Genomic DNA, 56,799 nt, shown 5'->3' with positions numbered 1-56,799 from the left:
GCGTTCTTCGGCCAGGTGGCGCGGCGCGTCGATCAGATCGCGGTCATGTCGTACGACACGTCGACGCCGCTGGAGAGCCTGTACGGCGGCTACGTGGCCCAGCAGACCGAACTCGCCCTCGAGGCCACCCCGCCGGGAACGGACCTCCTGATGGGCCTCCCCGGCTACCACACCAACAACTGGGGCCGCCACGCCTGGGCCGAAACCGTCCCCGCCGCCGTCCGGGGCGCCCGCCTCGGCCTCGGCCGCGAGGACCGCCGACGGAAGCGCTTCGGGGTCGCCCTGTACGTGGACTTCGCCGCCACGGCCGCCGACTGGGCGGCGTACCGCAAGGGCTGGGGCGCGCGGGGGAAGGGCTGAACGACGCGGGTCACCCCTTCCAGTACTTCGCCACCGCCTGCGCGCACGCCACCCGATGGTCGAGCACGTCGCCCCGGACCCGGAACCGGCCGCGCACGGACTCGGTCATGGCCACCCGGCCGAAAACCGCACCCTGCCGCTTCCAGGCCGTCCGCAGCGGGGCGCTGAAGTCGGGGGCGTCCATGTCGGACACCGCCAGACCGGCCGCGTACAGAAGAGCCAACGGCAGCAGCACCAGGCACAGCAGCAGCGACGGCACCGTCCCCTCCCGCCCGTGCAGCACCGTCCCATCGGGCAGGTGGATCTCGTACCGGGGCCGCCACCGCTTCTTCCGCGGCGGCAGGCACAGTTCGGCCAGGAGCTCGTGCTCGGGGGTGAGCACGGCGAGGCGGCGATCGCCCTTCCGGACGACTACGGCGAGCGGCGCGGCCCCGGCCGCGTCGGCGGCGATGGTGAAGCGCGGCTTGTGCCCCTCGGGAAGCGGGCGGCCGTCAGGGGCGCCACGGCGCACGTGGAGCGGGTCAGAGCCTCGAGGGCGCAGCGTGTAGCGCTTGGGGCCGGGGGCGCGGGTGAAGGTGAGTGACATGGAGCCCACACGCTACCGGCGGCCGGGCGTTCGGCCGCGTGGGGCCCCGGGCGGCCGCCTCGGGCCGCCGGGAGGAGCTAGAAGGCGGCGCGGGTGGCGGCCAGGAGGCGGGAGGTGTCGTCGGGGCAGATCATGAGGGCGCGGCCGACGGTCTCCAGGACCGCGCGCTCGGCGGGGCGGTAGGGGCCGTCGGCCACCGCGATGCGGGCGCCCTGGAGGAGGATCGCCTCGCGGCCGGTCGGGGCAAGATGGGGGGCCAGGGGCTCCAGGGCCTCGTGCAGCTCGATGGCGAGCGCCGTACCGCACGGGTCGAGGCCGTCGCGCTCACCGGTGGCGGCGCCGGGGAGGCGGCCGGTGTCGGCGGCGAGCGCTTCGATGAGGGCGAGGAGCTGGTCCTCGTCGCAGTCGGCGAATCCGGCGGCCCGCACGGCGCCGACCGCCACCTGACGCACCGCCGTGGCCTCCGTACCGCCCGCGGCGAGGACCGCGAGGGCGACGGTGTGCACGGCGTCGCGCAGCATCGCGGAGAAGCGGATGGTGGTGGGATGGTCCAGGACCTCGGTGCCGAACCGGGCCGCGCAGGCGGCGCATTCGACGACGGGCGCGACCGGACCGCGGGGCAGCAACGGCACGCCGAGCACCACGATGCGGCGACGGCCGGTGCGGCGGCGGTAGTTGCGGTCGCCTCCGCAGTCGGGGCAGAAGAACTCGCCGTCGCCGACCGTCCGCCACAGGGTGCGGACGCCTACCACACACAGGTCCCGGTCACGATGGGCTCGCGCGTGCACCACGTCACACCTCCATAACGCTTCGGCCACGTTGCCGCGTTGACGTGATGCTAGCCACATCCATGATGTGCCGTCAGTACCCCGAACGGAGACAACAGGCCAAACCCGAGGCCCCGCCCGCCTCATATGGCGAACGGGGCCCCTTGTGGGTGACAAAGCGGCAGACGGGATCAGCCGGGTTTCACCGGCGTGCGCGGTTGACCGCCGAGACGACGGCCTTGAGGGAGGCGCGCACGATGTTGGCGTCGACGCCGACGCCCCACAGCACCTTCCCGTCGATCGCGCATTCGATGTACGCGGCGGCCTGGGAGCCCGCGCCCTCGCTCAGGGTGTGCTCGGAGTAGTCCAGCAGCCGTACGTCGACGCCGATGGCGCCCAGTGCGTCGAAGAAGGCGGCCAGCGGGCCGTTGCCGGTGCCGGTCAGCACGGTCTCGGCGCCGTCCACGACGGCCTCGACGGTGAGCGCGTCGGTGCCCTCGCTGGTGGTGGACGTCTGGGCGGTGCGCAGCGCGATCCGGCCCCACTGGTTGTCGTCCGTCGGCAGGTACTCGTCCTGGAACGTCGCCCAGATCTGGGCCGGGGTGACCTCGCCGCCGTCGGCGTCGGTCTTGGCCTGAATCGTCTTGGAGAACTCGATCTGCATGCGGCGCGGCAGATCCAGGTTGTGGTCGTTCCGCAGGACATAGGCGATACCGCCCTTGCCCGACTGGGAGTTGACCCGGATGACGGCCTCGTAGGAGCGGCCGACGTCCTTGGGGTCGATGGGCAGGTACGGGACGGCCCACTCGATGTCGTCGACCGTCTTGCCCTGCTCGGCCGCACCGGCCTCCATCGCCTCGAAGCCCTTCTTGATGGCGTCCTGGTGGGAGCCGGAGAAGGCGGTGTAGACCAGGTCGCCCGCGTAGGGGTGGCGCGGGTGGATCTGCATCTGGTTGCAGTACTCGGCGGTGCGGCGGATCTCGTCGATCTGCGAGAAGTCGATCTGCGGGTCGACGCCCTGGGAGAACAGGTTCATGCCCAGGGTCACCAGGTCGACGTTGCCGGTGCGCTCGCCCTGCCCGAACAGACAGCCCTCGATGCGGTCGGCCCCGGCCATGATCGCCAGCTCGGCGGCGGCGACGGCGGTGCCGCGGTCGTTGTGCGGGTGGACCGACAGGCAGATGTGCTCGCGGCGGGACAGGTTCCGCGACATCCACTCGAACCGGTCCGCGTGGGTGGAGGGCGTCGAGCGCTCGACGGTCGCGGGCAGGTTGAGGATGATCTCGCGGCCCGCCTCGGGCTGCCAGACGTCCATGACGCCCTCGCAGACCTCCAGCGCGAAGTCCAGCTCGGTGTCGGTGAAGATCTCGGGGCTGTACTGGTAGCCGAAGACCGTGTCGTCGCCCAGGATCTTGTCGGCGTACTCGACGACCAGCCGGGTGCCGTCCACCGCGATCTGCTTGACCTGCTCACGGGTGCCGCGGAAGACGACGCGGCGGAAGGTGGGCGCGGTGGCGTTGTACAGGTGCACGGTGGCCTTGTGCGCGCCGCGCAGCGACTCGACGGTGCGCTCGATCAGCTCCTCGCGGGCCTGGGTGAGGACGGAGATCGTCACGTCCTCGGGGATCGCGCCCTCTTCGATGATCGACCGTACGAAGTCGAAGTCGGTCTGGCCGGAGGAGGGGAAGCCGACCTCGATCTCCTTGTATCCCATCCGGACCAGCAGGTCGAACATCTCGCGCTTGCGCACCGGGGACATCGGGTCGATCAGCGCCTGGTTGCCGTCCCGCAGGTCGGTGGACAGCCAGCGCGGCGCGGCGGTGATCCGGTTGTTCGGCCAGGTGCGGTCGGGGATGTCGACGGCCTCGTACGGGCCGTACTTGTGGATCGGCATGCCCGAGGGCTTCTGGGAGACGGTCGCGGCGGTGATGGGGGTGGGACGGCCTACGGCGCGCTGACCGGGATTGTCGGACGTGCTCATGATGCGTGGGCTCCTCTGGTGTCCGCTCGGACGAAGGTCCATGGGGCGGCCGACGGGGCGAAATCACCGCAACACCGAACTCCGCGGGGAGGGGGTCGGCCTACGACTACAGGCCCTCGCCGCGGCAGCTAAGAAGAAGCAGCCCGAAACGCATGATGCCAAGCAGCCTAACCGAGACCCGCGCGACGCGGGATTCCGTATCACTATGCGGACCCGGGCATCTCGCGCGGAGGAATAACCATCAACCACTCGATTTCATCAATCATGACCGCAAGGCGTGACAAGCGGTAGACGCGGTGCGACATTGCCTGGATGGATGTCAACGCGAACTCCCGTGGCCGCGGTGTCTTCTGCACGATCGTGCCGCCGCATGTCCTCGACAAGGTCTCCCAGCACGAGGACTCCGCCCTCGCCGACCCCGCCCGCCGCACCCTGGAGCGGGACGCCCTGGAGCGCACCCGCCGCCGGATCACCACCGTCCGCGGAATCGCCCCCACCCTGGAGGGCGCGCGCTCCGACCGGCCCAAGCGGACGATCTACGACTCCCAGCACCAGGACGCGCTGCCGGGCAAGAAGGTGCGCGGCGAGGGCGACACGGCGACCTCGGACGACTCGGTGACCCGCGCTTACAACGGGCTGGGCGCGACCTTCGAGCTGTTCCTCAAGGTCTACGGCCGCCACTCGATCGACGACGCGAGCCTCCCGCTGAACGCGAGCGTCCACTACAGCCAGGACTACAACAACGCCTTCTGGAACGGCGAGCAGATGGTCTTCGGCGACGGCGACGGCGAGATCTTCCTCGACTTCACCATCCCCATCGACGTCATGGCCCACGAGCTGACCCACGGCGTCACCCAGTACACCGCCAACCTGGACTACTTCGGTCAGTCCGGGGCGCTCAACGAGTCGATGTCCGACGTCTTCGGCTCGCTCGTCAAGCAGCACGCGCTGGGCCAGAGCGCCGACGAGGCGGACTGGCTGATCGGCGCCGGGCTGCTGGCGGAGCGGGTCACCGGGGTGGCCCTGCGCTCGATGAAGGCCCCGGGCACGGCGTACGACGACGATGTCCTCGGCAAGGACCCGCAGCCGGGCACGATGGACGACTACGTGCGCACCTCGCGCGACAACGGCGGCGTCCACATCAACTCCGGCATTCCCAACCACGCCTTCTACCTGGCCGCCACGGCGATCGGCGGGAACGCATGGGAGAAGGCCGGGCGGATCTGGTACGACGTGCTGACCGGCGGCGAGCTGTCCCAGGACGCGCAGTTCGACGACTTCGCCCGGCTCACGGTGGCCGCGGCGCAGTCCCGCTACGGCGAGGGCGACGAGCGGGACGCGGTGCGGCAGGCCTGGGAGGGCGTCGGAATCGCGGTTCCGGACGCGCGCTGAGCCTCACCCTCGGGTACTGATGGACGTATGCGTATCTCCGTGACCCGCTCCGGCGGATTCGCCGGAATCGAGCGCCGGGCCGATCTGGACACCTCCGGTCGGCCCGACGCGACCCATCTGGCCGCGCTGGCCCACCAGGCCGTCGAAACCGGCGCCCCGGCGGCCACGCGCGGCGTCCCGGACGGCTTCCACTACGAGATCACAGTGGACGGCCGCACGGTCCACGCCGCGGACCCCCACCTCAGCGACGCCCAGCGCGAGCTGGTGCGGACGGTGCTGAAGGAGGGCACGTAGCGCGCCCGTCCCTCTCCCTCTGCCGCCCTCGCACCGCTCGGCCCCAGGGGGCCTCCCGGGCTTCGCACGGCTGCGCCGGCCTCCGACCGGCGGTGCGGGCTGAGCTCAGAAGCCCAGCCTGCGCAGCTGCTTGGGGTCCCGCTGCCAGTCCTTGGCGACCTTCACATGAAGGTCGAGAAAGACCGGCGTCCCCAGCAGGGCTTCAATGTGCTTGCGGGACTTGGAGCCGACATCCTTCAGGCGGCGGCCCTTCGGGCCGATGATGATGCCCTTCTGGCTGGGGCGCTCGATGAAGAGGTTGGCGTGGATGTCCAGCAGCGGCTTGTCCGCCGGGCGGTCCTCGCGCGGCAGCATCTCCTCCACGACCACCGCGATGGAGTGCGGCAGCTCGTCCCGTACGCCCTCCAGCGCCGCCTCGCGGATCAGCTCGGCGACCATCACCTGCTCCGGCTCGTCGGTGAGATCGCCCTCGGGGTAGAGGGTCGGGCCCTCGGGGAGGAGCGGGACGAGCAGATCGGCCAGCAGGCCGACCTGCTGGTCGCCCACGGCCGAGACCGGCACGATCTCCGCCCACTCGATGCCCAGATCCTTGCCGAGCCGGTCGATGGCCAGGAGCTGCTGGGCCAGTTGCTCGGATTCGACCAGGTCGGTCTTGGTGACGATCGCGACCTTGGGCGTCTTCTTGATCCCGGCCAGCTCGGCGGCGATGAAGCGGTCGCCGGGGCCCAGCTTCTGGTCGGCGGGCAGGCAGAAGCCGATGACGTCGACCTCGGCCCAAGTGGTCCGTACGACGTCGTTCAGCCGCTCACCGAGCAGGGTGCGCGGCTTGTGCAGACCGGGGGTGTCGACGAGCACCAGCTGTGCGTCGGGGCGGTGCACGATGCCGCGCACGGTGTGCCGGGTGGTCTGCGGGCGGTTGGAGGTGATCGCGACCTTCGTCCCCACCAGCGCGTTGGTCAGGGTCGACTTGCCCGCGTTGGGGCGGCCGACGAAGCAGGCGAAACCCGAGCGGTGCGGGGTCTCCCGCTGCTCGGTCGGGGACGGGGAGGTACCGGCAGTCATGGCCACCATTCTCCCCGATGCCCCGGGCCGCTCCGACCCAGCCGTCCCGGGCCCCGTACCGGACCCCGTTCCGGACGGGCCCGCGGTGCTCAGACGGGCAGGGTTGTGTGCAGGGTGCCGTCGGTGCCCGCCACCAGGATCGGGGTCCCGGCGCCGCCCAGGTCCCGGACGGCCGCGCGGTCCTCGTCGGTGGCGGTCTCGGCGTCGGTCACCAGGGCCGCGGCCTCCAGCGACTTCGCTCCGCTGGCCACCGCCATGGCCACGGCGGTGCGCACCGCGCTGAGCTGGAGCGAGTCGAGGGCGACGGTGCCCGCGACATAGGTGCGGCCCGTCTCGTCGCGGACGGCGGCGCCCTCCGCGACGCCGTTGCGGGCCCGCGCGGAGCGCGCCAGCGTGATGATCTTGCGGTCTTCGGGGTCCAACTGCGCTGCTTCGCTCATACGGATGAGCATAGGACGGCCCACTGACAGGGGCCCGCGCCGGGCCGCGGTGGCAACGGCCCGGCGCGGGCGCAGGGGAACCGCCGGGAATCGCTACGGGAGCAGCGGCACCGGCTGGAACGTCAGCGAGGCCGACGCCGTGGCCGGGCTGAGGCCCGTGGCCCCGGCGAAGGTGGCGGTGTAGGTGCTGGCGGTCAGCACCGACGGCGGGACGGTGACGTTGGTCAGCGTCGCCGTGCCGGAGGCGTTGGTGACCGCACTGCCCAGGGCGATCGGGCCCACCGCGGTGTTGGCCGTGAAGGTGATCGTCTGGCCGGGGACGGGGTTGTTGGCCTGGTTCTTGAGGGTGGCGCTGAGGGTCGGGATGATGAGCTGGCCGTTGAGCCGCAGCCGGATGACGGCCGGGGTGGCGGTCAGGCTCGTGGTCGTCGAGCCGGAGACGGTCTGGGTGAGCGACGCGGTCGACGAGTTGTAGCAGCTGTCACCGCTGTAGGTGGCGGTGACTGTGTGCGAGCCGGTGGTGAGCGCGTTGGTGCTCACGGTCGTCTGCCCGGCCGCGTTGAGCGTTCCGGTCAGGGTCGGACCGCCGCTGATCACAAACGTGACCGTGCCGGTCGGGCTGCCGGTCCCCGGCGCCACCGGGGCCACGGTGGCGGTGAAGGTCACCGTCTGGCCGGGGGCGGAGGGGTTGGGGCTGGAGGTGAGTGAGGTGGTGGTGTTCGTCGTGTTCACCGTGGCCGTACCGGTGGCCGTCGACCCCGCGACGCCCGTGCTGCCCGCGTAGGTGGCGGTGACCGTGTGCGAGCCCACGCCGAGCCCGGTGGTGGTCACACACGCCTGACCGCCGGCGTTGAGCGTCCCGGTCAGGGTGGGGCCGCCGCTGATCGCGAAGGTGACCGTTCCGGTCGGGGTGCAGGTGCCGGGGGACACGACGGTCACTTGGGCGCAGATGGTCACCGACTGGCTGCACACCGACGGGTTGGGCGTGATCGTCAGCGCCATCGAGGAGGTGGCCTGGTTGACGGTGGCCGTCCCGGTGCCCGTCGAGGGCGCGACACCGCCGCCTCCCCCGTAGGTCGCCGTGACGGTGTGGGTGCCGACCGGGATGGCGGTGGTGGAGACGCACGCCTGACCGCTGGCGTTGACCGTGGCCGTGAGGGTCGGGCCGCCGGTGACCACGAAGGTCACCGTGCCGGTCGGGGCGCAGGTCCCGGGCGCCACGGTGGCCACCTGGGCGCACAGCAGGACGGACTGGCCGCAGACCGACGGGGAGGGCGTGACCGTGACGGTGGTGGTGGACGAGGCGGGGTTCACGACCAGCGAGGTCGTGCCCGTCGAGCCCCCGACGCCGGAGTCGCCCGCGTAGGTGGCCGTGATGGTGTGCGTGCCCACTCCGACCGCGCTCGTGGTCACGCACGCCTCACCGGTCGCGTCGAGGGTCGCCGTCAGCGTCGGGCCGCCCGAGATCGCGAAGGTCACATCGCCGGTCGGGACGCAGGTGCTGGGCGGATCCACCGCCACCTGGGCACAGATGGTCACCGTCTGGCCGCATACGGACGGGCTCGGCGTCGCCGTCACCGCGAGCGTGGACGTGCCCTGGTCGACGGTGACCGTACCGGTGCCGCTGGAGCCCGCGACGCCGCCGCCTCCCCCGTAGGTCGCGGTCACGGTGAACGTGCCGACCGGGATGGCGCTGGTGGTCACGCACGCCTGACCGCTCGCGTTGACCGTCGCCGTGAGCGTCGGACCGCCGGCGACCACGAAGGTCACCGTGCCGGTCGGGGCGCAGGTCCCGGGCGGCACGGTCGTCACCTGGGCGCACAGCGTCACCGGCGCACCGCAGGCGCCGGCGCCTGCGCTGGAGACGGTGGTGGTCGAGGTCGCCTGGTTCACCGTCACGCTCGTGGTGCCCGTGGAGCCCGCGATGCCGGAGTCGCCCCCGTAGGTCGCGGTCACGGTCTGGCTGCCGACCGGGATGGCGGTGGTGGTCACGCATGCCTGGCCGGTGGCGTCGAGGGTCGCCGTGAGCGTCGGGCCGCCGGTGATCGCGAACGTCACGTCGCCGATCGGCATGCAGGGACTGGGCGGAGCCACCGTCACCTGGGCGCAGAGGGTGACCGCCTCGCCGCATACGGACGTGCTCGGCACCGCCGTGACCGCGAGCGCGGACGTGGCCTGGTCGACCGTGACCGGTGCGGTGAACGTGGAGCCCGCGACGCCGGTGTCGCCGGAGTAGGTGGCGGTCACCGAGTTGGTGCCCAGCGGCAGTTCGTCGGTCGTCACACATGCCTGGCCGGTCGCGTCGAGCGTCCCGGTGAGCGTCGGGCCCCCGGAGACGGTGAAGGTCACCGTCCCCGTGGGCGTACAGGTCCCCGGCTCGTCCACGGTCACCGTCGCGCACAGCGTCACCGTCTCGCCGCACACGGACGGGTCGGGGGTGGCGGTGAAGGTGGTGGTCGAGGCCGCCTGATTCACCGTCACCGGGACGAGGGCCGAGTTGGACGCGCCGAACCCGGTGTTCCCGCCGTAGAAGGCCACCGCCAGATGGACGCCCACGTCCAGCGCGGCGACCGTGACGGACGCCTGGCCGGTGGCGTCGAGGGGCGCGGTGAGGGCCGGTCCGTCGGCGCTGATGATGAAGGTCACCGTGCCGGTCGGGACTCCCGCGGCGGGCGAGGCGGCCGCCACGTTCGCGGTCAGGGTCACCGATTCGCCGCAGACCGCGGGGTTGGGCGAGGCGGTCAGCGAGGTGGTCGTCGCCCCCTGGTTGACCTGCTGGATGCTGGTGCCCGTCGACGGGTCCAGGTTGGCGTCGCCGTTGTAGGTGGCCGTCACCGTGTGGGAGCCGACGGACAGGGAGCTGTCGGTGAAGGATGCCTGTCCGCCGGCGTCGACCGCAACGGTCACCGGCGTACCGGCGTCCAGGGTGAAGGTGACCGTACCGGTCGGGGTGAACGCGCCCGGCGGCACGGAGGCGACGGTCGCGGTGTAGGTGACGGCCTGGCCGGGGACGGAGGGGTTCGGGGTGGAGGTGACCGTGGTGGTCGAGGAAGCCATGGGTGCGGCCCCTTCCCGGGTTGCGGGATGCGGTATGGGGAGGGGTGGACCGCCCGGGTCTCCGCTTGGAAGTCCGCGGAGACCGTTTTTCCCTGCGTGGGGGTGCCCATACGGCCGACCTGCCTACGTCGGAACGACAAGCCGACCGTCCCCCGCCAGGGGTATGGGCGGCCCACCGGTCGGTATCTGCAAGTAAGCCGTCGCCTACGCCAGATGGGCCAGACCGCAGAGGGCGAATGCATCCGTATGGCGCAGCGCGACCCCGCGCGTCCGTGCGCCTCCCCGCGCGGGCGTGATACGGGGCGCCCCACGGCCCCACCACTTCTCCCGCCCGCGCCCCCGGCGGCCGCCCTACGTCCCTCCGGCGGCCGCCTTACGCGCCCTACGACTCGGCCGCCGCCGTCTCCCGCACCGGCTCCACCAGCACCGTCACGATGCGGTTGCGCCGCCCCGCCGGGGATTCGGCGGTCAGCCGCAGCGCCTTCAGTGCCGGGTCGGTGCCGCCCTCGGGGACGTCGACCTGGACCTTGGCGCCCGCGATCGGCACCCGGCCCAGCGACTTGGCGAGCAGCCCGCCCACCGTCTCGACGTCCTCGTCCTCCAGGGCCGTGCCGTACAGCTCGCCCAGGTCGCCGAGGCCGAGCCGGGCGGTGACCCGGTGGGTGCCGTCGCCGAGGTCCTCGACGGGCGGCAGTTCGCGGTCGTACTCGTCGGTGATCTCGCCGACGATCTCCTCGAGGATGTCCTCGATGGTGACGATCCCGGCCGTGCCGCCGTACTCGTCGATCACCACGGCCACATGGTTGCGCGCCTGCTGCATCTCGCGCAGCAGATCGCCCGCGTTCTTGGTGTCGGGGACGAAGGCGGCGGGCCGCATGGCGGTGGAGACCAGCTCGGACTCGGACTCCCGGTTGATGTGCGTCTTGCGGACCAGGTCCTTCAGATAGACGATCCCGACGATGTCGTCCTCGTTCTCCCCGGTCACCGGGATGCGGGAGAAGCCGGACCGCAGGGCGAGGGTGAGCGCCTGCCGGATGGTCTTGAAGCGCTCGATGGCCACCAGATCGGTGCGCGGCACCATCACCTCGCGCACCAGGGTGTCGCCCAGTTCGAAGACGGAGTGCACCATGCGCCGCTCGTCGTCCTCGATCAGCGACTCCTGCTCGGCGAGGTCGACCAGCGCGCGCAGCTCGGCCTCGGAGGCGAACGGGCCCTTCCGGAAGCCCTTTCCGGGGGTGAGCGCGTTACCGAGGAGGATCAGCAGCGGCGGGATGGGGCCCATGATCCGGGCCAGCGGAAGCAGCACATAGGCGGCGACGGTCGCGGTGTTGAGCGGATGCTGCGCGCCGATGGTGCGCGGCGAGACGCCGACGGCCACGTACGACACCAGGACCATCACGCCGATCGCGACGGTCAGCGCCTTCCATGTCTCCGGGAAGGCGTGCAGACAGCCGTAGGTGACGACGGCGCCCGCCGCCACCTCGCACGCGACGCGCACCAGCAGCGCCACGTTGAGGTAGCGGGTCGGGTCCTCGGCGACCAGCATCAGCTTGGCGCTGCCCCGCCGCCCGTTCCGCACGGCCTCCTCGGCGCGGAACCGGGTGGTGCGGGCGAGGCCCGCCTCGGCGCAGGCCGCCAGCCAGGCGACCACCACCAGCAGGACGGCCGCCGTGAGGAGCTGCCCGTTCATCGGGTGGTGGGGGCCGGGGAGGGCCCGGTCAGGCCGTACTCGGCCCGCCAGCCGTCGATGATCGCCGCCTGGAGGCCGAACATCTCGGCGCGCTCGTCCGGCTCCTCGTGATCGTAGCCGAGGAGGTGGAGGACGCCGTGGACGGTGAGCAGCTGGAGCTCCTCGTCCATGGAGTGCCCGGTCGGCGCCTCCTCCCCCTGCTTCTTGGCCACGTCGGGGCAGAGCACGATGTCCCCGAGGAGGCCCTGCGGGGGCTCCTCGTCATCCTTCGCGGGCGGCCGCAGCTCGTCCATCGGGAAGGACATGACATCGGTCGGCCCCGGCAGGTCCATCCACTGGATGTGCAGCTGCTCCATGGCGTCGCCGTCGACGACGATCAGCGACAGCTCGGAGAGCGGGTGGATACGCATCCGGGCCAGGGCGTAACGGGCGACATCCAGGATCGCGCGCTCGTCGATGTCCGTACCGGATTCGTTGTTGACGTCGATCGCCATGGGGTGGTTCGTCTTTTCTCGGGTTCTCTTCGGGGGACGGTTACTGTCCGTTGCGGCTGTCGTACTGCTCGTACGCGTCGACGATACGGCCGACCAGCTTGTGCCGGACCACGTCCTTGCTGGTGAGCATGGAGAAGTGGACGTCCTCGACGCCGTCCAGGATGTCCCGCACCTGGCGCAGACCGCTCTTGGTCCCGCCCGGGAGGTCGACCTGGGTGATGTCGCCCGTGATCACGATCTTGGAGTCGAAGCCGAGCCGGGTGAGGAACATCTTCATCTGCTCGGGGTTCGTGTTCTGCGCCTCGTCCAGGATGATGAACGCGTCGTTCAGCGTCCGGCCGCGCATGTACGCCAGCGGGGCGACCTCGATCGTGCCCGCGGCCATCAGGCGCGGGATGGAGTCGGGGTCGAGCATGTCGTGCAGCGCGTCGTACAGGGGCCGCAGATACGGGTCGATCTTCTCGTAGAGCGTGCCGGGCAGGAAGCCGAGCCGCTCCCCCGCCTCGACCGCCGGCCGGGTCAGGATGATCCGGTTGACCTGCTTGGACTGGAGGGCCTGAACCGCCTTGGCCATGGCCAGATAGGTCTTGCCCGTACCGGCGGGGCCGATACCGAAGACGACCGTGTGCTTGTCTATCGCGTCGACATAGCGCTTCTGGTTCAGCGTCTTGGGACGGATGGTGCGGCCGCGGTTGGAGAGGATGTTCTGAGTGAGCACCTCGGCGGGCGTCTCGGCCGCCGCCTCACCCTCGCCGTTCTCGGCTGCGCGCAGCATGGAGATGGAGCGCTCCACCGCGTCCTCCGTCATCGGTTGACCGGTGCGGAGCACCAGCATCATCTCATCGAACAGACGCTGGACCAGGGCGACTTCCTCAGGATCCCCGGTCGCGCTGACTTCATTGCCCCGGACATGGATATCGGTCGACGGGAACGCCTTTTCGATCACGCGCAGCAGCGAATCCCCGGACCCCAGGACCATGACCATCGGGTGCTTGGTCGGGACCGTGAACTGCGCGTGCGCCTGCGGAGCTGTGGTTGGTTGCGTCATGGGCTCGGCTCTGTGGCCTGCTCCTACCTCCTGTGCCAAGGGTGGTCGCTGCTCGACAACCTTGAGATACCAGGGTACGACGGGCCACCGACAAGACCCGAGTGCTTTTACTCCATACCCTTCATCACACCGGCTCTCCGGCGCTCCGCCCCTGGTACCGGGCACGGGTGTTCACGCCCGGCGGAAACCGATCGTCGGCACGGCCCGGCGCAGCACGCCGGGTCGGGCGGCGGTGGGCAGCAGCCGGTCGAGGAAGGCGTAGCGGCGCAGCGCGCTCGGGGACTGGTCGTCGTAGGAGCGGGCGTGCTGCCACCAGGCGCCGATCTCGCACCAGCCGGGCGCGGAGAGCGAACCGCCGAACTCCTGGACGGACAGCGCGGCGGTCAGCCCGGCGAACGCGAGCCGGTCGGCGAGCGGCCAGTCGGCCAGGGTGCCGGTGACGAAGCCCGCGACGAACACGTCGCCCGCGCCGGTCGGGTCCAGGGCCTCCACCGCGATCGCGGGCACCTCGGCGGTCTCGCCGGTGCGGCCGTCCACCGCGTACGCCCCCTCCGAGCCCAGGGTGACCACGGCGAGCGGCACCCGCTCGGCGAGCGCCCGGGCCGCGGCCCGCGGGCAGTCGGTGCGGGTGTAGCACATCGCCTCGGCCGCGTTGGGCAGGAACGCCTCGCAGTGCTCCAGGTCGGCGAGGTCCGCCGGGTCCCAGCGGCCGGTGTCGTCCCAGCCGACGTCCGCGAAGACCCGGCTGCCGCGCCGGGCGGCCTCGGCGACCCACTCCTCCCGGCGGCCGGGCACGAGGGACGCGATGGCGGCCCGGGCCGGGGGCGGGCAGCTGGGCGCGGGTTCCTCCGGCGGCGGCGCCTCGTGGCCGTGGCTGACCATCGTGCGCTCCCCCTCGTACGCCATGGAGACGGTCACCGGGGAGTGCCAGCCGGGGATGGTGCGGGACAGCGCCAGATCGATGCCCTCGCCGCGCTCCAGCGCGTCCCGGCAGTAGTCGCCGTAGTGGTCGTCGCCGAAGGCGGCGGCGAGCGAGGTGCGCAGCCCCAGCCGGGCCAGCGCGGTGGCCATGTTGGCGACGCCGCCGGGGCTGGAACCCATGCCGCGCGCCCAGGACTCGGTGCCGCGGACGGGCGCGGAGTCCAGTCCGGTGAAGATGATGTCGAGGAAGACGGTGCCCGTGAGATAGACGTCACAGACCGGGTCACCGGGGCCGCGGACGGCCGCCAGCGGATCGAGCAGGGGGCGGCAGGGCGAAGGCTGGTCACCGTCGTGTGTCGTCACCGTGTGCTCCCAGGTCGGACCGTTCTGTTCTGTCGCTGCCGTTCTGTTCTGTCGCCGCTCTGTTGCCCTGTTGCTCTGCTGCTCTCGCGGGGGCGGATGCGGCCAGTGTGCACGATGGCACCCGCCCCGCGGCGGGAACGGAGTCGCTACCGCCGCTTCGGCACGGCCACGCTCACCAGGTCCTGGGCGACGGTCAGCTCCCCGTCGAAGCCCGCCGCCCGCGCCTGGCGCTCGAACTCGGCCGGGTCGCCGTACCGCTGCGAGAAGTGCGTCAGCACCAGGTGGCGTACGCCCGCCCCGGCCGCGACCCGGGCGGCCTGCCCGGCCGTCAGATGGCCGTGCTCGGTGGCCAGTGCCTCGTCCTCGTCAAGGAACGTCGACTCGATCACCAGCAGGTCGCAGCCCTCCGCCAGCCGCTCCGCCCCCTCGCACAGCCGGGTGTCCATGACGAACGCGAACCGCTGACCGCGCCGGGCCTCGCTGACCTCCTCCAGCGTGATCGTGCGCCCGTCCCGCTCGATCGCGCCCTCCCGCTGGAGACGGCCGATCTCGGGGCCGCGCACCCCGAGCGCGGCGAGCCGATCCGGCAGTATCCGGCGGCCGTCGGGCTCGACGAGGCGGTAGCCGTACGACTCGACGGGGTGCGAGAGCCGGACCGCCTCCAGGGTGTACGCGGGGGTACGGGCGATCACCTCGGCGTCACCGCTGACGGGCCGCTCGGTCAGCGTGACCGTCTCGCGGTAGGCGGTGGCGTACCGCAGCCGGTCGAAGAAGCGCTGTCCGCTCGCCGGGTAGTGCGCGGTCACCTGGTGCGGCACCCGGTCGAGGTTGATCCGCTGGATGACCCCGGCCAGACCCAGCGAGTGGTCCCCATGGAAGTGGGTGACGCAGATCCGGTTGATGTCATGGGCGGCGACCCCGGCCCGCAGCATCTGCCGCTGCGTTCCCTCGCCGGGGTCGAACAGCACGCCCTCGCCGTCCCAGCGCAGCAGATAGCCGTTGTGGTTGCGGCGCCGGGTGGGCACCTGGCTGGCGGTGCCGAGGACGACCAGTTCGCGTGCGGACAACGGGACTACCCGGGGGGCCAGTTGAGGCCACGGCCGCCGAGCACGTGGGCGTGCGCGTGGAAGACGGTCTGACCGGCGCCCGAGCCCGTGTTGAACACCACGCGGAAGCCCGTGCCGTCGATCTTCTCGTCGGCGGCGACCGCGCTCGTCTCGCACAGCACGTCCGCGGCGATCTGCGGCTCGGCGGCCGCCAGGGACGCGGCGTCCGGATAGTGCACCTTGGGGATCACCAGGACATGCGTCGGGGCCTGGGGGTTGATGTCGCGGAAGGCGACGGTGGTGTCCGTCTCGCGGACGACGGTCGCCGGTACCTCTCCCGAGACAATCTTGCAGAACAGGCAGTCGGCCTGCGGTTCTCCCGCCACCGGTGGCTCCTCACGGATCGTCGACTGGATCGCTTCTCGAACAACGGCACTTCTGGATCATCAACGCTTACCGACGGGATGCTACCGGGCCTCCCTCAGGGCGGCCCGCTCGAACCAGATGGTGATCAAGGGCGGCACCCAGCCCGCGTGCGTGATCACCTGGAGGAACACCCGGTCCGTCCACGGAACGGTCACGATCAGCACCGCGCACAGCGTGGACCACACCGCCTCGTACAGCGAGACCTTCACCCAGAACTCCCGCCGCACCAGCGACCAGACGCCCAACTTGGCACCCTGCGGCAGCTTGCGGTACGCGCGCCAGGCGCCCAGGGCCCAGACGACGCCCATCAGGAGGAGCGCGTACAGCCTCGTGCCGAGGGGCGCGGGCAGCCCGGTCGGATCGTCCCCGGTGGGGAAGACCCGGGCGGTCAGCACGGCGATCAGCAGGCACAGCAGGGCGAGCCAGCGGGTGCCGCGCACCATCCTGAACAGCGTGCCCTCAAGCCCCTTGCGCAGCCCCTGGTCGCTCGGAGCGGCGGCCAGCGCCTGCGCGTAGCCCTCGGCGACCTCCGGAAGCTTGGCCTCCTTCGAGGCCGCCTTGCGGGTGGCCAGCTCGTGCAGCGCCCAGGCGCTGGAGGGGTCGAGGCGCAGCACCTCGCGCACGGCCTGTTCGCACACGTCGTGCCGCCCGAGGGCAAGGGCCGCCTTCCACAGTGCGCGGTGGGTCGCGGTCTCCTCCGGGCCGAGCCGCACGGCGGTCACCGCCGCCTCGTACGACTGGGGCCAGCGGTCGGCCGGATAGGTCAGCGCCTCGGAGAGCGCCACATGGCCCATCCAGTGGTCCGGGGCGATGCGGACGGCCTCACGGGCGGCGGCGGCCGATTCGTCCGAGCGGCCGAGGCGCCGCAGGGCGAACGAACGGAAGCGGTGCGCGCTGAAGTCCTCCGGGGCGCGGCGCAGCGCCTCATCGGACGCGTGCAGCGCGTCCTCGAAGTCCCTGGTGCTGTTGTGGCACACGGCCATCCGCAGCCAGGCCAGGACGTCGTCAGGATCGCTCGCCAGCCTGCGGGCCAGCAGCTCCTTCGCCTGGTCGAACCGTTCGAGTTCGATCAGCGCGGCCGCCTGGGCCGTCAGCGGGTGCTCGGTGCCCGTCTCGCTCATGCGCTTTCCCCGTTTCCGTGCCCGTCCGCGCCCCCGTTCGGGGCGTTCACAGCATCCGCTTGCGCTTGAGGTAGGCCAGCAGATCGTCGTAGGTGCCGCCCTCGTTGGCGAACTGGGCCACATTGCGCGCGGTGTCGAACCACGGGCGGGTCGAGGGCCGCGCCTGCCCCAGCGCGGCCAGCAGATCGTCCTGGCCGATCATGCGGGCCTGTCCGGTCCGTACGGAGTCCATCAGCGCGCGCTCGGCGGCCGTCTCGCACAGGTACTTGAGGTCCGCGCCGGAGAATCCATCGGTCCGCTTGGCCAGTTTGCGCACGTCGACGCCGGCGATCGGGCGGTCCGCCAGGTGGTGCCTGAGGATCGCCTCGCGCGCCGGCTGGTCGGGCGGCAGCACCAGCAGGGTGCGGTCGAGGCGGCCGGGGCGGCGCAGCGCGCCGTCCACGTCCCAGGGGTGGTTGGTGGCGGCGAGCACGAACAGCCCCTCGTTGGCCTCCGCGTCGACCCCGTCCAGCTCGGCCAGCAGCTGATTGACGGTGGTGCGCAGCCCGCTGTGGCGCAGCTGGCTGCGCTTGGCCCCCAGGGCGTCCAGCTCGTCCAGGAAGAGCACACAGGGGGCGCTGCGGCGGGCGGTCTGGAACAGCTCGCGCATGTTCCGCTCGGAGTTCCCGATCCACATGTCGAGGACGTCGCTGATGCTCACCGACATGAAGTGGGCGCCCAGCTCCCCGGCCACGGCCCGCGCGATGTACGTCTTGCCGCAGCCGGGCGGCCCGTACATCAGCAGCCCGCCGCGCAGGCTCTTGCCGTACAGCTTGCGCAGCTCGGGGTTGCGCATGGGGGCGAGGAACGCGGCTTCGAGGCGTTCCTTGACCTCGTCCATGCCGCCGATGTCGGCCAGCCGCAGCCCGGTGCGCTCCACCTCCCACGCCGAGGTCTCACCGGGGTCGTCGGAGCCGTCGGCCGTCAGCGGCTTGTGCGGCTCCGAGGGCGCGTCGCGGTCGTCCGGGCTCTCGACGAAGCGGGGCGGTACGACGTCCGCCAACTCGCCCTCGGCCCGCCGCCAGTCGTACGAACCGCCGCGCGCCACGCGCGGGTCCGCCGGGGGCGCGGTGGGCGGCGCGGGCGGAGTCGCGGTGGGCGCCGCGGGCGGAGTCGCGGTGGGCGCCGCGGGCGGGGCCGGGGCCGTGACGGCGCGGGCCATCAGGGCCTGCGCCTCGGCGTTCCCGGGATCGCGCTGAAGGGCGGCCGCGACCTGGGATATCGCGTCCTGTCCGTACCCGCCCTCCAGCAACAGCCCGGCCAGGTGCAGCCGGAGGGGTACATCGTCCGGGGCGGCGGCGACGGCCGCGCGCAGGCTCTGGATCAGCGGTGACTCGTCCGGCATGGGCCACAGCTTATGCGGCCCCTATTTCCCGGGTGCGGTGGTCCTCTCGTCCCACGGGTGGGTGGGGCTGGCCTTGGTGGGCTTGTCCCAGGGGTGGGTGCGGGTCGGCGCCGGGCTTCCGGTGTCGTCGCCGCCGCCGTCGCATTCGCCGATGACGTCGGCCCGGAAGACCTTGGCCCCCGCGATGGTGCCGGTCAGATCGCCGCGCACGCAGTGGTTCTCCCGCACATAGGTGACCCTGCCGGTGATGCCGATGGCCTTGTCGTCCTCGGTCCTGCCGCGGCACTTCACGGAGGCGTCCGTCGTGCCCGCGTCCCCGGCCGTCGAGGCCGAGGCTCCGGCCGTGGGGCCGCGCTTCAGATCCGCGTTGCAGGTCAGCCAGCGCACCCCGACGCCGCCCCGCTCCAGGGCGGAGGTGCCGACCTTGTCCGTGGTGATCGAGACGGCGATCGCGGTGATCCCGCCGTCCCTGGGCTCACACCCCGTCACCGCGACGGCCGCGGCGACCGCGGCCACGGCCGCCAGCAGCGGCCGTCCGCGCCGTACATGATGGCTCAATACCCCCATAGAGGACAGGTTCCCATCACGCCCGGCGAACCGGAAGACCATCGTCGGCCACCCGCGGGTTCCCTCAACTCCAGCGGCCGGTGCGGCCCAGGAGGAGCGCGGCGGCGGCCGTTCCGGCCGTGGACGTGCGCAGGACGCTCGGGCCCAGCCGGTACGGGCGTGCGCCCGCCGCGGCGAAGGCCGTCAACTCGTCCGGCGATACGCCCCCTTCGGGGCCCACGACGAGCACGATATGGCCCCCGTGGGGCAGTTCAGCCGTCGCCAGCGGGTCGCTGCCCTCCTCGTGGAGCACGGCCGCGAGGTCGGCATCGGCGAGAAGTCGAGCAACCTCCTTGGTCGTCATCGCGTCCGCGACGTCGGGGAAGGTCAGCCGACGGGACTGCTTGCCCGCCTCGCGCGCGGTCGACCGCCACTTGCCGAGCGCCTTCTGCCCGCGCTCGCCCTTCCACTGCGTGATGCAGCGGGCCGCCGTCCACGGCACGATCGCGTCGACGCCCGTCTCGGTCATCGTCTCCACGGCCACCTCGCCGCGGTCGCCCTTGGGCAGCGCCTGGACGACGGTGATCCGCGGGCTCGGCGCCGCCTCATGGCGCACGGCGTCGACCTCGACCAGCAGCCGGTCCTTGCCCTCGACGGCCGCCACGGTGCCCGATACGCCCGTACCGGCGCCGTCCGTGAGGACCACCGCCTCGCCGGCCCGCAGCCGCTTCACCGACACCGCGTGCCGCCCCTCGGGGCCCTCCAGCCCGATACGGGCCCCCACGGCCGCTCCCGCGAGGGAGTCGGCCACGAACACCGGAGCGGTCACGACACCACGCCGCGCGGCGCCTGGAGCCCGTACACGGCGCCCGTCGGGTCCAGCTCCATGGCCAGGGTCTCCACCAGCTGCGCGGCGGGCAGTTCGCGCGCCATCCGGTGCCCCTGGCCCGCCCACAGCGCCATGGCCTGCGGGTCGCCCTCCTTGGCCGCCGCCTTGCGCAGCCCGGAGGTGAGGTGGTGCAGCTGGGGGTAGGCGGCCGGGGCGTACGGGCCGTGGTCGCGGATGAACCGGTTGACCAGGCCGCGCGCCGGGCGGCCGGAGAACGCCCGGGTCAGCTCGGTCCGGCCGAACAGCGGATCGGTCATGGCCGCCTTGTGCAGGGCGTTCGCCCCCGACTCGGGGCACACCAGGAACGCGGTGCCCAGCTGCCCCGCGGACGCGCCAGCGGCCAGCACGGCGGCGATCTGCGAGCCGCGCATCAGCCCGCCCGCCGCGATGATCGGGACCTGCACGCTCTCGCGCACCAGCGCGACCAGCGACAGCAGCCCGAACACGGCGCCGGGGGCGTCGTCGGCCGGGTCGTTGCGGAAGCCGCCCTGGTGGCCGCCGGCCTCCACGCCCTGCACGCAGACGGCGTCGGCGCCCGCCCACTGGGCGGTCTCCGCCTCCACCGGCGAGGTCACGGTGACGACGGTCCGGGTGCCCACCCGGGCGAACGCGTCCAGCACGGCGCGGGTGGGGCAGCCGAAGGTGAACGAGACCACCGGGACCGGGTCGTTCAGCAGGATCGCCAGCTTGGCGTCGTACGCGTCGTCGGAGCCGGACTCGGGGTCCCCGAGCGCGGTCTGGTAGCGGACCGCCTCGCCCGCGACGCGGTCGGCGTAGATCGCGACGGCTGCCGGGTCGCTGGGCGCCTGCGGCATGAACAGATTGACGCCGAAGGGGCGGCCGGTCAGCCCCCGCAGCTGCTTGATCTCCTCGTACATCGCCTCCGGCGTCTTGTAACCGGCGGCGAGGAAGCCGAGGCCCCCGGCCTCGGAGACGGCGGCGGCGAGCTGCGGGCAGGAGGCCCCGCCCGCCATCGGAGCCTGCACGATCGGGTACCGGGCGAGATCGGTCAGCGCGGAGGACATGGCCACATGGTGCCATGCCCTCCACGGCGCTCCGTCACCGGATCAGCGTCCGTCGAACGCGTTCACCGGCGGCGCCCAGCGCCCGTTGAACGCGTCCTTCACGGGCGCCTACCGTCCGTTGAACGCGTCCTTCAGGCGCGAGAACAGCCCCTGCTGCCCCGGCTTGCTCCATCCCCCGGGGGCGCTGCGGACAATAGCGGCTCCGCCGCGGGCCGGACCCCCGGCCCGGCGCCTACCGTCCGTTGAACGCGTCCTTCAGGCGCGAGAACAGCCCCTGCTGCCCCGGCTTGAATTCCCCGGTCGGGCGCTCCTCGCCGCGCAGCTTGGACAGCCGCCGCAGCAGCTCCTCCTGCTCCGGGTCGAGTTTGGTCGGGGTCGTCACCTCGACGTGCACGATCAGATCGCCGCGGCCGCCGCCGCGCAGATGGGTGACGCCGCGCTGGTGCAGCGGGACCGACTGGCCGGACTGGGTGCCGGGCCGGATGTCGATCTCCTCCAGGCCATCCAGCGTCTCCAGCGGCACCTTGGTGCCGAGCGCCGCCGCGGTCATCGGGATCGTCACCGTGCAGTGCATGTCGTCGCCGCGCCGCTGGAAGACCGGGTGCGGCACCTCGTGGATCTCCACGTACAGGTCGCCCGCCGGGCCGCCGCCCGGGCCGACCTCGCCCTCGCCCGCGAGCTGGATGCGGGTGCCGTTGTCCACACCGGCCGGGATCTTCACGGTCAGCGTGCGCCGCGAGCGGATCCGCCCGTCGCCCGCGCACTCCGGGCACGGGGTCGGCACCACGGTGCCGAAGCCCTGGCACTGCGGGCACGGCCGCGAGGTCATGACCTGGCCGAGGAAGGACCGAGTCACCTGCGAGACCTCACCGCGGCCGCGGCACATGTCACATGTCTGCGCCGAGGTGCCAGGCGCCGCGCCCTCACCGCTGCACGTGGTGCACACCACCGCGGTGTCGACCTGGATGTCCTTGGTGGTGCCGAACGCGGCCTCGTTCAGCTCCACGTCGAGGCGGATCATGGCGTCCTGGCCGCGCCGGGTCCTGGACCGCGGGCCGCGCTGCGAGGCGGTGCCGAAGAACGCGTCCATGATGTCGGAGAAGTTGCCGAAGCCCGCGCCGAAGCCACCGGCGCCGCCGCCGGCGGCCGAGCCCGACGGGTCCCCGCCCAGGTCGTAGACCTGCTTCTTCTGCGGGTCCGACAGCACCTCGTAGGCGGCGTTGATCTCCTTGAACCGCTCCTGGGTCTTCGGATCCGGGTTCACGTCCGGGTGCAGCTCGCGTGCCAGCCGGCGGAATGCCTTCTTGATCTCGTCCTGCGAGGCATCGCGCTGCACGCCCAGGACTGCGTAGTAGTCCGTCGCCACTTACGACTCCGCCAGGATCTGTCCGACGTAACGTGCCACTGCGCGTACCGCTCCCATCGTTCCGGGGTAGTCCATGCGGGTCGGTCCGACCACGCCGAGTTTGGCGACGGCTTCGTCGCCCGAACCGTAGCCGACCGCGACGACCGAGGTGGAATTCAGGCCCTCGTGAGCATTCTCATGCCCGATACGCACGGTCATACCCGAGTCTTTGGCCTCGCCGAGCAGCTTGAGGAGGACGACCTGCTCCTCAAGTGCCTCCAGAACGGGCCGGATCATCAGGGGAAAATCATGCCCGAAACGCGTGAGGTTCGCGGTGCCGCCGATCATCAGCCGCTCTTCGGTCTCCTCGACGAGCGTTTCGAGCAGGGTCGCCAACACGGTGGAGACCGTCCCCCGGTCCTCCTGTTCGAAGGACTCCGGAAGATCCTGCACCAATTGCGGCACATCCGCGAACCGCCGCCCCACGACCCGGCTGTTGAGCCGGGCCCGCAGATCCGCCAGCGAGTCGTCGCTGATCGGAGCCGGGCAGTCCACCATGCGCTGCTCGACCCGCCCGGTGTCGGTGATCAGCACCAGCATCACCCGGGCCGTGGCCAGCGGCAGCAGCTCCACATGTCGCACCGTCGAACGCGTCAGCGACGGATACTGCACCACCGCGACCTGCCGGGTCAGCTGCGCCAGCAGCCGGACGGTGCGCCCCACCACGTCGTCGAGGTCGACGGCGCTGTCCAGGAAGTTCTGAATGGCCCGCCGCTCCGGGGCGGACAGCGGCTTCACTCCGGCCAGCCGGTCCACGAAGAGCCGGTAGCCCTTGTCCGTGGGAATGCGCCCGGCGCTGGTGTGCGGCTGGGCGATGAAGCCCTCGTCCTCCAGCGCGGCCATGTCGTTGCGCACCGTGGCCGGGGAGACGCCCAGCTGGTGCCGCTCGGTGAGGGCCTTGGAGCCGACCGGCTCCTCGGTGCCCACGTAGTCCTGGACAATGGCACGCAGCACTTCGAGTCTGCGTTCGCTGAGCACCCCGCGCACCTCCAGTCCAGCCGTGTCATCAGGTCGTCCCTCTGGCACTCAACGGTCACGAGTGCCAGAACCCCTCAGCCAGTGTACGGCGGGGTGCGGTGGCCACGGCAAGAGCCGCCCCCCGCCGGTGCCCCGGCCACACGTCACGCTATCGCTGTTGGAGCTAGCGTCTCGGTATGAAGACGTGTTGGGAAGAGGCCGGGTGGGAAGAGCTCGCGCCCGATGTCGCCCGGCGGCGGCTGCCGGACTGGGACTGCACGGTCGGCGTGATCGTCGGCCGGAAGGACGTCCTCGTGGTGGACACCGGCTCGACGCTGCGCGAGGGCGCGGCGCTGCGGGCCGAGATCACCCGGCTGACCGGCCGCAGGCCGACCAGGATCGCGCTCACCCATCCGCACTTCGACCATGTCCTCGGCACGGCCGCCTTCGCGGGCTGCGAGGTGTACGGGGCCACCGGTCTGGACGGTCCGCTGCGCCGCGACCGGGAGGCGCTGCGCGAGGACGCGGTACGGCACGGAGTGGCCCCCGGTGCCGCCACCGAGGCCGCCGATCACCTCGTACCGCCCCATCACGCGGTCTCCGGGGAGATCACCGTGGACCTGGGCTGCCGGTCCGTGCTGCTGGCGAACGTGGGTCCCGGGCACACCGCCCACGACCTGGCCGTCCTGGTCCCTGGGCGGCCGGAGGTGGTCTTCTGCGGCGATCTGGTGGAGGAGTCGGGCCCGCCCCAGGCCGGGCCCGACGCGATCCCCGACCACTGGCCCGCCGCGCTCGACCGGCTGCTCGCCCTCGGCGGCGAGGACGCGCGGTACGTCCCCGGCCACGGGTCGGTCGTGGACGCGGCCTTCGTACGTGACCAACGCGACGAACTGGCCGCGCGCTTCGGCGTGTCCCGCTCGGCCCGCTCCCGCTGAGCCCTCTCCCGCCGCGCTATGGTCATCCGGATGCGCAGCCGACAGTACGACTCGGATCTGACCCCGCCCTGGAAGCGGCAGCAGCCCGCGCCCGAGGTCGCCGCCGAACCGGACCTCGTGGTCGAGGAGGTCACCACCGGGTTCTGCGGTGCCGTGATCCGCTGCGAGAAGACCGCGCAGGGGCCGACGGTCACCCTGGAGGACCGCTTCGGCAAGCACCGCGTCTTCCCCATGGAGCCGCGCGGCTTCCTCCTGGAGGGCCGCGTCGTCACCCTCGTACGTCCGCGCGCGACGGCCCCCGGCGCGCCGCGGCGCACCGCGTCCGGTTCGATCGCCGTCCCGGGCACCCGCGCGCGGGTCGCCCGCGCCGGGCGCATCTATGTGGAGGGCCGCCACGACGCGGAGCTGGTGGAGCGGGTCTGGGGCGACGATCTGCGCATCGAGGGCGTCGTCGTGGAGTACCTGGCGGGCGTCGACGACCTGCCCGCCATCGTGCGCGACTTCTCCCCCGGCCCGGACGCCCGGCTCGGCGTCCTGGTGGACCACCTGGTGGCCGGGTCCAAGGAGTCCCGTATCGCCGAGCAGATCACCGACGAGCACGTGCTGGTCGTCGGGCACCCCTTCATCGACGTGTGGGAGGCCGTGAAGCCGTCCTCACTGGGCGTTCCCGCCTGGCCGACGGTGCCACGCGGCCAGGACTGGAAGACGGGCGTCTGCCGGGCGCTGGGCTGGCCTGAGAACACGGGCGCGGCATGGCAGCGGATCCTGTCCGCGGTCCACTCCTACAGGGACCTGCGGCCGGAGCTGCTGGGCAGGGTCGAGGAACTGATCGATTTCGTCACGGCTCCCGAGGCCGGTTAGTCGACCACGTCCCGCACCACGGCGTCGGCCAGCAGACGGCCCCTGAGGGTGAGCACGGCCCGGCCCTGCCGGTAGGGCTCCGGCTCCAGCAGGCCGTCCTCCAGCGCCCGCGCCGCGGCCGCCGCGCCTGCCGGGCGCAGCAGCTCCAGCGGGCACCCCTCGGCCAGCCGCAGCTCCAGCAGGATCCGCTCCACGCGGCGCTCCTCGTCGGACAGCAGCTCCCGCCCCGCCCCCGGTGAGCGGCCCTCGCCGAGCGCCTGCGCGTACGCCCCGGGGTGCTTGACGTTCCACCAGCGCACCCCGCCGACGTGGCTGTGCGCGCCGGGGCCCGCGCCCCACCAGTCGGCGCCGCGCCAGTACAGCTCGTTGTGGCGGCACCGGCCCTCGGGCGAGGTGGCCCAGTTGGAGACCTCGTACCAGGAGAAGCCCGCCGCCGACAGCGTCTCCTCGGCGATCAGATACCGGTCCGCGTGCGCGTCGTCGTCGGTCATCGGCACCTCGCCGCGCCGGATGCGGCGCGCCAGCTGGGTGCCCTCCTCGACGATCAGCGCGTACGCCGAGATGTGGTCCGGGCCCGCCCCGAGCGCCGCCTCCAGGGAGGCCCGCCAGTCGTCGTCGCTCTCGCCGGGGGTTCCGTAGATCAGGTCCAGGTTCACATGATCGAACCCGGCCGCGCGCGCCTCCGCGACGCACCGCTCGGGGCGCCCCGGGGTGTGGGTGCGGTCCAGCACCTTCAGCACGTGCTGCCGGGCGCTCTGCATCCCGAACGACACCCGGTTGAACCCGGCCTCCCGCAGCGCCTCCAGATACCGCGGATCGACCGACTCCGGATTGGCCTCGGTGGTGATCTCGGCCCCGTCAGCGAGCCCGAACTCGTCCCGGACGGCCCCGAGCATCCGCCCGAGGTCCGCAGCCGCGAGCAGCGTCGGCGTCCCGCCGCCGACGAACACGGTCTCGACCGGCCGCGGGTCGTCCCCCAGCACCTTCCGCGCGAGCCGCACCTCCTCCGCGACCTGCTCGGCGTAGTTGTCCCGGGAGGCGAGCACCCCGCCGGAACCGCGCAGCTCGGCGGCGGTGTACGTGTTGAAGTCGCAGTACCCGCAGCGGGTGGCGCAGTAGGGCACGTGCAGATAGAACCCCAACGGCCGCCCCGCCGTCCCGGCCAGCGCGCCGGGGGGCAGCGCGCCGTCCTGGGGCATGGGCTCGCCGTCAGGCAGTACGGAAGGCATGGCCCCATTGTCCGCCATGCCGCCCCCGCCCCCGTCCCCCGGCCCGGGGCGGATGCCGGGCCCGGGGGGCGGAGCTGATCAGGGGGCGTGCTCTAGAGGGCTCTGAGCACCAGCATCGCCAGGTCGTCGTCCGGTGGCTCCATCGCGAACTCGTCCACCGCGCGGCGCACGCGTTCCGCGACTTCTTGGGCGCTCAGGCCCGCGCAGCCCGCGAGAACCGCCGCCAGGCCGTCCTCGTCGTCGAACTGGCGGGTGCCGGAGCGGTGCTCCGTGACGCCGTCGGTCACGCACAGCAGGGTCTCGCCGGGCGCGAGATCGAACGTTTCACTCTCGTACGCGGCGTCCTCCACCACGCCGAGGAGTATCTGCGGGGCGGCGACCGTGCGTACCGTGCCGTCGGGCTGGAGGACCAGCGGCAGGGGGTGGCCCGCGCTGGCCAGGGTGCAGCGCACGCCGCCCTCGGCGCCCGGGCCGAGCGGCACCAGCTCGCCGTACAGGAGCGAGAGGAACCGCGCCGGGCCGCCGCCTGGTGGGAGGCCCGCGCCGCCGGGGTCGACGCCGACGCCCGCCGCCTCGACGGCCTCGACCGCCTCGCCCACGGTCTCCTCGCCCAGCAGCTGGTTGAGGCGGTCGAGGACCTCCCCCACGTCGTAGCCCTCGCGGCCCAGCAGCCGCAGCCAGGGGCGCACCAGGCCGGTCACCACGGCCGCTTCGGGGCCGTTTCCGCAGACGTCGCCGAGCACGAAGCACCAGCGGCCGTCGCCGGCCGGGAAGACGTCGTAGAAGTCGCCTCCGGCCGAGATGTCGCCGGTCGGCTCGTACACGACGGCCGACTCGACGCCGGGGATCCGGGCGATCCCGGACGGCAGCAGCCCGCGCTGGAGCACCGAGCTGATGGTGGCCTGGCGGGTGTAGCGCCGGGCGGAGGCGAGGGCGAGCGCGACGCGGCGCGCGAAGTCCTCGACCAGGCCGACGACTTCGTCCGGCATGCGGACCAGACCGGCCCGCCCCAGCAGCAGCGTGCCCAGCGCGCGGCCGCCCGCGATCAGGCGGCAGGCGAGGGCCGCGCCGCCGGGCCCGTACGCCGCGGGGTCGGACGGCCACGGCCAGTCCACGGCGCCGCCGCGCGCGGTGGCGGGCAGCTGGGGCGGCTCCTTCTCCAGCACCTGCCGCAGCCCCTCCATGCGGCTCTCGCTGGCGTGCCAGACCCGGTCCAGCCGCGGCGGCCCGCTGCCGGTGTCGAGCCAGACGGCGCACCAGTCGGCGAGCCGCGGCACCAGCAGCTGTCCGGCGAGCGAGGTGACCAGCTCCTCGTCGAACTGCCCGGCGAGCAGGTCGGACGCCTCGGCGAGGAAGGACAGGGCGCCGTGCCGGGTCCATTCCGGATCGGCGCGGCGGGCGGGCACCCGGCGCGGCACGGGGGCGACGATCTCGGTGCCGCGCGCGGCCCACGGCGCCGCGAGGTCCCCGGCGGTCACGGGCTCCTCGGCCGGCACCGGGTCGGCGGCGGCCGTGACCGCCACCTGGAACCACACCGTCTTGCTGGCCCGCCGGTACGTCGTTCCCCACGCCTCGGCGATCTCGGCGACGAGCCGCAGGCCGTGGCCTCCGGCGCACTCCGCGCCGTCCGCGTCCACCGGCGGGTCGCCGCGCAGCACCCGGGTGGGGTGGTGGTCGGTCACCTCGACGACGAGAGAGGGCGGTTCGCCCTCGTGGCTCGACACATCGAGCGCGCAGCACACCTCGACGGCGGTGCCCGCGTGCACCACGGCGTTGGTGACCAGCTCGCTCACCAGCAGGACGGCCTCGTCCGCGGTCCGGTCGGTGATCCGGTCGGCGGCCGGTACGTCGAGCGCGACCCACTCGGCGAGCGCGGCGCGCACGAACCGGCGGGCCGCGGCGGCCGCGAGCGGGCTGCCGGGCAGGCTCGCGCGGGCCGAGGCGCTGGTACGTACAGGACCGATTCCCCCGACCGGCAGAGCCACCCCGCCTGCGGATGCAGACGGGGTGGAAGATGACGTCCCCACTGTGCGGCTCCTGAGAAGCTCCGTCATATGCGCCGTATCCGGCACGGACAGAGTGACAGACGGACCGCAGTTATATGCACCGAGTCACGCAAGTTAACTGTGTTGAGGGGAAAAATCGTGCGTACGCCGGTCCTGTTCCGGTAAAGAACCCCGGCCCGGATCCGGGGTTCGCCGTCACGCCTCCCGGGTACCGGCGTACATGTCCTCGATCAGGTCCTTGTACTCGCGCTCCACCACCGGCCGCTTCATCTTCAGACTCGGCGTCAGCTCGCCGTGCTCCACGTCCAGATCGCGCGGCAGCAGCCGGAACTTCTTGATCGTCTGCCACCGTTGCAGCCCCTCGTTGAGCCGCCGCACATAGCCGTCGATCAACTCCCGCACCGCCTCGGTGTCCACGACCTCGGCGTAGGACTTCCCCGCCAGGCCGTGCTCCTGCGCCCAGCCCATGATGGTCGGTTCGTCGAGGGCGATCAGCGCGGTGCAGTAGTTGCGGTCGGAGCCGTGCACCAGGATGTTGGAGACGAACGGGCACACCGCCTTGAACTGGCCCTCGACCTCCGCCGGGGCCACGTACTTCCCGCCCGAGGTCTTGATCAGGTCCTTCTTGCGGTCGGTGATCCGCAGATAGCCGTCGGGCGACAGCTCCCCGATGTCGCCGGTGTGGAACCAGCCGTCGGACTCCAGCACCTTCGAGGTCAGCTCGGGCAGCCCGTGGTACCCCTCCATGATGCCGGGGCCGCGCAGCAGCACCTCGCCGTCGTCGGCGAACCGCACCTCCGTGCCGGGGAACGCCTTGCCGACCGTACCGGTGCGGTAGTCCGGCGGGTTCAGGAAGCTGGCGGCGCTGGACTCGGTGAGCCCGTACCCCTCCAGGATGTTGATGCCCGCCCCCGCGAAGAAGTAGCCGATCTCGGGGGCCAGCGCGGCCGAACCGGACACGGCGGCGCGCAGCCGCCCGCCGAACGCCTCGCGCAGCTTGGCGTAGACGAGCTTGTCGGCGGCGGCGTGCTGCGCCTTGAGGCCGAACGGCACGGAAGCGGTGCCGGTGCGGCGGAAGTTGTCCTGGGAGGTCCTGGCGTAGTCGCGGGCGACCCCGGCCGCCCACTGGAAGATCTTGTACTTGGCCGCGCCGCCCTCCCGGGCCTTCTGCGCCACCCCGTTGTAGACCTTCTCGAAGATCCGCGGCACCCCGCACATATAGGTGGGCCGGACCACCGGCAGATTCTCGATGATCTTGTCGACCCGGCCGTCTACCGCGGTCGTGTGTCCGACGTAGATCTGCCCCGCCGTCAGCACCTTGCCGAAGACATGCGCGAGGGGCAGCCACAGATACTGCATGTCGTCGGGGTAGAGCAGCCCCTCCTGGGTACCGATGGCGATGGCCATGTAGGACCAGGAGTCATGCGCCAGCCGTACGCCCTTGGGGCGGCCGGTGGTACCGGAGGTGTAGATGAGCGTCGCCAGCTGATCGGCGCGCAGCGCGTCCGTACGCTCCCGTACGGCGTCGGGGTGCTCGTCCAGATGCGCCGCACCGCGCTTCTCCAGCTCGGCGAGGGAGAGCACCCAGCCCTCCGGATCGTCCCCCGCGGGCATCGCGTCCTCGGCCTCGATCACCACCACATGGGCGAGATCGGGCAGCTCGGCGCGCTTCTCGCGGACCTTGGCCAGCTGGGCGCCGTCCTCGGCGATCAGGACGCGGCTGCCGGAGTCGGCGAGAATGAAGGCGGTCTCGTCGGCGTTGGTGCTCGGGTAGACCGTGGTGGTCGCCGCGCCCGCGCACAGCACGCCCAGGTCACCGAGGATCCACTCGACGCGCGTCGAGGAGGCGAGCGCCACCCGCTCCTCGGGGCGGACGCCGAGGGCGATCAGCCCGGCGGCGATGGCGAAGACGCGATCCGCGCTTTCCCGCCAGGTCAGCGGCCGCCACTCGTCGGGACCCCGGCCGGAGGCGGACGGCACGGGATAGCGGTACGCCTCCCGGTCCGGTGTCGCCTCGACGCGCTGGAGGAAGTGCGTCGCCAGGGACGGCGGCCGGTTCTCGAGCAGTTTCTGGGTGTCGGTCACGGCATCCTCCGGGTCCCGCCTCAGTGCTTGGTGACTCACGAGTAACCTTCGCGTGGCGATCAGCGTAAGGGCCGAAACCGTACTGCGTAAGGGGTTCCGGGCCACGTACTTCAGATGAGGAGGGCCTGCCTCACCCCTAGAGCGTCACATGACAACGGGCCCGGCGCTTCTTGCGCACCGGGCCCGTTCCACGACCGCTACTTCTTCTTGCTGTCGCCACCGCCGTCGGAGTCGGAGGACAGCACCGCGATGAAGGCCTCCTGCGGCACCTCCACGCTGCCGACCATCTTCATCCGCTTCTTGCCTTCCTTCTGCTTCTCCAGCAGCTTCCGCTTACGGGAGATGTCACCGCCGTAGCACTTGGCGAGGACGTCCTTGCGGATGGCCCGGACGGTCTCCCGGGCGATGACCCGGGAGCCGATGGCGGCCTGGATCGGCACCTCGAAGCTCTGCCGCGGGATCAGCTCGCGCAGCTTGGCGACCAGCCGCACGCCGTACGCGTACGCCTTGTCCTTGTGGGTGATCGCGGAGAAGGCGTCGACCTTGTCGCCGTGCAGCAGGATGTCGACCTTGACCAGGTCGGAAGCCTGCTCACCGGTGGGCTCGTAGTCGAGCGAGGCATAGCCGCGGGTCTTGGACTTCAGCTGGTCGAAGAAGTCGAAGACGACCTCGGCGAGCGGGAGCGTGTAGCGGATCTCGACCCGGTCCTCGGAGAGGTAGTCCATGCCGAGCAGCACGCCGCGGCGGTTCTGGCACAGCTCCATGATCGCGCCGATGAACTCGCTGGGCGCGAGGATCGTGCCGCGCACGACCGGCTCGTGCACCTTGTCGACCTTGCCCGCGGGGAACTCGCTGGGGTTGGTCACCGTGTGCACGGCGCCGTCCTCCATGTCCACCCGGTAGATCACGTTCGGCGCGGTGGCGATCAGATCGAGGTTGAACTCGCGCTCCAGCCGCTCACGGATGACCTCCAGGTGCAGCAGCCCGAGGAAGCCGACCCGGAAGCCGAAGCCGAGGGCGGCGGAGGTCTCCGGCTCGTAGACCAGCGCGGCGTCGTTGAGCTGGAGCTTGTCCAGGGCCTCGCGCAGCACCGGATAGTCCGAGCCGTCCAGCGGGTACAGGCCCGAGAACACCATCGGCTTGGGGTCCTTGTAGCCGCCCAGCGGCACCTCGGCACCCTTGGTGAACTGGGTGATCGTATCGCCGACCTTGGACTGTCGGACGTCCTTCACACCGGTGATCAGATAGCCCACCTCGCCGACGGACAGCCCGTCGGAGGCGGTCATCTCGGGTGAGTTGGTGCCGATCTCCAGCAGCTCGTGGGCGGCGTTGGTCGACATCATCCTGATGCGCTCACGCTTGTTGAGCGTGCCGTCCACGACCTTCACATAGGTCACGACACCGCGGTACGCGTCATAGACGGAGTCGAAGATCATCGCGCGGGCGGGCGCGTCCTTGACCCCCACCGGCGGCGGGACCAGCCGCACGACCGTGTCCAGCAGCTCGTCCACGCCCTCGCCGGTCTTCGCCGAGACCTTGAGCACGTCGGAGGTGTCGCAGCCGATGAGGTGCGCCAGCTCGGCGGCGTACTTCTCGGGCTGGGCCGCCGGGAGGTCGATCTTGTTGAGGACCGGGATGATCGTGAGGTCGTGCTCCATCGCCAGATAGAGGTTGGCGAGGGTCTGGGCCTCGATGCCCTGGGCCGCGTCGACCAGCAGGATGCAGCCCTCACAGGCCGCGAGCGACCGCGAGACCTCATAGGTGAAGTCCACGTGGCCAGGGGTGTCGATCATGTTGAGCACATGGGTGACCGGCTGCGGGCTCCCCTGCTCCTCGGTCAGCGCCCAGGGCAGCCGGACCGCCTGGGACTTGATCGTGATGCCGCGCTCGCGCTCGATGTCCATGCGGTCGAGGTACTGCGCGCGCATCTGTCGCTGCTCGACCACACCGGTCAGCTGAAGCATGCGGTCGGCAAGCGTCGACTTGCCGTGGTCGATGTGCGCGATGATGCAGAAGTTACGGATCAAGGCCGGGTCGGTACGGCTCGGCTCCGGCACATTGGTAGGGGTCGCGGGCACGCAGGGTCCTGTGTCTAGGCGGGACTCGGTGTTCTCAGTTCCTCCATGGTCCCATGAACGGCAACCGCTTCCGGGTTTGGGAGGCCACCAGCGCTGCTGGTAATCTGGCGGACTGTGTCTTACGCGACCCTCTCGCGCGGGACACGACCGCACGACAGACAGCGAAAACCAACGAACCTGCGAAGGCTCTTCACGTGGCGAACATCAAGTCCCAGATCAAGCGGAACAAGACGAACGAGAAGGCGCGTCAGCGCAACAAGGCCGTCAAGTCCGAGCTCAAGACCGCGATCCGCCGGACCCGCGAGGCCGTGGCCGCCGGTGACGCCGAGAAGGCCACCGCCGCCGCCCGCGCCGCCGCGCGCAAGCTCGACAAGGCCGTCAGCAAGGGCGTGCTCCACAAGAACAACGCCGCCAACAAGAAGTCGGCCATCGCGCAGCAGGTCGCCGGCCTCAAGGGCTGACTCTTCCGGGCCACCCGCACGGGTGACCCACCGGGGCGACGCATCGCCCCCACCCCGCCGTGGGGAACGTCCGAGCCCTCTACCTCGGATCACGGACAGCCTTCGTAGTACGCCACGCTACGTTCAATGCCCCCGGGCCCACTCCGGGGGCATTGCTGTGTCCGGGACCCTCTTGTAACCGGATCGTCCCTGCGCAGCGCGGGGTTTTCGGTGTTTCTTCGGGTATGTTCACGTCATGTCGATACCGGGGGATACACCCAATCCGTACGGGCCGCCGCAGCCGCCGCCTCAGCCGCCGCTCCCGCCCCAGCAGAACGCTCAGCCGCAGCCGCCGTCTCAGCAGAGCGCGCCGCCGCCCGGCTCCTACGGACAGCCGCCGCAGCCTTCGCCGCACGCCCCGGCGTACGCGCAGCCGACCATGCCGGGGGTGCCCGCGGTGTCCGCGATGCCCGGAGGGCAGCAGCCGGGCGGCGGGTACGGGCCGTACGGCGCGCCCCCGCCCCCGCCCGGCGGCGGTGCCGGAGGCGGCGGCGGAAAGGGCTGGCTGTGGGCGCTCGGCGGGGCCGTGGTCGCCTCCGCTGTCTGGGCGGGCGTGGTGTTCGCGACCGGAGGGTTCGACGGCGAGCCGAAAGCCGACCTCGCGGGCTACGGCTACCGGAGCAATCTGTGCGCCTCGACCGATCTCGAGGCCATCAAGGACGCCGGATACGAGCAGAAGGACACCAGCAGCTCCACGAATCCGCGGCACAGCGCCTCCCGTGACCCGGCCCTGGACTCGATGACCTGCCAGATCGACTTCGAGCCGAGCGACGCGTCGAGCAGCGACTACTCCTCGTCATGGCTCTCCACGACGGCCGGACTGCACCGGAAGACCGACCCGGAGCCGGAGTTCGAGGCCCAGTACCGGAGTTACGAGGACCAGCGGACCTCCAGCTACACCTACAAGGTGAGCCCGGTGGACGACCTCGGTGACGAGGCGTACGTCGTCACGCAGGAGAACACCGGCAGCAGCGACACCGGGGCGTATGTGATCCTCGGCGTGCGGGAGGGCTGGATGACCTACCAGTCGACGTGGTCGGAGTACGTCTCCAGCTCATCGAGCGCCGACCCCATGACGACGTCGGAGGCCACCGAGATGCTCGAAAAGAGCGCCCGGGCAACTCTGGAGAAGCTGAAGAACCAGGGCTGAGCGCTGCCGGGGCCCGGCTGCCGGGCCCCGGCCGCCACCGCGTCTAGGAACGGCCCGCGCGGGCGGCACGGGCGATGGTGACGACGGCCTTCTCCAAGGCGTATTCCGGATCGTCGCCCCCGCCCTTGACGCCCGCGTCGGCCTCGGCGACCGCGCGCAGCGCGATCGACACCCCGTCCGCCGACCAGCCGCGCATCTGCTGCCGCACCCGGTCGATCTTCCAGGGCGGCATGCCCAGCTCACGAGCCAGATCACCGGGGCGGGCTCCGCGCGGCGCGGAGGCCAGCTTGCCGATGGCGCGGACGCCCTGGGCCAGGGCGCTGGTGATCAGCACCGGCGCCACGCCCGTGGACATGGCCCAGCGCAGCGCCTCCAGCGCCTCGGCCGCCCGCCCCTCGACGGCGCGGTCGGCGACGGTGAAGCTGGACGCCTCGGCCCGGCCCGTGTAGTAGCGGCCGACGACGGCCTCGTCGATCGTGCCCTCGACATCGGCGGTGAGCTGGGACACCGCGCTGGCCAGCTCGCGCAGATCGCTTCCGATGGCGTCCACCAGCGCCTGGCAGGCCTCCGGCGTCGCGGACCGGCCGGTGGCGCGGAACTCCGACCGGACGAACGCCAGCCGGTCGGCGGGCTTGGTCATCTTCGGGCACGCGACCTCGCGCGCCCCGGCCTTGCGGGCGGCGTCGAGCAGCCCCTTGCCCTTGGCCTGACCGGCGTGCAGCAGCACCAGGGTGATCTCCTCGGCGGGGGCGCCGAGATAACCCTTCACGTCCTTGATCGTGTCCGCCGACAGATCCTGCGCGCTGCGCACCACCACGACCTTGCGCTCCGCGAAGAGCGACGGGCTGGTCAGCTCGGCGAGGGTGCCGGGCTGGAGCGCGTCGGGAGTGAGGTCGCGCACATCGGTGTCGGGGTCCGCGGCGCGGGCGGCCGCCACGACCTGCTGCACGGCACGGTCGAGCAGCAGGTCCTCCTGGCCCACGGCGAGGGTCACCGGGGCGAGGGGATCGTCGGTCGTCGTCTTCCTGGCCATCGCGGTCCAGCATCCCATGGACCACCGACAGCCGGGCCGTCCCACAGCCCGGCCCTCCCCATGGCCGACAATGTTCCGGTGATCGATGAAGGACTGAACGGCGAGCGGCATGTGCTGGTGCTGCCCGACCGCGACGCGGCGGAGGAGGTCGCCGAGGCGCTGCCCGAACGCTTCGGCGTCGCGGAGGAGCCCCAGCTGGTGCGCGATGCCCTGGCGGGCGAGGACGACGCCGAGGACGCCCAGTGGCTGGTCGTCGTCGAGGACCCGGCCGCGCGGCTGGACCCGGCCGCGCTGGACGCCTTCGCCGAGGAGTACGAAGGCTGGCTGGAGACCGACTGACTGACGTGGGCCGTGGCCCCCTGACCGCTCCCCGCGTCGGCCGCTACCCGGTGACCAGCGCCAGCGCGAAGCCGTCGTACCCCTTCTCGCCGACCGTCTGCACCGCCGTCGCCGTCAGCCGGGGCTCCTCCGCGATCAGCTCCGTGAAGCGCCGTACGCCCTGGACGCGGGGATCCGTGCTGGCGGGGTCGGCCACCTCCCCGTCCCGCACCACGTTGTCCCCGATGATGAGGCTGCCGGGCCGGGTGAGCCGCAGCGCCCAGGCGAGGTAGTCGGGGTTGCCCGGCTTGTCGGCGTCGATGAAGACCACGTCGAAGGGGCCGTGTCCCTCCTCGGCCAGCCGGGGCAGCGACTCCAGCGCCCTGCCGGTGCGGATCTCGACCACCTCGCCCAGGCCCGCCCGCTCCACATTGGCCCGCGCCACCTCCGCGCACCGGGGATCGGCCTCCAGGGAGACCAGCCGCCCGCCCTCGGGCAGCGCCCTGGCCAGCCAGATCGTGCTGTACCCGCCCAGGGTGCCGATCTCCAGCACGCTGCGCGCCCCCTGGATCCGGGCCAGCAGATGCAGCAGCTTCCCCTGATTGGGCGCCACCTGATGCGGCGGCAGCCCGGCGGCCGCGCTGTGCTCCAGGGCGGCGTCCAGGGCCGGATCCGACGGTGCCAGAAGGCCGTTGAAGTAGTCATCGACCTTCGTCCACTGGGCGAGCGACATGAGCGAGTTTCCTTCCGGAACCGACTGTGTACGCCCCTGGAACCTACTGGCGCCCGGCGCCCCCGGCCTCTCCTTTTCCCTCCGGCCATCGCCCGCAGCCGTGGGCCGGTCACCGCGATCGGCCCGTCCCGGTCGGTCCGCAGCACGGCGGCGCCCCGGGCTCTCAGGGCCGCGACGGTACGGGGTGACGGATGCCCGTACGGGTTGTCCGCGCCGCAGGAGATCAGGGCGATACGCGGACGCAGCCGGTGGATCAGCCGCGGGTCCTGGTAGGCCGAGCCATGGTGGGCGACCTTGAGCACGTCCACCGGCGGCAGGTCGGGATGCGCCGTCAGCAACGCCTGCTGGGCGGGCGGTTCCAGATCGCCGAGGAGCAGCAGGGTCAGGCCCGCCGTGCGGACCAGAAGGGTCACGCTCGCGTCGTTCGGCCCCTCCTGCGCCGGGGCGCCGGCGGCCGGGGTGCGGGTGGTCGGGGTGCGGGTGGTCGGGACGCCGGTGGCCGGGGTGCCGGACCCCGGCGGCCACAGCACCTCCCACGACAGCGGGCCGGATCGGCGCCGCTCCCCCGGCCCGGCCGTCACCACCGGCACCCGTGCCGCCGCGGCCCCGCGCCGCACGGCCGTGGCCTGGCCGGGCGGCTCCGCCAGGCCGGTCGTCTCGATCGCCCCCACCGAACGGCCGCGCAGCACCCCGGGCAGCCCGGCCACATGGTCGGCATGGAAGTGGGTGAGGACGAGCAGCGGGATGCGGACCACGCCCAGCGTCCGCAGACAGCGGTCCACGGCCCGTGGCTCGGGACCGGCGTCCACCACGACGGCCGTGCCGGGGCCCGCGGCCAGGACCAGGGCGTCCCCCTGACCCACATCGCAGGCCACCATCCGCCAACCCGGCGGCGGCCAGCCGGTGATGATCCGGGTCAGCGGCGCCGGGCGGACCACCGCGAGCAGCAGGAGCAGCGCGCAGACCGCCCACAGCCATCGGTGCCGCAGCAGGCGGCGCCCCAGAAGGACGGCGGTCACGGTGACGCCCGCCAGCAGCAGCCCACCGGGCCAGCCGCCCGGCCATCCGGCCTCCGCACCGGGAAGCCCCGCGCCAGTACGGGCCACCCCGGCGATCCACTCCGCCGGCCAGCCCGCGGGCCAGGCGATCCACCGGGCGGCCGGGAGCGCGAGCGGGGCCACCACGAGCGCGGCCGAGCCGAGGATCATGGCGGGCCCCACCGCCAGCTCGGCCAGCAGATTGCAGGGGATCGCCACCAGGCTCACCCGCGCCGCCATCATCACCACCACCGGGGCGCACACCGCCTGCGCCGCGGCGGCGGCCGCCAGCATCTCGGCCGGGCGCGGCGGCACCCCACGGCGCCGCAGGGCGTCGCCCCACCCCGGTGCGAAGGTGAGCAGTGCGCCGGTGGCCAGGACGGACAGCACAAACCCGTAACTCCGGGCCAGCCACGGGTCGTACAGCACCAGCACGAGGACCGCGGCGGCCAGGGCCGGGAGCAGCGAACGTCTGCGCCCGGTGCCGATGGCCAGCAGCGTGATCAGCCCGCACGCCGCCGCCCGCAGCACGCTGGGATCGGGTCGGCAGACGACCACAAAGCCGAGCGTGAGCGCGCCGCCGAACAGGGCCGTGGTCCGCAGCCGCATCCCGAACGCCGCGGCCAGCCCGCGCCGCTCGGCCCGCGCGGCGAGGTGCGGAGGGCCGGTCAGCAGCGCCAGCAGCAGCGTGAGGTTGCTGCCGGAGACGGCCAGCAGATGCGTCATGTCCGTGGCCCGGAACGCCTCGTCGAGCTCGGGCGGGACCCGTGAGGTGTCCCCCACGACCAGCCCCGGCAGCAACGCCCGCGCGTCCGGGGACAGCCCGTCGGTCGCCGTACGCAGCCCGGCGCGCAACCGGCCCGCCAGCCGCTGGGCCGAGCTGGGCGGCCCGATGACGCGCGGCGGCCCGCCACCGCCGCGCACCACTGCCGCGACCCGGTCCCCGTCGCGCAGCGGCGGAGCCAGGCGGCCGTGCACCCGCAGCCGCGTGGACGGCAGCAGCCGGAGCCACTCCGCGCGCTGCCGGGCCTCCGGGCGAACCGTCACCAGCACCGGGGCCCGGGTGTCCGTCGTCGTGCCGTCCGGCCCGGTGACCCTGGTGGCCTCCGCCTCGATCACCACCGACACGGGCGCGAGCGCGGACCCGCGCACCCGGGGGCGGCTGAGCCTCGGGTCCCCCGTGACCGTCACCTCTGCGGTCGCCTCGGCGAACTCCCCTGCCAGCGCGGGGATCGGTCCGCGCCGCACGTCCGCCGCGTGCAGCGCGGCGACGGCCGCCGCCGTGGCCCCGCACAGCAGGACCGCCGCCACCGCCCCCGCCGTCCGCCGTTTGGTCCGTGCCATGACGGCCCGGCGCCGACGGGCCACGCCCAGGATGACGACCGCCGCCAGGCAGGCTCCCGCGCAGGCCAGGGCCACCACGCGGCCCGGCATGCCCAGCGCGATCGCCGCCGCGGCCCACGCCGCCAGCGCGGGCGGCACCAGGCGGAGGTCCGCCGGACCCTCCTGGCGCGGATCGGACGCCCCGCGCGGTGAGGCGGCGGCCGCGTGCACCGGGGCGCGGGGGCGTGCCGTCTGCACGGAGGTCATGGCTGGACCAGCGGGCGGAGATCGGCGAACCGACGCTCGCCGATGCCGTTGACCTCGCGGAGTTCGTCGATGGAGCGGAAGCCGCCGTGCTGGGTGCGGTAGTCGAGGATGTGCCGGGCCAGGACCGGGCCGACCCCTGGCAGGGTGTCGAGCTGTTCCGCCGTCGCGGAGTTGAGGCTGATCGTGACGCCGGAGGGTGCGCCGGCTGTGCCGGGCCCGGCGCCCGGTCCGAGGGCCGGGTCGGTGGGTGCCGGGCCCGCCGGGGCCTGGTGCGCCGGGGCGCCGACCACGATCTGCTCGCCGTCCACCAGGGGGCGGGCCCGGTTCAGTCCGCTGGTGTCCGCGCCCGGCCGCGCGCCGCCCGCCGCCTTGATCGCGTCGGCGACCCGCGCCCCGGACGGCAGGTGCCGCAGTCCCGGACGGCGGACCTTGCCCGTCACGTCGACCACGACCGACCGGCCGCCCGCACCGGCGGACGGCCGCTCCCCGGCCGTCGGCCCGGCTGCCACCGCCGCACGCGCGGGCTCGGGTTCGGGCGCCCGGACGGTCTGCGGGCGCCCGCTCCAGAAGTGGTAGACCGCGAAGCCCAACGCGACGACGAGGGCGACCGCCAGCGCGGCGACGGTCCGTAACTCCATGCCGCAGCGCAGCTGAAGCCACAGCGGGAGGCGTTCGCGCAACGCCAGCCACACCCGCTCGCGGCGCCGCAGCGCCACGCCCCCGCCGTCGCCGTTCTCGCCCGCGTCCACCGCGTCGTCCTCGCCCTCCGGCCCGGCCCAACGCGGCACACGCCGCCGCGCAGCGGAGGACGCGCCCGCGTCACCCACCGCCCCGGGCCCCGACTCCGCAGCCACGACGCCCGAACCGAACGCGTGGCTCGAGGCGGGTACGGGACCCGGAGCCGAACCCCGGGCAGGCACCGCGCCCCGGGCGGCTGCCCGACCCGGCGCGAACGCCGCGCCGAGGTCACGCACACCACCCACGGTCGACGCCGGGCCCGGAGTCCTGGCCGGGGCCTGGGCAAGCACTGGCCCCGGGCCGGGGGCCGGGCTGGTAGCGGGGGCCGGGATCGAAGCGGAGCCCTGATCCGGAGCAGGCATCGCGGCCCGAGCGGAGACCGGGGCCGCAGTGCGGGCCGGAAGCGGAGCGGGTTTCCGCAGTGGAGCAGATGCCGCCGCTGGGGCGGGCGTCCGGCTTACAGCGGGTGCTGGGCTCAGGGGCCTGGTCGTGCCTCGGGTGGGGGTGGGGGGCTGTGCGAGGCGAAGGGTCGGGCTTCGGGTGGGTGGGCTGGGGAACAGGGCCGCCGCGCGGGTGGGGCGGGTGGCGGCTCGGGGGGCCGTGGGGCGGCAAGGGCTGCGGTGGCGGCCGCGGGGCGGGCGGAGGGTTACGGTGCGTGATCGGGTCCTCATGCCGCCTGACCGTAGGCGGCTTCGTCCGAACCCGCTGATCATGCCCGGTTTCCGGGGATAACCCGCGGGTTGTGGAAAACTCCGTCGCCCGGACGAGCGCTACCGCGGCGAGACGACCGCGCCCAGCAGCCCCGGGCCCGTGTGCGCCCCGATCACCGCGCCCACCTCGCTCACGTACAGTTCCACGAGCCCCGGGACCCGCTCCCGCAGCCGCTCCGCGAGGGCCGTGGCGCGCTCTCCCGCCGCGAGGTGCTGGACGGCGATGTCCACCGGGCTCCGGCCCGCCCGCTCCACCACGATCTCCTCGAGCCGGGCGATGGCCTTGGATGCGGTGCGGACCTTCTCGCGCAGTTCGATCCGGCCCTCGTCGACCTGGAGCAGCGGCTTGACCGCGAGCGCGGAGCCGAGGAGGGCCTGGGCGGCGCCGATGCGGCCGCCGCGGCGCAGATAGTCGAGGGTGTCGACGTAGAAGTAGGCGGCGGTGCCGTCGGCCCGCTTCTGGGCCGCCGCGACGGCCTCGTCCAGCGTGCCGCCGCCCTCCGCGGCCTCCGCAGCGGCCAGCGCGCAGAAGCCGAGCGCCATCGCGACCATGCCGGTGTCCACCACCCGCACCGGTACGGGCGCGTCCTGGGCGGCGAGCAGCGCCGCGTCGTAGGTGCCGGAGATCTCGGCGGACAGATGCAGCGAGACGATGCCGGTCGCGCCCTCCGCCGCGGCCGCGCGGTAGGCCTCCGCGAAGGTCTCCGGGCTGGGCCGGGACGTGGTCACGGGCTTGCGCTTCTGAAGGGCCTCCGCGAGCGACAGGGCCGAGATCTCGGTCCCCTCTTCGAGCGCCCGGTCTCCGAGCACCACCGTCAGCGGCACGGTGGTGATGCGATGCCGCTCCATCGCCTCCTGCGGCAGGTAAGCCGTTGAATCGGTCACGATCGCGACATGGCGGGACATGACTGGGAGATTATCCGGGGAAGCCCCGGGCCGACAGCGCGACCCCACCGGTGATCACCGACCCTATCGGTAAGGCCGAGTTCAGGCGGTGTTCTCGGGGCGTGAGGTCTTCTGCCAGGAGTAGGGCTGTGGGCGGGGGGTGTTCTCCAGGGACGGGGGTGTGGGTGCGGACTCGTCAACGGGCCTCGGGCCCGACGCGGGCCTCGGCTCCTCCACCGTCCAGTGCCGCAGCGCCCCCGCCTCCATCTCGATCTCCCGCCCCAGCGCGTCCAGCTCGTCGTGGGCGAACCGCTGGGCCCGCTCCCGCACCGCCCAGCGCAGCGAGTCCGCGGAGTGCGTGATCCGCTCCGTACGCTCCCGCAGCTCGGGGAGGAGGGCGGCGAGGCGGGTCTTGTCGGGCTCGCGCTCCAGCCGCTTCAGGTCGTCGTCCAGCTCGCGGCCGTGCTCGCCGAGCCGCCGGAACAGGTTCAACGACTCCGCCACGGAGCGGTCTTGGCCCGCCACCGCGTGCAGGGCCTGCTCGGTGGCGGACATCGAGGTACGCAGCGACAGCCGCAGCTCGGCCAGCTCACCGGCCGCGCCCGGGCGGGAGAACTGGCGGGCCCGGAGCCGGGTGTCCTCGACCGTGCGGCGGGCCTGGTCCACGGTGCGGTCGAGGCTGCGCTTGGCCGTGCGCACCACCCGCACCGAGACATAGGCGCCGGTCGCGATGAACATGACGAAAAGCAGCAACAGGATCCAGATGGCTTCCATGTGCGCTCCTTCGGGCGGCGGTCACCGCGGTGGCTGCTGTCCTCCCAGCGTAAACGGACCGGGCGGGCCCAGGGTTCCTGACGAACCCCCAGCCCGCCCGGACGCGATCAGCGGCGGCAGCTCACCGAGCCATCAGGCCGGGACGATGTTCACCAGCTTCGGCGCCCGCACGATCACCTTGCGGATGCCCGCGCCGTTCAGCGCCGCGACCACCGCCGGGTCGCCCAGGGCCTGCGCCTCCAGCTCCTCGTCGGAGACCGACGGGGCGACCTCCAGCCGGGCCTTGACCTTGCCCTTGACCTGGACGACACAGGTGACCGTCTCGTCCACGACGTACGCCGGGTCGGCGACCGGGAAGGGCTCGTGGACGACCGAGGCGTCGTGGCCCAGCTTGCGCCACAGCTCCTCGGCGATGTGCGGGGCCAGCGGCGCGATCAGCAGCACCAGCCGCTCGGCGACCGAGCGCGGCACCTCGCGCACCTTGGTGACGTGGTTGTTCAGCTCGGTGATCTTGGCGATGGCGGTGTTGAAGCGCAGACCGACCATGTCCTGCCGGACGCCGTCGATCGCCTTGTGCAGGGCGCGCAGGGTGTCCTCGTCGGGCTCCGCGTCGACGACGGTGACCTCGCCGGTGGCCTCGTCCACGACGTTGCGCCACACCCGCTGGAGCAGTCGGTACTGGCCGACGACCGCGCGGGTGTCCCAGGGGCGCGAGACGTCCAGCGGGCCCATGGCCATCTCGTACAGGCGCAGCGTGTCGGCCCCGTACTCGGCGCAGATCTCGTCCGGGGTGACGGCGTTCTTCAGGGACTTGCCCATCTTGCCCAGCAGCCGGGTGACCTTCTCACCCTCGTACCAGTACGCCCCGTCCCGCTCCTCGACCTCGGCGGCCGGGACGGCGATGCCGCGGCTGTCCCGGTAGACGTACGCCTGGATCATGCCCTGGTTGTACAGCTTGTGGAACGGCTCGGCCGACGAGACATGGCCCAGGTCGAACAGCACCTTGGACCAGAAGCGCGCGTACAGCAGGTGCAGCACGGCGTGCTCGGCGCCGCCGACGTACAGGTCGACGCCGCCGTGCGGCTGACCGTCGCGCGGGCCCATCCAGTAGCGCTCGGTGTCGGGGGCGACCAGCTGCTCGCTGTTGCGCGGGTCCAGGTAGCGCAGCTCGTACCAGCAGGAGCCGGCCCAGTTGGGCATGGTGTTGGTCTCGCGACGGAACGGCCGGGGGCCGCGGCCGTCGCCCAGGTCCAGCTCCACGTGGACCCACTCCTCGTTCCGGGACAGCGGGGTCTCCGGGGAGGTGTCGGCGTCGTCGGGGTCGAAGGTGCGCGGCGAGTAGTCCTCGACCTCCGGCAGCTCCAGCGGCAGCATCGACTCGGGCAGCGCGTGGGCCACGCCGTCCTCGTCGTAGACGATCGGGAACGGCTCGCCCCAGTAGCGCTGACGGCTGAACAGCCAGTCGCGCAGCCGGAAGTTGACGGTGCCCTCGCCGATGGAGCGGGACTCCAGCCACTCGGTGATCCGGGCCTTGGCCTCGACGACGCCCAGCCCGTCCAGCGAGATGCCCTCGCCCGCCGAGTTGACGATCGCGGCGTCGTACGAGCCGAACGCGTCGTCCCAGGTCGACGGGTCGGTGCCGCGGTCGTCGGACGGCTCCACGACGCACCGCATGGGCAGCTCGAAGGCGCGGGCGAAGGCGAAGTCACGGCCGTCGTGCGCCGGAACGGCCATGATCGCGCCGGTGCCGTAGCCCACCAGGACGTAGTCGGCGATGAAGACGGGCACCCGGTCGCCGCTGACCGGGTTGACCGCGTACGCGCCGGTGAAGACGCCGGTCTTCTCCTTGACCTCGGCCTGCCGCTCGACGTCCGACTTGGCCGCGGCCTGCTTGCGGTACGCGGCGACGGCCTCGGCCGGGGTGGCGTGCCCGCCGGTCCACACGTCGTGGGTGCCCTCGGGCCAGGAGGCCGGGACGATGGAGTCCACCAGGTCGTGCTCGGGCGCCAGCACCATGTAGGTCGCGCCGAACAGGGTGTCCTGGCGGGTGGTGAAGACCGTGATCTGCGCGTCGGGGTGGTCCAGCACCGGGAAGTCGACCCGGGCGCCCTCACTGCGGCCGATCCAGTTGCGCTGCTGGAGCTTGATGGCCTCGGGCCAGTCCAGCGCGTCCAGGTCGTCCAGCAGCCGGTCCGCGTAGGCGGTGATCCGCATGTTCCACTGGCGCAGCTTGGCCTTGAAGACGGGGAAGTTGCCGCGCTCGGAGCGGCCGTCGGCGGTGACCTCCTCGTTGGCCAGCACGGTGCCCAGGCCGGGACACCAGTTGACGGGCGCGTCCGAGGCGTACGCCAGGCGGTAGTGGCCCAGGATGTCCGCCCGCTCGGCCTCGGTCAGCGCGTCCCAGGGGCGCCCGTCGGGGGTGGCGCGCTCACCTGAGGCGAACTGTTCGACCAGGGTGTCGATCGGGCGTGCCGTCTTCGCCTCCGGGTCGTACCAGGAATTGAAGATCTGGAGGAAGATCCACTGGGTCCACTTGTAGTAGTCCGGGTCGATCGTGGCGAAAGAGCGGCGCGGGTCGTGGCCCAGGCCCAGGCGGCGCAGCTGGCGCCGCATGTTCTCGATGTTGGCCTCGGTGCTCACCCGGGGGTGGGTACCGGTCTGCACCGCGTACTGCTCGGCGGGCAGGCCGAAGGCGTCGAAGCCCAGGGTGTGCAGGACGTTGTGGCCCGTCATGCGGTGGTAGCGGGCGTACACATCGGTGGCGATGTAGCCCAGCGGGTGGCCCACGTGCAGCCCCGCACCCGAGGGGTACGGGAACATGTCCATGACGAACTTCTTCGGGCGGGCGACGACATCGGCGTCACCGGTCAGGTCGCCGCCCGGGTTGGGCGCGTCATACGTGCCGTTCGCGTCCCAGATGTCCTGCCAGCGGGCCTCGATGTCAGCGGCCAGCGCGGCCGTGTAGCGGTGCGGCGCGGCCACCTCGGCTGCGGCATTGGTCTCGCTCATGATCCTCAAAGCTCCATTGGTCGTCTCTGCCCGCGGTACAGGCCGATTCCCTCTTGTCCGGTGAAACAAAAAGGCCCCTCGCACAGGAGGGGACGCCGCGCCGATGCCGACCGAAGACGATCACGGTCGGTACTGATCAGCGCGGCCCGCTAAGCAGAAGGCGTACGGCACGCATGGGGTCAGGTTACCGCAGGGCACCGACGACCCGCATCGAGGACGGTGCGCGGGCGGGAAGCGGGTGGGGAAGCGGACGGGAAAACGAAAGCGAGCCGTCCACATCGGACGGCCCGCTCCTGGGATTGTGGAGCTAAGGAGAATTGAACTCCTGACCTCCTGCATGCCATGCAGGCGCTCTACCAACTGAGCTATAGCCCCAGGTCTTGCTCCGCCCGGTTCCCCTCGGCGGCATCGCCTACATTACACGGACGCCCCGGGCTTTAGCCAAATCGGTTCCCGCGAGGCCCCGGGCCCCACCTCTCACGCCGTCGCGAACGAGTAGAAACGCTTCAGCGTGCAGTGCTCTTCGAGGAGGCGGCCATAGATCGGCTCGCCCTCCAGCTCCCGGTACGTCTCGATCGGGTCGCCCTTGATGATCAGCGCCTGGGCGCACTCCGCGCACCAGTACTGATAGTCGGAGTTGAGCGGCTCCATGTCGCGGACGATGGGCGTACCGCCGCCGCACCAGTCACATTTCCGGCTGTGTGCTCCCATGTCACTCAGCTCCAGCTGTGGCCGCAGGCCGTACACACGTAGGAAACACCGCCGTTGTCGCCGAGTACCTGAGCCACATGGCCGGATCCGCAGGACGGACATTCGATGCCCTCCCGAGCCGTCTCGGAAAGGTCCTCGAACGCGTCGAGGATGCTGGTCGGCATCCCACCCGTCCCTCCCCATCGGACTATCGGCCCCGCGCCCCCGCCGGCTGTCCGATTCTGCCACGGGGTGACGCCCAGGTCAGCGGAGATGCGACAGACGCCTCACCAGACTCACAAGCGCTACGCACACCGCCACTTCCGCCGAGCGTCCCGCTCGGCGCGGTGTCGTCCAACCTACCCAGGAAGATCGCACCGAACCCAGCCACCCCGGGGACAGGTTGAGTTGAGCCGACGTCAGCAGGGGTCGGCCGGAGGCGAGATCGGCCGGCGTCCGTTTCCGCCACGTACGGGCAGTACCGCCACATGCGAAGCCGCATACAAAGCCGCATACAAAAGCGGCGATCCCGCCTCCCGGTGAGGGAGACGGGATCGCCGCCATCTGTGGAGCTAAGGAGAATTGAACTCCTGACCTCCTGCATGCCATGCAGGCGCTCTACCAACTGAGCTATAGCCCCGCTGCTCTCTGCGCCGGAGCGCTTCGAACGGTTAGGAGCATAGCCGGTGACCAGCCGGAAAAGGAAATCGAGCCGGGAGGGGTCGCTCAGTCGTCGTCGCCGAGGACCGGCTCGGGAAGGGATCCGGCGTTGTGCTCCAGCAGCCGCCAGCCGCGCGCGCCCTCGCCCAGCACCGACCAGCAGCAGTTCGAGAGGCCGCCGAGCGCCTCCCAGGTGTGCGGCTCCAGGCCGAGCAGCCGCCCGATGGTGGTGCGGATCGTGCCGCCGTGGCTGACCACCACGAGGGTGCCGCCGTCGGGCAGCTTCTCGGCGGCCTCCAGCACGACCGGCGCCGCCCGGTCGGCGACCTCGGACTCCAGCTCGCCGCCACCGCGCCGCACGGGCTCGCCGCGCTTCCACGCCGCGTACTGCTCGCCGAACCGCTCGATGATCTCCTCGTGCGTGAGCCCCTGCCACTCACCGGCGTAGGTCTCCCGCAACCCCGCGTAGTGGGCGACCGTGAGCCCGGTCACGGTGGCCAGCTCGGCGGCGGTCGCCATGACCCGCTTGAGGTCGGAGGCGACGATCGCGTCCGGCCGCAGCCCGGCCAGCAGCCGGGCCGCGCGGTGCGCCTGCGCGACGCCGGTGTCGGTCAGCTCGATGTCCAGGGAACCCTGGAAACGGCGCTCGATGTTCCAGGCCGTCTGGCCGTGCCGCCACAGGACTATGCGGCGGCCGCGGCCGCTCATGGTGCCGTTCAGCTCAGCTCACCGCCCGCACCGCCGTCCGGGCTCTGCGCCTGCGCGTACTCCTCCGCCTTGCCGCGGGTGGCCTCGGCGTCGGCCGGAAGCGCCAGCTGCGGGCAGTCCTTCCACAGCCGCTCCAGGGCGTAGAAGACCCGCTCCTCGCTGTGCTGGACGTGCACCACGATGTCCACGTAGTCCAGCAGCACCCAGCGGGCCTCGCGGTCGCCCTCGCGGCGGACCGGCTTGGCGCCGAGGTCCTTGTTCAGCCGCTCCTCGATCTCGTCGACGATCGACTTCACCTGCCGGTCGTTGGGCGCCGAGGCCAGCAGGAAGGCGTCGGTGATCGAGAGCACGTCGCTGACGTCGTACGCGATGATGTCGTGCGCGAGCTTGTCGGCGGCCGCTTGGGCGGCGGCGTTGATGAGCTCGATGGAGCGGTCCGTGGCGGTCACAGGCGAGGCTTTCCGGTCGGTGGGGACCCTCAGGGTCTGGCTCCCCCAAGGGTCTCACGCCCCACCGTCACGGCTCCCGGCCATTCCCCCGTGACCGCCGTGACTCTCCTGACTCTTCCGTGGCTCTCCCGCCGCTTCCGTCAGCCCTGGGGGTCGTAGTCGGCGCCGAGGACCACCGTCACGTCCGCGTTGGCGGCGCCCTTGCCCTTCGTGACCGAGGTCGCGGGCAGCCCGAGGGTCTTGGCGACCTCCTTGGCCTGCCCGGCCTGCCCGGCGTCCGCGTACGTCACCCGCGAGGTCTGCTGCGGGGAGCCGCCCTCGGTGGCGGCCACGACCGTGAAACCGCCGTTGACCAGCGCGACCCGGGCGGCGCCCGAGGCGTCCCGGCCACCGCCCGCGCTGGTGATGCTCACCCGCGCCGCGGAGCCCGGGTCGGTGTTCTTGACCGTGCCGCCGAGGACGTTCTTGACCACCCGGTCCGTCGCCTGGCTGCTGAGCGTGCCGTCGCCCTGGACCGGCAGCGTCATCGTGTCGTAGTCGCCGCCCTTGGCCTGCCCGGCGAGCCGCGCCAGCGAGGCGCCGAGCTGCTGCTCGGACAGCGACGGGTCGGGGATCTGCGCCAGCTGCTCGACGGTCTTGGTGGCGCCGCCGGTATCGCTGGAGAGCTTCTTCAGGGTGGCGTCCATGACCTGGCCGAACCGCGCGAGCTGCTTGGTCTGCGCCTCGCCCGGGGCCCGGTAGGTGGCGTACGCAACCGCCGCCTGGCCGCTCACCACCTGCTCCTTGCCCCGCTTGACCAGCGGGTCCTCGCCCTTGCGGGAGGACGGGACGGTGGTGTCGGTGTCCAGGGTGATGCCGCCGACCAGCTCGACGAGGTTCTCCAGATAGGGCGTGTCCAGCCGCCAGGTGCCCTGGATCTTCGAGCCCAGCAGGGTGGACAGGGAGTCCCGGGTGGCGTCGGAGCCCTCGTCGGTCACCGACTTGCCGAGCGTGGTGGAGCCGCCGTCCTCGGTGGAGACGGACAGCGCGTTCGGCAGCAGGACGGTGCTGCCCTTCTTGGTGGTCTCGTTGTCCACCAACAGCGCGGTGGAGGTACGGCCGCCCTTCAGCTCGCGCAGATGGACGACGATCACGTCCCGCTTCTGCGGGCCGCCAGCCGCCTGGGCGTCGCCGTCGGCGGACAGTCCGGGCAGCTTGCCCGCGTACCAGAGGTAGCCCACCCCGCCCACGGCGGCGAGGGCCAGCACCACGACGAGCGCGACGACCCTGTTGCGGCCCTTGCGGCGGCGCTCGTCACGCCGCTCGGAGCGGGTCTCGGCGAACTTCAGCCAGTCGATGACGTCTTCGGAGTCCTCGTCGGGCTCCTCCACGAAGGAGAACTGCTCGGTGCGGTACTCCTCGCCCTCCGGATCCCGGCCGGGCTTGCCCTTACCAGGCCCTTCCGGGGTCCGGGCCGGGGCGCCGTTGGACGGCTCCTGCCGGTCCAGCTCGGCCAGTTCCTCGTACGGGTTCGGCTCGTCCTCCTCGGCCAGAGCGCCCGGAGCGGGCTGGGCAGGCGCCGCGGGCGCGGCGGCTTGGGCGGCTTGGGCGGGCATGCCGTAGCCGTAGCCCTGCTGGTCGTACTGCTCCTGCTGCGGATAGTGCTGCTGCTGCCCGTAGTACGGGTCGTACGGCTGCGCCTGCGGATACTGCGTCTGGGCCTGCTGCGTCTGCTGCGCCTGGCCGTACGGGTCGTACCCGTACCCGTAGCCGTCCTGCTGCCCCTGCTGCTGCCCGTAGTACGACGACGGGGCGTAAGCCTGCTGAGCCCCCTGGGAGGACTGGTACACCGGCTGCCCATAGGCGTCGTAGCCGACGATCTGCGGCTCCTGGGCATACGGATCCCGCGCGTACGGGTCGTACGGGTCCTGTCCGTCGTTCACCGGTACCCCTTCAGCAGTCGTGCCGGTACAGCTCTCGCTTGTCGATGTACCGCACCACACCGTCCGGCACCAGGTACCAGACAGGCTCGCCGTGTGCGACACGCGCCCGGCAGTCCGACGACGAGATCGCCAGCGCCGGCACCTCGACCAGCGACACCCCGCCCTCCGGCAGCCCCGGGTCGGCCAGTATGTGCCCGGGCCGCGTCACACCGATGAAGTGGGCGAGCGAGAACAGCACTTCGGCGTCGCGCCAGGTGAGGATCTGGGCGAGCGCGTCCGCTCCGGTGATGAAGAACAGGTCCGCGTCGCCGTTCAGCGCGCGCAGATCCCGGAGCGTGTCGGTGGTGTACGTCGCACCGCCGCGGTCGATGTCGATGCGGCTGACCGAGAACTGCGGGTTCGACGCGGTCGCGATGACCGTCATCAGATAGCGGTCCTCGGCCGGGGAAACCTTTTTGTGGCTCTTCTGCCACGGCTGCCCGGTCGGCACGAAGACGACCTCGTCCAGGTGGAACTGCGACGCCACCTCGCTCGCCGCGACCAGGTGACCGTGGTGGATCGGGTCGAACGTCCCGCCCATCACACCGAGCCGCCGCTTGGCGGGCCCCTTCTCCTCTTCCATGCGTGCAGACCCTACTGGGCCCGGTCCGGAACCGGGGCCCGAAGAGGCAACGGCCCTGGTCAGCGGTCCCGGTTGAAGCGGGTGGTGATCCACAGCAACAGGAACAGGATGACGAGAGCCGCACCGCCGGTCATGAAGGGGCTGATGCTCGGGTGGTTGTCGGTGTGCTCCCCGCCCTCGGCCGCGAGGGTGGTCAGGGCGGCATGGGCGGTGCTGAAAGCGCTCATCGCAGGCGATACCTATCCGGGTCTCGGCGTCACGTCACGTCCGGCACATCGTATGCGAGCCGGATTCCGGGCCTGCTCGCAGTCCGCCCTTACGGTCCGCCCCGAGGCCCGCTCTCAGTCCTTTTTGTACCCGCGCAGCAGGAACCATGCGAGCAGGACCGATCCCACGACGCCGACGACGATGACGGTGCGCAGCAGCGCTCCCGGTCCCTGGTCCTTGGACGTGGCGGCGAGGACGGTGGTGAGGCCAGTCATATCGGGCATGTCTCCACGCTAGCCCCCCGCCGGACAGGGCCTAAGGTGGGGTCCTCCGGGGGGACGGGCACGCCGAGGCAACCCGGGGAAGTCCGGGGAACAGTCCGCACGAGGGGGACGCATGAGCGACAGCCACACGCAGGGGACCGGCGACGGAAGCGGCGCCGGAGAGGGACGTGAGCATGTGCCCAGCCGCGAGAGGCGGCGGTTTCCGGGCATTTCCTCGCGCGCGTACGAGCACCCGGCCGACCGCTCGGCGCTGGTCGCGCTGCGCAAGCTGACCGGCTTCGACACCGTCTTCAAGGCGCTGAGCGGACTGCTGCCCGAGCGCAGTCTGCGGCTGCTGTACCTGTCCGATTCGGTGCGGGTGAGCGACCGGCAGTTCGCCCACCTCCACGACATGCTGCGGGACGCCTGCTACATCCTCGACCTGGAGCGGGTCCCGGCGATGTACGTCACCCAGGACCCGAAGCCGAACGCGATGTGCATCGGCATGGACGCGCCGATCATCGTGCTGACCACCGGTCTTGTGGAGCTGCTCGACGAGGAGGAGATGCGGGCGGTCATCGGCCACGAGGTGGGCCACGCGCTGTCGGGGCACGCCGTCTACCGGACGATACTGCTGTTCCTGACCAACCTCGCGCTGAAGGTGGCCTGGATTCCGCTCGGCAACGTGGCGGTGCTGGCCCTGGTCACGGCGCTGCGCGAGTGGTTCCGCAAGTCGGAGCTGTCGGCGGACCGGGCGGGGCTGCTGGTCGGACAGGATCTGCGGGCGTCGATGCGCGGGCTGATGAAGCTCGCGGGCGGCCACCATCTGCACGAGATGAACGTGGACGCCTTCCTGGAGCAGGCCGAGGAGTACGAGAACAGCGGCGATCTGCGGGACTCCGTACTCAAGATCCTCAACATGCTGCCGCGCAGCCACCCGTTCACCACCGTGCGCGCCGCCGAGCTGAAGAAGTGGGCCGCGAGCCGGGACTTCCAGCGGCTCATGGACGGCCACTACCCGCGCCGGGACGAGGACAAGGACACCTCGGTCAGCGACTCCTTCCGGGAGTCGGCCAACCACTACGCGGAGTCGGTCCGCACCAGCAAGGACCCGCTGATCGCGTTCGTACGGGACGTGGCGGGCGGCGCCGGGGACCTGGGCAGCAAGCTGCGCGACCGGTTCACCGGCGACCCCCGGAAGGGCCAGGACGGCACGGACACCCAGGGCGGCACGGACGGCCGGGAGGGCCAGGACGGCCAGGAGGGTTCCGAAGGCGACGGACCGCCCAGGTCCTGACCGGCGGGCCCCTACGACCCCGGGTGGGCGCCCGGGGCGAGCACGCCGCAGAGGGAGACCGGGGTGCGGCCCGGGGCGTACGGGTCGGTGCCGACCGGGGAGTCGTTCCGGACGCTCTGCCCGGCCACCAGCGGCCGCAGATAGCCGGAGGCATTGGCGGCGCACGCCTGCGGGCCCGCCATCACCGAGCTGTGCACCAGCTCCACCCGGTGGTCGCGCAGATCCCCGCGGTCGAAGCGGAAGCGGGTCTCCCGGCGCACCGTGAACAGCGAGGCGTGGTCCGGGGCCCGCTCATGGGCCCGCTGGACCGCGTAGACGAAGACGTGGTCGGCACTGACCTCCAGGGTCGAGGGGGTGCGCTCGACGACCGTCAGCGTGCCGCGCACCCGCACGGGCGCGTTGGCCAGCGTCACCTCGGCCGGGTTGAAGCGGGTCAGCCAGCCGGTGGCCGCGTGGCGGCCGTCCTCGACCGGATGTTCGAAACTCTGGTCGAACTGGATCTGCTGGGCGGGGTCCAGCAGCAGCCGCACCGCCTGCACCGGCCCGCCGGTGAGCACGGCGGGGTCGAGGGTGGACTTCACCACGTAGTCCTTGGCCGTGGTGAGCGCCGTCATCACCTGGCTCTCCGAGAAGCCCTGGGTGCGCCGCGCGGCGGGCAGGGTGACCCCCTCGGCGCCGGTGCGGAACTGGGCGGCCGGGCTCTCCCGGAACAGCACCGCCGGCCGCCCGCCGGACACCTCACCGCGCGGCGAGAGCGGCACCACGCTGCTGCGCAGCGGCTCGACGGCCTGCGGCTCGGGAGCCTGGTAGGGATGGCGTACGCCCATGTAGACGGCCGCGGCGAAGGCGAAGGCGATCAGCAGGACGAGGACGACGGCCTGCCGCGACGCCCCGGCGCGGGCCCAGGCGTGGCGGCTGCGCACCGCGCGGGCGTGGTCACCCATGCGCTCCTGTGCGGAGAACTCCTGGAGCCGGGCAGCACGAACGAACGACTCGTCGAAAACGACGGAGCGGTACTCGTCCTCACCACCTCCCGGGACGCCCTCGGGTGTCCCCTCGGGAGGGTCTCCACGCCCGGCCATATCTCAAGAGTAGGTCGCCGGGGGCAGCGGTAAACGCGGCGGTCCTCCACAACTTCACGCACAGTGCGGAGGAAACGCCGCATAGGGCGCGCCGTGCTACGGGGATGTGACGGGGAATGTGACGGACGCCGCCCTCACGGGCCCTCAGGGGTAGCGCGGCACGACGGAGGCGGGCGGCTCCTCGCGCTCGGCCGCGGTGGACGGCGCGCCGCCCGGCCGCCCCGCCGGCGTGCTGTCGACCCCGCTGGTGGCGGGCGGCGGGGCCGGGTTCTGGCGGTTGCCCGAGGCGCCCCGGTAGACCGACGTGAACGCCAGCGCGACCACCCCGATGCCCATCAGGACGGCCAGCAGCCAGGCCACCGGGCGGTGCCAGCGGGCATGGCCGCGATAAGGCCGTCCGGCGCTCCCGTAGCGCCCGTACGGGCCGTAGGCGCCGTCCAGCCCCCGGGCCGGGCCGAAACGGCCGTCCGGGTCGGCATAGTCGTCGTACGGGCCGTCCGCGAAGTCGCCCTCCGGGCCGTATCCGTCGTCGAACAGCTCGTCCTCGGGGGACACCCCGGCCCTGCTGCGGCGGGACGCCTCGGCCTCGGCACGGGCCTCCGCGGCGGCCAGCATCCGTTCGATGGCGGTGGGTTCATGGATGACGGCGGACCGTACGAAGTCCTCGTCGAAGACCACGGTGGCGAACTCGTCGTTCGCCTCTCCGTGGCTGCGCTCGTCGGGCTCGTCGCCGTCCGGGAACGGCTTGCCCCCCACGTCGTCCGGCACCCATTCAGAGTAGACCGGACGGGTCAATTTGGGCAGGGCAAAATGGTATTCGGGGGAAGATCCACCCGCTGACCTCCGGGTTCGACGATCCCCCGAACGGGTGACTCAGCGAGTGTGTCCGTCGCCGGTGACGATGTACTTGGTCGACGTCAGCTCGGGCAGCCCCATCGGGCCCCGGGCATGGAGCTTCTGGGTGGAGATGCCGATCTCGGCGCCGAAGCCGAACTGGCTGCCGTCCGTGAAACGCGTGGAGGCGTTCACGGCGACCGTGGTGGAGTCCACCAATTGGGTGAAGCGGCGGGCGGCCGCCTGTGACGTCGTGACGATCGCCTCGGTGTGACCGGAGGACCACAGGCCGATGTGGGCCACCGCGGCCTCCAGGGAGTCCACGACCGCCGCGGCGATGTCGTACGACAGGTACTCGGTCTCCCAGTCCTCCATCGCCGCCGGGACGACCGTGGCCTTCGCCCCCTCGGCCTCGGCCAGCGCCAGCACCCGCTCGTCGGCGTGCACCGTGACGCCCGCCGCCGCCAGCGCCTCCAGTGCGCGCGGCAGGAACTCCGCGGCGATGTCCTGGTGCACCAGCAGCGTCTCCGCCGCGTTGCACACGCTGGGACGCTGGGCCTTGGAGTTCACCAGGATGTCCACGGCCATGTCGAGATCGGCCTGCGCGTCCACGTACACATGGCAGTTGCCGGTGCCGGTCTCGATGACCGGAACCGTCGACTCCTCGACCACCGTGCGGATGAGCGAGGCGCCGCCCCGCGGAATCAGCACGTCCACCAGGCCGCGGGCGCGCATCAGCTCGCGCACCGACTCCCGGCTCTCCCCCGGCACCAACTGAATGGCGTCCGCGGGCAGTCCGGCGCCGCCGACGGCGTCGCGCAACACCTTCACCAGGGCACTGTTCGAGTGGTACGCCGACGAAGAGCCGCGCAGCAGGACGGCGTTGCCCGACTTGAGGCACAGCGCGGCGGCGTCCACGGTGACGTTCGGGCGGGCCTCGTAGATGATGCCGACGACGCCCAGGGGGACGCGCACCTGGCGCAGGTCGATCCCGTTGGGCAGCGTCGAACCGCGTACCACCTCGCCGACCGGATCGGGCAGCGCGACCACGTCGCGGACATCGGAGGCGATGGCCCGCACCCGCTCCGGGGTGAGGGTCAGCCGGTCGACGATCGCCTCGCTGGTGCCCGCCTCGCGGGCCCGCTCCACATCGGTGGCGTTCGCCTCGACGATCTCCTTCGTCCGCACCTCCAGCGCGTCGGCCATCGCCAGCAGCGCGTCGTCCTTGAGGGCGCGCGGCAGCGGGGCGAGGTCGACGGCGGCGGCTCGCGCCCGGTAGGCGGTCTGGAGCACCGGGGACTTCGGCCAGGGGTCGGTGAGCGGCGACGTGGGTGCGCTGGTCATGCACGCAGCCTACTGAGCCGAGCGCGGCGATCCCCCGGGTATTCCGCTCTTCGAGATGGCCTTCTCACATCTCGAAGAGCGCTGGTCACTCTCAGGCAGGTCACGTGCAGGCTGGTCACGCTCAGAAGGGGTGCACGCCCACCGGGGACGCCGGTGGCGGACCGTACCCCTCCGCGATGCGCTGGTGATACGTGTCACGGTCGATGACCTCCAGCCCCACGATCTCCCACGGCGGCAGATTGGCCGTGGAACGGTGCTCGCCCCACAGCCGCAGCGCCACCGCCGCGGCGTCGTGCAGATCACGTGCCTCTTCCCAGTAACGGATCTCGGCATGATCGTTGGCGTAGCGACTGGTCAGCAGGAAGGGATGGTCGTGGGCCAGCTGCTCCAGAGCGCGCCGGACCTCCCGCAGCGGCGCCTCGGCGCCCGAGACGCTCAGCGTGATGTGCCACAGCCGGGACACCTCGACGCGTCGCTTGCCCTCCTGTGCCGTCGCATCCTCCGTCCCGGCGTCGCCCGTCCCGGCGCCGTTCGCTCCGACGCCGTTCAGCCCGACACTGGTCAGGGTGCGCTCCGCCGCCCCTCGGGGCGGCGCCCCCGGGCGCCCTCGTCTCACCGGCGGCCTCCTGTAGCTCGCTGCTCCGCCCACGCGCGGGCGGAGCACTGTGGCGGTGGTGCTGTACCTCCACCGCGGGCCCGCTGCCCGCGCGACCCCGTTGAACAAAGTTGACCAGCCCTCGCGCGGCGGCGGGGCGTTTTTGCGGAAGGTAAGCCCCCCTTTTTTTGAAGGGCCCGGTTCGCCTCCGGGGCGCAGAAGCCCCTGTCGACGGTCGACGTGCTCGGTCGCCCACGCGGCGGAGCCGCACATCGATAGGAGCCCTCGCTCCCTGCGCGCGTCTCCCTTTCGACAGCGGCGCGCCCCATCGGCTCGCCCCCAGCTACCGCTGGGAGGTGCCCCCTGCCGGTCAGACGGGGTTGCCCAAGCACGATGAGCACCCCATTGGCGCGAGCGAGGGCTCATCCGTGGCGGTGGAGCACCACCAGGTCGTCCCGGTGCACGACCTCGCGTTCGTACGCGGGGCCCAGCTCGCGGGCAAGGTCGCGGGTCGAGCGGCCGATCAGCCGGGGGATCTCCTTGGCGTCGAAGTTGACCAGCCCGCGGGCCACCGCGTGGCCCTCGGTGTCGCGCAGCTCGACCGGGTCCCCGGCGGTGAACTCGCCCTCCACCGCCGCGATCCCCGCGGGCAGCAGCGAGGTGCGGCGCTCCACGACGGCCCGTACCGCACCGTCGTCCAGGGTGAGCGCGCCGCGGGGTTCCGAGGCGTGGGCGAGCCACAGCAGCCGGTCGGCCGAGCGGCGGCCGGTGCGGTGGAAGTACGTACCGGTGGGGCGGCCCAGCAGGGCGTCCCCGGCCCGGCTGGCGGAGGTGAGCACCACCGGGACCCCGGCCGCGGCGGCGATCCGGGCGGCCTCGACCTTGGTGACCATCCCGCCGGTGCCGACCCCGGAGCGGCCCGCGCTGCCGATCGTGACCCCGGCGAGGTCCTGCGGGCCCTTGACCTCGTCGATGCGCGAGGTGCCGGGGGTCCTGGGGTCGCCGTCGTAGAGCCCGTCCACATCGGAGAGCAGCACCAGCAGATCGGCCCGTACGAGATGGGCGACCAGGGCCGCGAGCCGGTCGTTGTCCCCGAACCGGATCTCGTCGGTGGCCACCGTGTCGTTCTCGTTGACGATCGGCAGGGCCCCCATGGCCAGCAGCTGGTCCAGGGTCCGGGTGGCGTTGCGGTAGTGGGCGC

51 protein-coding genes, 2 tRNA genes and 1 pseudogene (2 of these 54 cut by a window edge) are annotated in these 56,799 nt (G+C 72.2%); 9 read left to right on the top strand and 45 right to left on the bottom strand.

Annotation, left to right across the window (positions count from 1 at the left end; genetic code table 11):
- A protein-coding gene (locus ACH4TL_RS21380) for a hypothetical protein (protein ID WP_398316456.1) crosses the window boundary here: on the top strand, positions 1-360 show its end. It extends 747 nt beyond the left edge of the window; only the last 360 of its 1,107 coding nucleotides appear in the window; the start codon falls outside the window, past its left edge; the stop codon is at positions 358-360.
- A 10-nt stretch (positions 361-370) separates the two neighbouring features.
- On the opposite strand, the gene ACH4TL_RS21375 is transcribed toward ACH4TL_RS21380, so the two are convergent.
- The 3 genes from ACH4TL_RS21375 to leuA all read right to left on the bottom strand — a co-directional run bounded on the left by ACH4TL_RS21375 (position 371) and on the right by leuA (position 3,694).
- On the bottom strand, positions 371-946 hold the full coding sequence (locus ACH4TL_RS21375; RefSeq protein WP_398316458.1) for a hypothetical protein: 576 nt from the start codon (positions 944-946) through the stop codon (positions 371-373).
- Between the two features lie 77 nt (positions 947-1,023).
- Positions 1,024-1,737, bottom strand: a complete 714-nt coding sequence (locus ACH4TL_RS21370) for a TerB family tellurite resistance protein (RefSeq protein ID WP_398316460.1) — start codon at positions 1,735-1,737, stop codon at positions 1,024-1,026.
- 178 nt (positions 1,738-1,915) lie between these two features.
- Positions 1,916-3,694 carry a 2-isopropylmalate synthase gene (leuA, locus tag ACH4TL_RS21365; RefSeq protein WP_398316462.1) on the bottom strand — a complete coding sequence of 593 codons (1,779 nt, stop codon included), beginning with the start codon at positions 3,692-3,694 and terminating at the stop codon, positions 1,916-1,918.
- A 312-nt stretch (positions 3,695-4,006) separates the two neighbouring features.
- Between leuA and ACH4TL_RS21360 the strand changes: the two genes are divergently transcribed.
- Both ACH4TL_RS21360 and ACH4TL_RS21355 read left to right on the top strand, forming a co-directional pair.
- Entirely contained in the window at positions 4,007-5,086 is a 1,080-nt protein-coding gene (locus ACH4TL_RS21360; protein WP_398316464.1) for a M4 family metallopeptidase, read from the top strand.
- A gap of 27 nt (positions 5,087-5,113) precedes the next feature.
- On the top strand, positions 5,114-5,380 hold the full coding sequence (locus tag ACH4TL_RS21355; protein ID WP_398316466.1) for a protealysin inhibitor emfourin: 267 nt from the start codon (positions 5,114-5,116) through the stop codon (positions 5,378-5,380).
- Positions 5,381-5,485: 105 nt separating this feature from the next.
- On the opposite strand, the gene era is transcribed toward ACH4TL_RS21355, so the two are convergent.
- The 16 genes from era to hrcA all read right to left on the bottom strand — a co-directional run bounded on the left by era (position 5,486) and on the right by hrcA (position 23,275).
- Entirely contained in the window at positions 5,486-6,442 is a 957-nt protein-coding gene (gene era, locus ACH4TL_RS21350; protein ID WP_086015816.1) for a GTPase Era, read from the bottom strand.
- An 89-nt stretch (positions 6,443-6,531) separates the two neighbouring features.
- Positions 6,532-6,882, bottom strand: coding sequence for a cytidine deaminase (locus ACH4TL_RS21345; protein ID WP_398316469.1), 351 nt, complete (start codon positions 6,880-6,882; stop codon positions 6,532-6,534).
- Between the two features lie 93 nt (positions 6,883-6,975).
- Positions 6,976-9,939: a beta strand repeat-containing protein gene (locus ACH4TL_RS21340; RefSeq protein WP_398316471.1), complete on the bottom strand. Its 2,964-nt coding sequence runs from the start codon at positions 9,937-9,939 to the stop codon at positions 6,976-6,978.
- Between the two features lie 382 nt (positions 9,940-10,321).
- Entirely contained in the window at positions 10,322-11,629 is a 1,308-nt protein-coding gene (locus ACH4TL_RS21335) for a hemolysin family protein (RefSeq protein ID WP_398316473.1), read from the bottom strand.
- Complete coding sequence (gene ybeY, locus ACH4TL_RS21330) at positions 11,626-12,123, bottom strand: rRNA maturation RNase YbeY (protein WP_398316475.1); 498 nt, start codon at positions 12,121-12,123, stop codon at positions 11,626-11,628. The genes ACH4TL_RS21335 and ybeY overlap by 4 nt, the downstream gene beginning before the upstream one ends.
- A 40-nt stretch (positions 12,124-12,163) precedes the next feature.
- A complete protein-coding gene (locus ACH4TL_RS21325; protein ID WP_398316477.1) occupies positions 12,164-13,171 on the bottom strand; it encodes a PhoH family protein in 1,008 nt (335 codons plus the stop codon).
- A 171-nt stretch (positions 13,172-13,342) separates the two neighbouring features.
- Positions 13,343-14,455: a PfkB family carbohydrate kinase gene (locus ACH4TL_RS21320; RefSeq protein ID WP_398316479.1), complete on the bottom strand. Its 1,113-nt coding sequence runs from the start codon at positions 14,453-14,455 to the stop codon at positions 13,343-13,345.
- Positions 14,456-14,601: 146 nt separating this feature from the next.
- Complete coding sequence (locus tag ACH4TL_RS21315) at positions 14,602-15,522, bottom strand: ribonuclease Z (RefSeq protein ID WP_398316481.1); 921 nt, start codon at positions 15,520-15,522, stop codon at positions 14,602-14,604.
- Positions 15,523-15,527: 5 nt separating this feature from the next.
- A complete protein-coding gene (locus ACH4TL_RS21310) occupies positions 15,528-15,887 on the bottom strand; it encodes a histidine triad nucleotide-binding protein (protein WP_398316483.1) in 360 nt (119 codons plus the stop codon).
- Between the two features lie 81 nt (positions 15,888-15,968).
- Complete coding sequence (locus ACH4TL_RS21305; protein ID WP_398316485.1) at positions 15,969-17,048, bottom strand: tetratricopeptide repeat protein; 1,080 nt, start codon at positions 17,046-17,048, stop codon at positions 15,969-15,971.
- Positions 17,049-17,094: 46 nt separating this feature from the next.
- Positions 17,095-18,432: an ATP-binding protein gene (locus ACH4TL_RS21300; RefSeq protein WP_398316487.1), complete on the bottom strand. Its 1,338-nt coding sequence runs from the start codon at positions 18,430-18,432 to the stop codon at positions 17,095-17,097.
- Positions 18,433-18,453: 21 nt separating this feature from the next.
- Positions 18,454-18,999 carry a hypothetical protein gene (locus ACH4TL_RS21295; RefSeq protein ID WP_398316489.1) on the bottom strand — a complete coding sequence of 182 codons (546 nt, stop codon included), beginning with the start codon at positions 18,997-18,999 and terminating at the stop codon, positions 18,454-18,456.
- Positions 19,000-19,063: 64 nt separating this feature from the next.
- Complete coding sequence (locus ACH4TL_RS21290) at positions 19,064-19,807, bottom strand: 16S rRNA (uracil(1498)-N(3))-methyltransferase (protein ID WP_398316491.1); 744 nt, start codon at positions 19,805-19,807, stop codon at positions 19,064-19,066.
- Positions 19,804-20,892 carry a nitronate monooxygenase gene (locus ACH4TL_RS21285; protein ID WP_398316493.1) on the bottom strand — a complete coding sequence of 363 codons (1,089 nt, stop codon included), beginning with the start codon at positions 20,890-20,892 and terminating at the stop codon, positions 19,804-19,806. The genes ACH4TL_RS21290 and ACH4TL_RS21285 overlap by 4 nt, the downstream gene beginning before the upstream one ends.
- A gap of 232 nt (positions 20,893-21,124) precedes the next feature.
- A complete protein-coding gene (dnaJ, locus tag ACH4TL_RS21280) occupies positions 21,125-22,258 on the bottom strand; it encodes a molecular chaperone DnaJ (protein WP_123106629.1) in 1,134 nt (377 codons plus the stop codon).
- Complete coding sequence (gene hrcA, locus ACH4TL_RS21275) at positions 22,259-23,275, bottom strand: heat-inducible transcriptional repressor HrcA (RefSeq protein WP_398316495.1); 1,017 nt, start codon at positions 23,273-23,275, stop codon at positions 22,259-22,261.
- Positions 23,276-23,451: 176 nt separating this feature from the next.
- On the opposite strand from hrcA, the gene ACH4TL_RS21270 reads away from it, so the two are divergent.
- Together ACH4TL_RS21270 and ACH4TL_RS21265 are read left to right on the top strand one after the other, a co-directional pair.
- A complete protein-coding gene (locus ACH4TL_RS21270; RefSeq protein ID WP_398316497.1) occupies positions 23,452-24,189 on the top strand; it encodes an MBL fold metallo-hydrolase in 738 nt (245 codons plus the stop codon).
- Positions 24,190-24,219: 30 nt separating this feature from the next.
- Positions 24,220-25,050 (top strand): DUF3097 domain-containing protein, encoded by an 831-nt coding sequence (locus tag ACH4TL_RS21265; RefSeq protein WP_398316499.1) that lies wholly within the window; start codon positions 24,220-24,222, stop codon positions 25,048-25,050.
- On the opposite strand, the gene hemW is transcribed toward ACH4TL_RS21265, so the two are convergent.
- The 4 genes from hemW to lepA all read right to left on the bottom strand — a co-directional run bounded on the left by hemW (position 25,047) and on the right by lepA (position 32,448).
- Positions 25,047-26,279, bottom strand: a complete 1,233-nt coding sequence (gene hemW, locus ACH4TL_RS21260; protein WP_398316501.1) for a radical SAM family heme chaperone HemW — start codon at positions 26,277-26,279, stop codon at positions 25,047-25,049. The genes ACH4TL_RS21265 and hemW overlap by 4 nt on opposite strands.
- A gap of 92 nt (positions 26,280-26,371) precedes the next feature.
- Positions 26,372-28,333, bottom strand: coding sequence for a SpoIIE family protein phosphatase (locus ACH4TL_RS21255; protein WP_398316503.1), 1,962 nt, complete (start codon positions 28,331-28,333; stop codon positions 26,372-26,374).
- Between the two features lie 147 nt (positions 28,334-28,480).
- Entirely contained in the window at positions 28,481-30,370 is a 1,890-nt protein-coding gene (locus tag ACH4TL_RS21250; protein WP_398316505.1) for an AMP-dependent synthetase/ligase, read from the bottom strand.
- A 197-nt stretch (positions 30,371-30,567) separates the two neighbouring features.
- Complete coding sequence (lepA, locus tag ACH4TL_RS21245; RefSeq protein WP_398316507.1) at positions 30,568-32,448, bottom strand: translation elongation factor 4; 1,881 nt, start codon at positions 32,446-32,448, stop codon at positions 30,568-30,570.
- A 194-nt stretch (positions 32,449-32,642) separates the two neighbouring features.
- Between lepA and rpsT the strand changes: the two genes are divergently transcribed.
- Both rpsT and ACH4TL_RS21235 read left to right on the top strand, forming a co-directional pair.
- Entirely contained in the window at positions 32,643-32,909 is a 267-nt protein-coding gene (gene rpsT / locus ACH4TL_RS21240) for a 30S ribosomal protein S20 (RefSeq protein ID WP_398299742.1), read from the top strand.
- A gap of 235 nt (positions 32,910-33,144) precedes the next feature.
- Positions 33,145-34,098 (top strand): hypothetical protein, encoded by a 954-nt coding sequence (locus tag ACH4TL_RS21235; protein ID WP_398316509.1) that lies wholly within the window; start codon positions 33,145-33,147, stop codon positions 34,096-34,098.
- A gap of 43 nt (positions 34,099-34,141) precedes the next feature.
- Here the strand turns inward: ACH4TL_RS21235 and holA are convergent, their stop codons facing one another.
- Positions 34,142-35,131 (bottom strand): DNA polymerase III subunit delta, encoded by a 990-nt coding sequence (gene holA / locus ACH4TL_RS21230; protein WP_398316511.1) that lies wholly within the window; start codon positions 35,129-35,131, stop codon positions 34,142-34,144.
- 93 nt (positions 35,132-35,224) lie between these two features.
- Here holA and ACH4TL_RS21225 point away from each other — a divergent pair, with 93 nt between their 5' ends.
- Positions 35,225-35,470 (top strand): hypothetical protein, encoded by a 246-nt coding sequence (locus ACH4TL_RS21225; protein ID WP_398316759.1) that lies wholly within the window; start codon positions 35,225-35,227, stop codon positions 35,468-35,470.
- 43 nt (positions 35,471-35,513) lie between these two features.
- Here ACH4TL_RS21225 and ACH4TL_RS21220 read toward each other — a convergent pair whose 3' ends face one another.
- The 16 genes and pseudogenes from ACH4TL_RS21220 to ACH4TL_RS21145 form a co-directional block, all read right to left on the bottom strand.
- A complete protein-coding gene (locus tag ACH4TL_RS21220) occupies positions 35,514-36,182 on the bottom strand; it encodes an O-methyltransferase (RefSeq protein ID WP_398316762.1) in 669 nt (222 codons plus the stop codon).
- Between the two features lie 77 nt (positions 36,183-36,259).
- Positions 36,260-38,809, bottom strand: a pseudogene (locus ACH4TL_RS21215) (ComEC/Rec2 family competence protein); the annotation flags it as partial.
- The gene (locus tag ACH4TL_RS21210; RefSeq protein WP_398316513.1) at positions 38,806-39,663 is read right to left on the bottom strand and encodes a helix-hairpin-helix domain-containing protein; all 858 of its coding nucleotides are present in this window, start codon (positions 39,661-39,663) and stop codon (positions 38,806-38,808) included. The gene ACH4TL_RS21210 and the pseudogene ACH4TL_RS21215, both read right to left, overlap by 4 nt.
- A gap of 654 nt (positions 39,664-40,317) precedes the next feature.
- Positions 40,318-41,163 (bottom strand): DegV family protein, encoded by an 846-nt coding sequence (locus ACH4TL_RS21205; RefSeq protein ID WP_398316515.1) that lies wholly within the window; start codon positions 41,161-41,163, stop codon positions 40,318-40,320.
- 81 nt (positions 41,164-41,244) lie between these two features.
- Positions 41,245-41,916 (bottom strand): hypothetical protein, encoded by a 672-nt coding sequence (locus ACH4TL_RS21200; protein ID WP_398316517.1) that lies wholly within the window; start codon positions 41,914-41,916, stop codon positions 41,245-41,247.
- Between the two features lie 132 nt (positions 41,917-42,048).
- Complete coding sequence (gene leuS / locus ACH4TL_RS21195) at positions 42,049-44,925, bottom strand: leucine--tRNA ligase (protein ID WP_398316519.1); 2,877 nt, start codon at positions 44,923-44,925, stop codon at positions 42,049-42,051.
- Between the two features lie 302 nt (positions 44,926-45,227).
- Positions 45,228-45,300 (bottom strand) — tRNA-Ala (locus ACH4TL_RS21190).
- 102 nt (positions 45,301-45,402) lie between these two features.
- Entirely contained in the window at positions 45,403-45,636 is a 234-nt protein-coding gene (locus ACH4TL_RS21185; protein WP_009717962.1) for a hypothetical protein, read from the bottom strand.
- 5 nt (positions 45,637-45,641) lie between these two features.
- Positions 45,642-45,800, bottom strand: a complete 159-nt coding sequence (locus ACH4TL_RS21180; protein ID WP_358617751.1) for a hypothetical protein — start codon at positions 45,798-45,800, stop codon at positions 45,642-45,644.
- A 382-nt stretch (positions 45,801-46,182) separates the two neighbouring features.
- Positions 46,183-46,255 (bottom strand) — tRNA-Ala (locus ACH4TL_RS21175).
- Positions 46,256-46,341: 86 nt separating this feature from the next.
- Positions 46,342-46,995 carry a histidine phosphatase family protein gene (locus tag ACH4TL_RS21170; RefSeq protein WP_398316765.1) on the bottom strand — a complete coding sequence of 218 codons (654 nt, stop codon included), beginning with the start codon at positions 46,993-46,995 and terminating at the stop codon, positions 46,342-46,344.
- Positions 46,992-47,432, bottom strand: a complete 441-nt coding sequence (gene rsfS / locus ACH4TL_RS21165) for a ribosome silencing factor (RefSeq protein ID WP_398316521.1) — start codon at positions 47,430-47,432, stop codon at positions 46,992-46,994. Before rsfS ends, ACH4TL_RS21170 begins: the two co-directional genes overlap by 4 nt.
- Positions 47,433-47,572: 140 nt before the next feature.
- A complete protein-coding gene (locus ACH4TL_RS21160) occupies positions 47,573-49,354 on the bottom strand; it encodes an LCP family protein (protein ID WP_398316523.1) in 1,782 nt (593 codons plus the stop codon).
- Positions 49,355-49,364: 10 nt separating this feature from the next.
- Positions 49,365-49,976, bottom strand: a complete 612-nt coding sequence (gene nadD, locus ACH4TL_RS21155) for a nicotinate-nucleotide adenylyltransferase (RefSeq protein ID WP_009717958.1) — start codon at positions 49,974-49,976, stop codon at positions 49,365-49,367.
- A 59-nt stretch (positions 49,977-50,035) separates the two neighbouring features.
- On the bottom strand, positions 50,036-50,203 hold the full coding sequence (locus tag ACH4TL_RS21150) for a hypothetical protein (RefSeq protein WP_398316526.1): 168 nt from the start codon (positions 50,201-50,203) through the stop codon (positions 50,036-50,038).
- A gap of 114 nt (positions 50,204-50,317) precedes the next feature.
- Entirely contained in the window at positions 50,318-50,467 is a 150-nt protein-coding gene (locus tag ACH4TL_RS21145; RefSeq protein ID WP_398316794.1) for a hypothetical protein, read from the bottom strand.
- A gap of 112 nt (positions 50,468-50,579) precedes the next feature.
- Between ACH4TL_RS21145 and ACH4TL_RS21140 the strand changes: the two genes are divergently transcribed.
- Positions 50,580-51,743: a M48 family metallopeptidase gene (locus ACH4TL_RS21140; protein WP_398316528.1), complete on the top strand. Its 1,164-nt coding sequence runs from the start codon at positions 50,580-50,582 to the stop codon at positions 51,741-51,743.
- An 11-nt stretch (positions 51,744-51,754) separates the two neighbouring features.
- Here the strand turns inward: ACH4TL_RS21140 and ACH4TL_RS21135 are convergent, their stop codons facing one another.
- From ACH4TL_RS21135 to proB, 5 genes are all read right to left on the bottom strand, one after another.
- Positions 51,755-52,825, bottom strand: coding sequence for a hypothetical protein (locus tag ACH4TL_RS21135; protein ID WP_398316530.1), 1,071 nt, complete (start codon positions 52,823-52,825; stop codon positions 51,755-51,757).
- A gap of 144 nt (positions 52,826-52,969) precedes the next feature.
- Positions 52,970-53,593, bottom strand: a complete 624-nt coding sequence (locus tag ACH4TL_RS21130; protein WP_398316532.1) for a hypothetical protein — start codon at positions 53,591-53,593, stop codon at positions 52,970-52,972.
- Positions 53,594-53,698: 105 nt separating this feature from the next.
- Positions 53,699-55,003, bottom strand: a complete 1,305-nt coding sequence (locus tag ACH4TL_RS21125) for a glutamate-5-semialdehyde dehydrogenase (RefSeq protein WP_398316534.1) — start codon at positions 55,001-55,003, stop codon at positions 53,699-53,701.
- A gap of 121 nt (positions 55,004-55,124) precedes the next feature.
- A complete protein-coding gene (locus ACH4TL_RS21120; protein ID WP_398316536.1) occupies positions 55,125-55,619 on the bottom strand; it encodes a hypothetical protein in 495 nt (164 codons plus the stop codon).
- A gap of 401 nt (positions 55,620-56,020) precedes the next feature.
- Positions 56,021-56,799, bottom strand: partial view of a glutamate 5-kinase gene (gene proB / locus ACH4TL_RS21115; RefSeq protein ID WP_398316768.1) — the 3' portion only. Its footprint extends 385 nt past the window's final position; 779 of the gene's 1,164 nt are visible here — the last part of the coding sequence; its start codon lies beyond the right edge, outside the window; its stop codon occupies positions 56,021-56,023.

It is taken from the genome of Streptomyces sp. NPDC021115, assembly GCF_044333065.1.
In the GTDB taxonomy this organism is placed as follows: domain Bacteria; phylum Actinomycetota; class Actinomycetes; order Streptomycetales; family Streptomycetaceae; genus Streptomyces.
Note: the sequence above shows the minus strand (reverse complement) of the source record. Positions and strands in the feature narration are given on the sequence as shown.

What these genes read in the sequence shown, in the direction of transcription:
- ACH4TL_RS21375 (WP_398316458.1), bottom strand. Translation starts at nt 946, where the DNA reads ATGTCACTCACCTTCACCCGCGCCCCCGGCCCCAAGCGCTACACGCTG.
- leuA (WP_398316462.1), bottom strand. Translation starts at nt 3,694, where the DNA reads ATGAGCACGTCCGACAATCCCGGTCAGCGCGCCGTAGGCCGTCCCACC.
- ACH4TL_RS21360 (WP_398316464.1), top strand. Translation starts at nt 4,007, where the DNA reads ATGGATGTCAACGCGAACTCCCGTGGCCGCGGTGTCTTCTGCACGATC.
- ACH4TL_RS21355 (WP_398316466.1), top strand. Translation starts at nt 5,114, where the DNA reads ATGCGTATCTCCGTGACCCGCTCCGGCGGATTCGCCGGAATCGAGCGC.
- era (WP_086015816.1), bottom strand. Translation starts at nt 6,442, where the DNA reads ATGACTGCCGGTACCTCCCCGTCCCCGACCGAGCAGCGGGAGACCCCG.
- ACH4TL_RS21345 (WP_398316469.1), bottom strand. Translation starts at nt 6,882, where the DNA reads ATGAGCGAAGCAGCGCAGTTGGACCCCGAAGACCGCAAGATCATCACG.
- ACH4TL_RS21340 (WP_398316471.1), bottom strand. Translation starts at nt 9,939, where the DNA reads ATGGCTTCCTCGACCACCACGGTCACCTCCACCCCGAACCCCTCCGTC.
- ACH4TL_RS21335 (WP_398316473.1), bottom strand. Translation starts at nt 11,629, where the DNA reads ATGAACGGGCAGCTCCTCACGGCGGCCGTCCTGCTGGTGGTGGTCGCC.
- ybeY (WP_398316475.1), bottom strand. Translation starts at nt 12,123, where the DNA reads ATGGCGATCGACGTCAACAACGAATCCGGTACGGACATCGACGAGCGC.
- ACH4TL_RS21325 (WP_398316477.1), bottom strand. Translation starts at nt 13,171, where the DNA reads ATGACGCAACCAACCACAGCTCCGCAGGCGCACGCGCAGTTCACGGTC.
- ACH4TL_RS21305 (WP_398316485.1), bottom strand. Translation starts at nt 17,048, where the DNA reads ATGAGCGAGACGGGCACCGAGCACCCGCTGACGGCCCAGGCGGCCGCG.
- ACH4TL_RS21300 (WP_398316487.1), bottom strand. Translation starts at nt 18,432, where the DNA reads ATGCCGGACGAGTCACCGCTGATCCAGAGCCTGCGCGCGGCCGTCGCC.
- ACH4TL_RS21295 (WP_398316489.1), bottom strand. Translation starts at nt 18,999, where the DNA reads ATGGGGGTATTGAGCCATCATGTACGGCGCGGACGGCCGCTGCTGGCG.
- ACH4TL_RS21285 (WP_398316493.1), bottom strand. Translation starts at nt 20,892, where the DNA reads ATGTCCTCCGCGCTGACCGATCTCGCCCGGTACCCGATCGTGCAGGCT.
- ACH4TL_RS21270 (WP_398316497.1), top strand. Translation starts at nt 23,452, where the DNA reads ATGAAGACGTGTTGGGAAGAGGCCGGGTGGGAAGAGCTCGCGCCCGAT.
- ACH4TL_RS21265 (WP_398316499.1), top strand. Translation starts at nt 24,220, where the DNA reads ATGCGCAGCCGACAGTACGACTCGGATCTGACCCCGCCCTGGAAGCGG.
- hemW (WP_398316501.1), bottom strand. Translation starts at nt 26,279, where the DNA reads ATGCCTTCCGTACTGCCTGACGGCGAGCCCATGCCCCAGGACGGCGCG.
- ACH4TL_RS21255 (WP_398316503.1), bottom strand. Translation starts at nt 28,333, where the DNA reads ATGACGGAGCTTCTCAGGAGCCGCACAGTGGGGACGTCATCTTCCACC.
- ACH4TL_RS21235 (WP_398316509.1), top strand. Translation starts at nt 33,145, where the DNA reads ATGTCGATACCGGGGGATACACCCAATCCGTACGGGCCGCCGCAGCCG.
- holA (WP_398316511.1), bottom strand. Translation starts at nt 35,131, where the DNA reads ATGGCCAGGAAGACGACGACCGACGATCCCCTCGCCCCGGTGACCCTC.
- ACH4TL_RS21220 (WP_398316762.1), bottom strand. Translation starts at nt 36,182, where the DNA reads ATGTCGCTCGCCCAGTGGACGAAGGTCGATGACTACTTCAACGGCCTT.
- ACH4TL_RS21205 (WP_398316515.1), bottom strand. Translation starts at nt 41,163, where the DNA reads ATGTCCCGCCATGTCGCGATCGTGACCGATTCAACGGCTTACCTGCCG.
- ACH4TL_RS21200 (WP_398316517.1), bottom strand. Translation starts at nt 41,916, where the DNA reads ATGGAAGCCATCTGGATCCTGTTGCTGCTTTTCGTCATGTTCATCGCG.
- leuS (WP_398316519.1), bottom strand. Translation starts at nt 44,925, where the DNA reads ATGAGCGAGACCAATGCCGCAGCCGAGGTGGCCGCGCCGCACCGCTAC.
- ACH4TL_RS21185 (WP_009717962.1), bottom strand. Translation starts at nt 45,636, where the DNA reads ATGGGAGCACACAGCCGGAAATGTGACTGGTGCGGCGGCGGTACGCCC.
- ACH4TL_RS21180 (WP_358617751.1), bottom strand. Translation starts at nt 45,800, where the DNA reads ATGCCGACCAGCATCCTCGACGCGTTCGAGGACCTTTCCGAGACGGCT.
- nadD (WP_009717958.1), bottom strand. Translation starts at nt 49,976, where the DNA reads ATGGAAGAGGAGAAGGGGCCCGCCAAGCGGCGGCTCGGTGTGATGGGC.
- ACH4TL_RS21150 (WP_398316526.1), bottom strand. Translation starts at nt 50,203, where the DNA reads ATGAGCGCTTTCAGCACCGCCCATGCCGCCCTGACCACCCTCGCGGCC.
- ACH4TL_RS21145 (WP_398316794.1), bottom strand. Translation starts at nt 50,467, where the DNA reads ATGCCCGATATGACTGGCCTCACCACCGTCCTCGCCGCCACGTCCAAG.
- ACH4TL_RS21140 (WP_398316528.1), top strand. Translation starts at nt 50,580, where the DNA reads ATGAGCGACAGCCACACGCAGGGGACCGGCGACGGAAGCGGCGCCGGA.
- ACH4TL_RS21135 (WP_398316530.1), bottom strand. Translation starts at nt 52,825, where the DNA reads ATGGCCGGGCGTGGAGACCCTCCCGAGGGGACACCCGAGGGCGTCCCG.
- ACH4TL_RS21125 (WP_398316534.1), bottom strand. Translation starts at nt 55,003, where the DNA reads ATGACCAGCGCACCCACGTCGCCGCTCACCGACCCCTGGCCGAAGTCC.